Raw genomic sequence first — 57,142 nt, 5'->3', positions numbered from 1 at the left:
TTCTGCAAGTGCTGGGAATGGACTCGATTCACGAGCTCCCGCAATACTTAGCAGTAGATTCGTAGGAATCATCTCCGTATGAAAAGATGCAACCGCCACATAAATCGAAGGAAGAAATAGAGAAATGAAGATAAACATAAAGCGAATACAACGAATGAATGATACAACTAAGAACCGTTCGTAGTAATCTTCTGCGCTTAGTAGTAAGTTCCAGAATGTGATCGGCACAATGAGTGTAACAGGCGTGCCGTCAACCAGAATTGCTATCTTGCCTTCGAGCAAATTGGCCACAACGATATCAGGCCGCTCCGTGGTTTGCACTTGCGGAAACGGAGAAAAGGGCATATCCTCAATGAATTCTTCGATATAATTGGATTCGATCACCCCATCAATCTCGATTCGCGAAATGCGCTCACGTACCTCCTGCACGACTGAATCCGTCGCGATCCCATCGATATAAACGACCTTCACCTTCGTCTGTGTAAGTTCTCCAACTGTAAACGACTCCATTTTCAAACGCGGTGTCTTCAAACGTTTGCGAAGCAAAATCATATTCGTTTGAACCTGTTCAATAAAGCCTTCACGCGGTCCGCGAATAAGTGGTTCCGCATCGGGTTCATCCAGACTACGAGATGGAACACGCTCCATGCCGACAATCATTACATTCAATTCACCATCGATAACTACTGCCACACCTCCGTCAAGAACACCTTTTACAAGGTCATTGAGCGTGTCTGCCGTACGGATTTGGCCAGTTCTCAGCGTATGCCGCAATTGTTCGGCCAAGCTTAAGAGTGAATTTTCTTCGCATTGACTTTCGCTGTCCCGCAACGTCTGCATAAATTCATGTTCAAGAAGCATTGTATCAACCATTCCATCTACATAAACCAGCATTGCATGGTGGTTACCAAATAGATCCACTGGACGAAATACAATGTCCGAACAATTCACGAACGTCTTTTCCAATAATATCCGATTGAGGTCCAATTCATGATTCATGACCATTTTCGGCTCGGACACAGGATTCAACTCTTGTATGACCTTATGGCTGCGGGACGATTTCATCCATTTCTTCATAAAACTTTTCATATCCGATTCCTTCTTTTACTTTCTTCATAGAAGTTGAACCATCTCCACCTGCTTTGCAAACGGCGGATATAAATTAATGGGAAACATCGAAATACCTTTCCGATTATTGAATCGCAACCTAAGTATTCCCTTATACATATAAAAAATACTAAGTATTACCTCATTCAAGCGGTCGAAGGCATCCAGAGCGACAGCGGTTTTGCCGACAGTTTATCGAAGAATCTGAGCATCTGCTTACATCTGTGTTTCCGAGAAAGTTGATCGATTTCAGATCTCTTAATCGGCTTAAGGACGAGCTGTCCTTTGGCGAGTTGGGTTTACTCAAGAATGTGTGGCGTTGTATCAGCAAAACGTGCTTGATTACGTGAGCTACTTGAAGAACATCAAGCTTAATAACGCCAAGACCATCAATCACAAGCTTAGCAGCTTGCGCAGCTATAATGATTTTCTGATCTCCTCGGGCATCCAGAACGACGTGGTGATCATCGAGGTCGCTAACCAAGCTGGTCATTCCAATATCAACACGACTTTGCTCTACACGAATCCGGATAAAGCCAAGCTGAAACGTAAAATGGAACTTTTATGACGGAGAGTGTTTATCAATGAGGGGTAAAGAGTTAATGACGGCAGAGCAGCGAGAGGAGTTTATGCAGATCCCGTCCGACAGCGATTGGGATTTGGGCACGTACTAACCACAGGCGCGATCACAACCGTCTTGGATTTGCAGTCCAATTGGCCGTACTGCGCTTCCCCGGATCGTCTTTATCGGATCTCAAGATGATTCCGGATTCGGTGCTTAGTTATAACGCTAAACAGGTCTGCGTAGAGCCGGATGTTTTTTCACTGTACGCCCAGCGCGAACCGACACGCCGGGAACATATGGAGGAAATACGGTAAGCATACGGCTACCGGAATTTTACGCTTCGGGAGTACCGGTCAATCTCCCAATTCATGTTGAAATATGCGTTAGAAAACGGGAATGCCGATTATTTACTGCGCACGGCCATTGAAGAACTGCGCAAGCAGAAAATCATTTTGCCCGCTATGACAACGCTTGAACGCGTGATATGGGAAGCCCGCCGGCGTGCAGAGGAGAAAATATCCAAGCTGCTTATTTCGTCGCTTACTCCGGAGCAGATTGAGAAATTGGATTGCATTGTGTGCTAAGTCCCGTTTGATCTAAAAAAGACCGGCTTCCTATATACTAAGGAAAACCGGCCTCTTATTACTTTTTTAATAATCTCGATGAATATCCGCCTTGACTTGTTATTTCTTCTGTGGTGTTTCATTTTTGCGTTCAATGACTGGCAATAATTTTGGTTCAATATCTTTTAACATTTGTTCCTTTGAGCGATTGTTGTTAGGAACTACCCCATTTTGTTCAGCTTCCATTTGTTTTTCAACCTGTGTATTTGCAATCACCTCGTACACTTGTTGTTTAGAGATATTTTTAGATGCTGCAATATCCGCAACAGATTTACCTTTTGCTAATTCTTCTTTTAATTCTGTCGGGCTAATTTTTAGTAAAGAAAACAGTTTATCATCGTTCAAAATGGAATCATAAGTATAATCAGGCTTACCATCTCTAGTGAATAAACCTTCTACTTTAATGTGTGAAGGTGCAGGTTCGCCTCCTACCCGAGTAAGATTAATTGCATTGTCATGAACCATTACCTGGTAGAACGGTGATTCTGATCCCTTTATGCTGTAATTCAACATCAATGTTTTTTGTTGATTTGAGTTCTCCATTTGTTCCATAGCAAACTCGTACGCTTTGACGTTACCATACATTTTATCAATGAGATGATCGACCTTCGCCTTGATTTCCCGATCGGTTAAAGTAATGAGTGGCTTCTCCTTAGGCTCCCAATTCTCTTGATCCACGTGTTCAATCTCACCCGAAATACCGTTAGTATGAAGGGTAATCTTTTTGCCGGTTCCTCTTTTTTCCTGCAGTATGATGCTTGTTTGGTTCACTTTCATTTGGGATAAACCAGAGGAGCCTGCCGGATTGAGTACATCACCTTGAGCGTTGCTTGCATCGATAATCTCAAACGATTTTGTTTCGGGAAATGCGCTATACAGCTTCTCAAGTGTTGCCTTGCCAACCTTATCCACCTTGACTTGTTCAGTGGTCATTGGTTTTCTAGTAACCATTTCAATCAGGGGAGGGGCCGCAAATGCTGCGGTTGGAATCAAAATCGCGGCAGCAACTATTCCGCCAATTAATTGTTTTTTCATAGTTTTTTCGCTCCTTTTTTGTTGCAAATATTGAGAATACGATTGTTCAATTCGTCGTAATTGGCAAGTGAGGTCCACATTGCCTATAGATCTCATTCATGAATCTTCTCAGGGGCCCTCTGAGTAAGCTTACACCCTATATTGTCTCTCTGTCGGAAAATGGTTCGGTCTCTTCATATTTTTTTTGCAAACGAACGCATGCAACACCATAAAACCGAGAACACTCATTCCCGTATCCAGCAGCCCCGCTTCCGGCCCGGAGTCTCCGCTGGTAAGCCAGCCTATATGCGTTTGAAACGAAGCCTCGAATACCCCATTCACATCGTTCCCGCTGACGGCTAGTCCATAAAGGCTGCCTTGCGCATAGTTCCAAGCAAAATGATAGCCGATCGGCATCCATAAGTTGCCCGTTATCGCAAACATGCAAGAAAATAACATTTCAGTCAGAAAAAGATTGAAAACCACCAAAGCCGATATGTCGTTATTTCTACCCTGGAAAAACATTTCCTCCGAAAAGCCGCCCCCTATAAACATCATGAGGCGCTCCAGAGCAGGCCGGACGCATTCCACGATGGATTGATCCGAAGCGTAACCGCACCCGCGGCCACCAGAATCCCCGCAATCCTTCTTGGTTTCTGCTTTGTGCCGCGCCTACGCGGCCTTCCTGATTCCAAGCTGTATACCATCGGAAAGTCCGGCGATTTTCCGAAACTGGAGAAGCCGCGGCGCGGAAAGGTCAACCGGGGTTTGAACAAAGGAGAAGCGATGAACGCATTGGCCAGAGCGATCTTTTTTGGCAAGCACGGCGAGCTGCGTGAACGTCCTCTGCAAGACCAGCTCCAACGGCCCGGCGCATTGAATATCCTCATCTAATGCAATCAGTGCATGGAATACGGTTTATTTGACACAAGCAACGGAATATAGAAAGAGCCATAAGCAATTGAATGAAGAATTTTTGAAACATATTTCCCTCTCGGATGGGAACACATCAATTTCTTAGGCGAATACAAGTTTGATATTAAACAAATCGCTGCCATGAAAGGATTACGGCCTCTTAAACAGATTTCAATTGAAAATGGATGATAGAGCGTAAAAAGCGTCTGCATTACACCGATCCACTTTTTCAGGATGACTCGAATGATATTTGTAACACATTAACGATGTTTGCAGAAAGCCGCCCAAACGTAGAAATTCAGGATGTAATTCAAGGGATTGCTGAAACTCTGAACGAATTTCCTTAGCGTACGAAATTTCCGACTTGTTTGATCAAATTTTCGCTTAGCGTACGTTTTTAGCGTAAAAAAAACGCACCAGGCTTATCCTGATACGTGCTTGGACCTTCTTATTGTTCCTTCAATTCATCCTCTGGAACATCGTATTTATTGATATGCGAGGTGATCGCCTCGACGGCTTCGTTTACATCCGTCGTCGCAGGCACTTCGTTTACCACATCGTCCGTCTGATCATAATAATTCAACCGGTTCGCCTCGGCCACTTGCTCTTTGTCGCTATCTGTCATCCTCTAAATGCCTCCTTCTTAGCATACGTTCGCCTTTACTATGCACAAAGTTAATATTTGTTATGCATTCTTCATGCCACGAGCGAACGGCATTCCGTAAACCAAGCTCACTCTCCCTTAGGTTAGACGAAGCACTTTTTAAAAGCCACTCCGAAAGTTCCATGTGAAGGCAGGCTGCAGGGCGACCGCCAACACAGAGCGGATTTTGTGCGCTAAGCCCCGTTTGATCTAAAAAAGACCGGCTTCCTATACGCTAAGGAAACCGGCCTCTTATTACTTTTTTACTAATCTCGATGAATATCCGCCTTGACTTGTTATTTCTTCTGTGGTGTTTCATTTTTGTGTTCAATAACTGGTAAGAATTTGCGTTCACCATCTTTCATCATTTGTTCCTTTGAACGATTGCTTTTCGGAACTACCCCATTTTGTTCAGCTTCCATTTGTTTTTCAACCTGTGTATTTGCAATCACCTCGTACACTTGTTGTTTAGAGATATTTTTAGATGCTGCAATATCCGCAACAGATTTACCTTTTGCAAATTCTTCTTTTAATTCTGTCGGGCTAATTTTTAGCAAAGAAAACAGTTTATCATCGTTCAAAATGGAATCATAAATATAATCAGGCTTACCATCTCTAGTGAATAAACCTTCTACTTTAATGTGTGAAGGTGCAGGTTCACCTCCTACCCGAGTAAGATTAATTGCATTGTCATGAACAAATACCTGGTAGAACGGTGATTCTGATCCCTTTATGGTGTAATTCAACATCAATGTTTTTTGATTTGGGTTCTCCATTTGTTCCATAGCAAACTCGTACGCTTTGACGTTACCATACATTTTATCAATGAGATGATCTACCTTCGCCTTGATTTCCTTATCGGTTAAAGTAATGAGTGGCTTCTCCTTAGGCTCCCAATTCTCTTGATCCACGTGTTCAATCTCACCCGAAATACCGTTAGTATGAAGGGTAATCTTTTTGCCGGTTCCTCCTTTTTCCTGCAGTATGATGCTTGTTTGGTTCACTTTCATTTGGGATAAACCAGTGGAGTCTGCCGGTTTGAGTACATCACCTTGAGCGTTGCTTGCATTGATAATCTCAAACGATCTTGTTTCGGGAAATGCGCTATACAGCTTCTCTAGTGTTGCTTTGCCAACCTCATCCACCTTGACTTGTTCAGCGGTCATTGGTTTTCTGGTAATCATTTCAATCAGGGGAGGGGCCGCAAATGCTGCGGTTGGAATCAAAATCGCAGCAGCAACTATTCCGCCAATTAATCGTTTTTTCATGGTTTTTTCGCTCCTTTTTCGTTGCAAATATTGAGAATACGATTGTTCAATTCGTTTGGAAATGGCCGGAGGGCACTCCATCGTTTCTGCTTCTTTGAGCAGATGTTCACGGATTTTTCGTTCAATAGGCATTGGTCTGTTCCATCCTTTCCGGGAGGAGATTCCCTATGTTTTTTCGAAGTGCCTGGAGACCAGCATGATATCTGGACTTGACTGTACCCAGCGGAATACCGAGCAATGTCGCGATTTCCTCAAGAGTATAGTCGTGAAAAAAGCGGAGGATAATCACCGTTCGCTGTTTGTCGGTCAGTTTTTGGATTGCCTGTGATATCTCTTGGTTCGTCCCCTCCATGATCACCGTGGGCTCATCCCAATGATGCTCTTCCCGAGAAAAGATACGGATGCGTTCAAAAATTCGGAATCTCCTCCAGCTCTTGACCCGAAATCTCTGCACTTGGCGGATGACCAAACCGTGCAGCCAGAAGTGGAAAGGGCGGTTCGTATCGTAGTTGGCAAGTGAGGTCCACATTTGCATATAGATCTCGTTCATGACATCTTCCCGATCCTGCTGATGATCCACTAGAAAGGAGACGGTTCGGTAGACATCCCGATAGGTGGCATCATACATCGTTTGAAACGCCTGTTGATCACCATCTTTCATTTTTAAAAGTAATTGGTACATATACTCACTTTGCATTCAGAGGGCCCTCCTGAGTAAGCAGCTTACACCCTATATTGCCTCTCTATCGTAAAAAGGTTCGGTTCTCTTCAAATTTTTTTGCAAACGAACGCATGGTTGGCTCAAGTCGCACGCCGCTGCCGTTTTCTCTGCCACGCATACAACACCATAAAACCGAGAACGCTCATTCCCGTGTCCAGCAGCCCCGCTTCCGGCCCGAAGTCTCCACCGGTCAGCCAGACGATATGCGTTTGAAACGAAGCCTCGAATACCCCGTTCACATCGTTCCCGCTGACGGCTAGTCCATAAAGGCTGCCTTGCGCATAGTTCCAAGCAAAATGATAACCGATCGGCATCCATAAGTTGCCCGTTATCCTAAACATATAAGAAAATAACAGGCCGATCAGAAAAATATTGAAAACCGCCAACGCCGATACGTTGTTATTTCCAAGGTGAATCAAAGCGAACAACATCGCCGACAGTATATAGGCGAAGGGCAGCCGGTATTTTAAGGCTTCCATCGTTTTCATGATGTATCCCCGGAAAAACATTTCCTCTGAGAAGCCAACCCATATAAACATCATCAGGCTCCAGAGCAGGCCGGACGCGCTCCAGGATGGATTGATCCGAAGCGTAACCGCACCTGCGGCCACCAGAATCCCTGCGATCATCGACATGAAACCGAGGCCCAGTACAATGCCGGCACCAAATTCACGAGCTCCTGCCAACGACAAACGCATGCCCAGATCCCGCAAGCTTCGTTTTTTCAGCAGTCCCCAGATCAGAAGCGTGGCCGCAATTCCACCCAGCGGGGCAATCAGCTCCGGTCGAACAGAAGAAACGAGTGACTTGCCGCCCCATTTGACCGATAGTACGAGTGCAATTGTGAATTGCAAGCCCACGAACAAGAGCAAGGATAAGAGTAAATCCCATCCGAGCCGCATCTGGCCTGCGTTGTTTTTGAAAAGCTTCCGCAACTTGCCATCCCTCCGCAGCATAAACATATATCGATACTAACCTATTAAATTTTCTACGTCCACGCCAAAAAAGCAAGTCCTTGGAAGGACTTGCAGAAAAATTTAAGAACTTGTTCCCCTTAATGCCAACTGAGCGGAATCCGTTCAAAACACTCGGCTGCCCTCAATAATCTCCGGCGAGGTCAACCGCGTTGCCTCATAAAGGATCACGCTGCGTTAGAGTCAAGAAGAAGCTACCGTCCCACTTTTTTCAATCGTTCATGAATAAAATCCCTGATTCCCGAATGATTCCTGTACAAGGTCAAGCTGTATAGGATGGACGATGCGGTGATGGTAGACCAGATCAACCAGTCTGCCGCAATACGAGCGATTTCATTCGCTAACAGTTCTTGACCTGCATCGAAGGATGACACTAAGGCAGAAAAATTAAACAATAACAAGATGATTACCCTTCCGGCAAGCATCGCAATCCAGCCAATAATATAGGGATACCCTCCGACCGTACATAATTGGTTATCGCGATAAAACACCTTCGTTTTTTTGGCTTGCCAATACCCGACGACCGCGCCTAAAGCCAGCAGACTAATCAATTCGCCTATAATAAGGCCGTCTAATTTATCGGGCAGACCGGCATAAGTTCGAATGATGGCCATGATCGGCAGTCCGAGGAGATCGAATCCATCGACCTTTTTGGGGATGAGCTGCCGAATGATCAGCACAATAACGACGGCAAGGATAATGAGCATAAATTTATCCATCCGCTTGATCCCCTCTTTTGCTCGTTAAGTAATAGTCGATGAGCTGATCCACTTTTCGTTCCGGGTATTGTTCCGGGCTTTGAAGCACGTGGATGATCAGCCCTTCGATAAAACAATAAACCATCTCCGCTTCCAATTCCCGGTTGCAGTCCGGTTGAAGGTAACCGAGCTCCCCCATAAGATCGACAATGATCCCCATGATATACCTTGTATAATGGTTCATCTGCTGCTGCAATTCAAGTAGCTCCGGATTGCTGAAGGACTGGCCGAGAAACGCAACCCACACCCTACGCTCCGACAGCTCCTCCGGATTGACGGGAACGAGAAATTTCATCAGCCTTCTGATCGCTTCTTCATCCGTCCCCTGAAAAGCTTTCGTCCGAGTCATGGCTCTCTCATGCACTCGATCCAACACCAGCTTCATGGAGTAATAAATTAATAGATCCTTTGACGAAAAATGATGCTGGATCATTCCCGCCGAGATGCTTGCTTCATCTGCGATTTGTTGGATCGATGCTTTATCCAATCCATGCTTTAATATCACACGCCAAGTAGCGGATGCGATCTGGTTTTTCCTCTCCGTAAGATCGACTTTTTTGGGCATGGCAAAATGCTCCTTTCATTTTATACAATATGATTATATTGTTTCCTTTCGATTTTTACAATATGGTCATATTGCAAAAATTCGCCCCGGCTGTCGACAGGCTCCCAAAATCCTGCTAGAATGCACTATAGATCTCCCCCTATAAAAGAATACAGGTGAATCATCATGCTATCCTTTTCCAGATTGAGTAAATGCAAACCCCCGATCCCGTAATTTCTTTGCCGGCTCATTGAGATTTTGAATTATAGGGGGAATGGCTGTGCAAAGAAAAATCTCAACACCATCATTATGGCTGTACATTATTCTTGTTGGTTTCCCGCAAATTAGCGAAACGATCTATACACCTTCCTTACCGGATATTGCAAATCGCCTGCATACAACCGGCAATGCGGTTCAACTGACGCTTAGCATTTATTTCCTCGGTTTTGCCGCTGGCGTTTTTTGCTGGGGAAGGCTTTCGGATTCCATCGGGCGGCGTCCTGCTATGCTTTGGGGAATCTTGGTTTATGGCCTGGGCAGCTTGGGATGTTACTTGTCCGGTTCGGCCGAGTGGCTGCTTGTCAGCCGGTTCATTCAGGCTTTTGGCGCCAGCACCGGTTCGGTCGTGACGCAAACCATGCTTCGTGAGTGTATTGATGGAGCCAAGCGACATGCCGTGTTTGCCCAGATTTCTGCGGCTCTTGCCTTTACTCCGGCCATCGGACCGTTCATTGGGGGATGGGTCGATCAAGCGTTCGGTTTTAGAGCCGTGTTCTTCACGCTTGTTGTGATGAGCGCCGCCATTTTTACGTACACCTTGGTTTCTCTGCCTGAGACAAAAGTGTCCACGAGCTCCGGGGTCCATACGTTTTCTGTAGCCAAGCGCTTGGTTTCTGACCGAAGAGTATGGGCATTCGGTTTTCTCATCGGAGCGACCAACGGCATCTTGTTTAGTTACTATGCCGAGGCTCCGTTCATTTTTATGGATTTTTTTCACATGAGTCCGGGCGTGTTCGGTTTTTTGGGAATTTTCGTGGCGTTGTCCTCCATCCTTGGTGCGATGATGTCGAAGAAACTGCTACCCCGGGTCCCGGCCGAAAAAATTATTTTTCTCGGTTCCCTCGTCACGATAGCGGGAGCCGTAGGTCTCACCGTTCTTGCGCTCTATGGCATAAGCCCTTCCGTCATCGGATTAGCGCTCATGGTAGCTTCGATCTTTGTCCTCCTGCTGGGGATTGGTATGGCCATCCCTAACTGCCTGAGTCTGGCGCTCGTCAATTATGGCGATGTCCTTGGCACCGCAGGCGCCATTTTCGGATTAGGTTATTACGTGGTGATCAGTCTCATTACCAGCGGGATGAGCTATCTTCACAACGGTTCGTTAGCCACTATGCCGATGTATTTTCTCGTATTGGCGATTAGTATGGCCCTTGTGAGCAAAAAGCTGTAAACATCGGGAAGCCGGTTCTCTCTCAGCAGAGAATCGGCTTCTCTGCATGTAAGGCCCTAGAGGGCAAAAAAAAGCAGCCCTTTAACTGAAATCGTTAAGGACTGCCCCTTTTTGCGATGATGCCGTAATTTAGTTTTCTACAACGATTTTGACGGCTTGGCCGATTGGCGGCAAGCTCTTGGTCAAGATCGGACCATAGAAGCCATACACTTTATCGCCTTTTTTAAGCTGGTTGGCGGCAACCGGTTGATTATCCTTCGTACCGATCACAGGTGTATCCCCTGCCACATTCAGGATTACCGTGTCATGCGATCCGTCGCTAAGCTTATTCCCCTTGATCGTAAGACGCGTTCTCCCCTCTGCCGATGAAGTAATCTCCTCAATCTCGCCTGCCGTACCTAAAGTTTGTTGGGCTGCAGGACTCTGTTTCACGATAATCTTTTTCGCATGGGTCATCGGTGGCATACTCATAGCCATAACTGGACTGTGCTCCGCTTCGATGGACATACCGAGCTGCAGATCGGCAAGCGTCAGCTTCTGGTTCGTGTCGGATACGATCTCCGTTTCGTCGGAAATGTTCAGTCGGACGCCGTGCCCATAGCCGTTAAGGCCGATCTCTCCGCCTTTATCGCGGTAGGTAATGCTGGTAACCGTTCCTTGCTTGGTTGTGCTCGCCGCCTGTTCACCGCTTTCTTGCTTCTTGGAATCGATATGGATCGTTCCCGTTGCGTCCGTCTTCACTTGAAGCTTCATCACCTTTTCGAAATAGGACAGCGGAACATACGTTTTCTCATTCGTTAACTCCGGCGCCACCTCAAGCGGAACGAGCATTTTGGCAAAGCCGTATTGGTCTTGTCCGATCTGAAGGGTTAGCCATTGGTTGCCTTGAACCATCTCCAGCGACTGCGTATCCGGCTTCCAGGTCAGCTTATAACCCAACGCTTCAGCGGCAGCGCGGATCGGTATCATCATTTCATTTTTAGCACCTACATAGATCGGGTTCTCTTCCGGAGAGAATCCTTTTCCATTGATCACGAGAACAAATTTTAGACCGCCGTAGGAATCCTGCGGAGTAGGAGCGGAAATCGGCAGCGGTTTTACCGTTGCAGGCTCGCTTGGAGCGGCAGACACGACATTGGTTGCCAGCAGTGCGCCGGCCAGAACAACTCCGAGTACTTTGAATGGTTTCATGATGTCATATACCTCCTGTAATAACCTTATGTAAGATAACAACCCATGGAGCCAGCGCTCCATATTTTGTCGTTTACAATCTCCTTGACGTGCCATCCGGGTCAAATGTTGCATGACAGGTGTTCCAAGCCAAAAAAACCTGCTCTCGAAGTGAAGAGCAAGCGTTCGTGCATCATTTTGGAATAATCAGCTTTCCGGAATTCTTATTGGCTGCGGAGCGTGGAGTTCGCCGTCGGTCAAAGAAGCCTTTTCTCCATACATATACTGCTGGGGCAATTCACGTACTCTCCAAAAGGCTCGATATCGATAAATCCGAATTTCTTGTACAGCGCTATCGATTCGGGCTGCATGGGCCCGGTTTCGAGGAGCAAGGATGTAAATCCCGCCCGCGCTGTTTCCTTCTCCAAAAATGACAAGATACTCGACGCAATTCCTTTATTTCTGCAAGAAGGATCAACGAATATCCGTTTCAATTCGGCGGCCTGCGCATCTAGCGGGCGGTAAGCTCCACAGCCGGCAGCGGCACCGTCCCAATAGGCAAGAACGAACACCACCTCGTCAACGTCGGCCCCTTCCAAATCAACGCCAAACACTTCGTCGGCAGGGTACAACGAATATAAGTAATCGTCCAGTTTGGCAATCAATGCAAGCAAATGCTCATTGTTCGGCTCCACGACTTGTACAGTTAGCATTTCCATCCTCTGCTCCCCCGGTATGCAATCTAGTTCCGATTATACAGAAGTTATTTTCTTCCGGCAACTATCGTATCTCGAATTGTCACATAATATAACATGAAATAGATTAATACTTCTATTTGCTGAGGTTTGGGCACATTTGCCTCTCTTATCCCCCGCCAATCTCGTTGGCGGAAACTAAATTGCCCTGGAATCCAAGAAGGTTTTTGAATCAAGATGCTCGAATTTATTTCATATCTAAGTCACTAAAGGAGATATTCATGAAAAACTTGCTGCGGGATATGATCTTTTCTTCTCTTACTAATTTATTTAAAAACGAACCAGATCTTTTTACGAATACATTTGAAACAAATTATACAGAGTGGAATTTAAGCCATCATTTATCCACCGAACTGCGTAAATATATTTTTTGGCTCGATTGCGATCTGGATGTCACAAAACGTGATTACCGTATGAGACCTGACATTATTTTTCACAAGCGCAACACAAACACTCTTAATTTCCTAGTGGTTGAACTTAAAAAAGATAGGAACGACAAACATGAAGACATAATCAAAATCCGAGAGAATTGGATGGACAAACCTTTAAAGTACAGGTTTGGACTATACATAAACATATGGAATATTCATGAATTCGAAGCTATATTATTCACCACTTACAACGAAGTTTTGGAGATTAATGAAAAGTGGTGTAATTATTTGGACTTACCCAAAATTAATAAAAACATAATGAACAGATGTGCGTCAATAATTAACGAAATCAAACAATCTGAGAGAAATTATGGAGGCTCTGCTCCCATTGACGAACTAGATCGTGAAATATTTAATGCATTTATACGATACAAGAAATTAGCAACAGGTCATCATTTGGAGTAAAAAATAAAGATGGCTGCCGCAAAATTGCCTCGACAGCCCGAACCCCTATAAATTACTTCTGCCCGCACACCATAAACATCGGCGTTGATCGGCTTAATACTTGCTGCTTCTCATCCAACACCCGCTCCGACAAATTTTCCATGCTGAACGCCTCGCTGAAGCCTTCGGCTTTCAGCGCCTGCAGATCCCATGCCGGACGCCATTCCTTCGTTAACGGCAGCAGCAGGCTGAGTCGGTCGGATTCCTCCCAATCGACATGTCTGGGCGGACTGCCCCAGCCTCTCGCTTCATATTCGTGCAGATCCGCCTCCCGCTTCGCCCGCATTTCGTCATCAACCAAATGACGGTTCCAGTTAGCATCGAATACGAGCAGCCGTCCGCCTGGACGCAGCACCTTCAGCCACTCCCCATAAGCCGCCTGAGGCGCATGAAGTGTCCATGTCAGGTTACGGCACACGATCAAGTCCAAGCTATCGGGCGCAAGCTCCAGCTTGTGCGAGTCCATTTTGCGGAACTGTGGCTTCACCCCCGCCTGCTCGGCATTGCGGCGTGCGCATGTCAGCATATTTTCCGTGCAGTCGATGCCCAGGACATGATGGCCGGCCTGCGACAAAATAACCGTGAAAAAACCGGGCCCGCAGCCGATATCCAGCACATCGAGACGCTCCTTCCGGGGAGCGAATTCCAGAATCAAATCTAGCCAAGCCTGCTTTTCAAAACCGTTCAGCTCCTTTTGGATGCTGTCGCTGTAAAGCTCCGCTTCGCCGTTCCAATACGTTTCGACTTCATTTTGAATGGTCATCCTGTTACTCCTTCTTTGCTATGATCATAAAACGTCTGTCGCTTTGATAGCCGTATTTCAAATGCTGCATCGTCATCTTGTAGCCGGACGTAAAATTGTGGCGAATTTCCTGAATGCGAAATCCGGCTCGCTGCAAAGCCTCTTGATCGGCCTCCGGGCGCAAGACCTGAACGAACGGCAGCTTGCCGAGCAGCTCCTTATCCTGATCGGACCGACTTCTCATTCTCAGCTCCGTAAGGAGGATGAGCGTCCATCCGAGGGCGTACCACAGCTTGTTGAAGAGCGCCGGTCTCTTCGGCTCCTTCCGATATAAATAATTGCCGTCGAATACGATCAACGTGCCGCCCGGCTTTAAGATACGGTGCCACTCCGCATAGGCTCCGTACGGATCGGGCAGCGTCCAGACGACATCGCGGCATACGACCGCGTCAAAGGTGTTGTCCTTTTCGGCATGGAGATGGGCTGCGTCGCCCAAGTAGGCTTTCACGTCAACGCCGGCCGCCTTGAAATTGCGCGTTGCCGTCTCGATCATCCCCTGCGAGGCGTCGACTGCCGTAACACAATGGCCCATTCTGGACAGCAGGATCGAAAAAAATCCGGGTCCGGTCCCCATATCCAGGACGGCTTGCCCCTTCCGTCCGCCCAACCCTTCATTCAACAGCGATGTCCACATCGATACGGTCCGTCGGCTGCGGAACTGCGCCTTGACTGCCTTGTCGTAGCTGCCGGAGCCGGACGTCCAGTAGTTGGAAATGTCTTTCAACATAGCGTCTCTCCTTGAAGTTTTTCGATATTATGTCGTTACTTGACATCCAGCTCATTCCAGACGACCGGCAAGTAAGCAGTCTGTCCAAGCTTAAAGCCTTTGACCCTGCTATTGACGACGAAAATCTCATCCGGGTAATAAACCGGCAGAACCATCGCCTGCTCGAACATCCGGCCGAACAACGCGTCGTACTTGTCTTGTCTTATTTTGGCATCCATTGCTCCCATCGCTTCGTCGATCAAAGCCTCCAATTGCGGATCTGACCAAGCGACAGCAGGGGCATTGGCCGAACGATGGAACAAGGACAGCAGGAAAAAATGGGGGTTCTGGGAATCCGCATAGGTGCGGTAAATGAGCATATCATACTGCTTGTTCTTCCACAGCGCATCGTAATAGGCATTCGCTTCCAGCACCTTCAGGTTAACGCCGATGCCGATTTCCTTAAGCTGGGACTGGACAAATTCGGCGATCGATTTCCATTCCGGGAACTCGGTTTGCTGCAGCACAAAATTCAATTCGAGCGGCTTGCCGTTTTTCTCGACGATGCCATCGCTGTTCGTATCCGCAAAGCCCGATTCCTTAAGCAGTTGCTTCGCCTGCTCCGGCTCATAGCCGTACCATCGGATATTCTCTGCGGTCACATAAGGCACCGTAGCCGGGAACAAGCCTTGCGCTTCCTTGCCCATACCACCCATCAGCTTGTCGACAATGCTTTTTTTATTGACAGCCAGATTGATCGCCTTGCGGACGTTCACATCCTGCAAGTACGGGTTGGAGCCATTAAAGACGACAAAATGCGAATTCGTACCCGGAGCGGATTGCACGGTTAACGAATCGGATTTTTGAACGACCTGAATACTCTCCGGCGCAATTTTGCCCATCTGCCCGCCGGAAATGTCGACCGAGCCGTTTTGCAGCGCCAGCAGGCGGGATTGCGGATCGTTGACGACCTTCAGCACGATTTTGTTCAGCAGCGGCGCTTTCCCCCAGTAGTTGGGATTTCGCACCAGCACAGCCTGCTGGTCCTTCGTATAGCTTTCGACCTTCCACGCGCCGGTGCCGATGGGCTTAACGAACTTGCCTTTGACATCGCCCGCCGGCTCAACGGCCGAAGGAGAAAGAATGCGCACCGGTCTGGCATACGTCAGCTCGGTCAGAAACGGATAAAACGGCTGGCTAAATGTCATCTTGACCGTGTGCGTGTCAACGGGCGTAATTTCCTGCAGCGCCTTCGCCACATTGATGGACGAATTGGCCGGGTCCTTGGACCAACGCTCGAACGAAAACTTGACCGCCGCCGCGTTAAATTCGGTGCCATCGGAAAATTTCACGTCTTTGCGCAGCTTGAACGTATATTCCTTGCCGTCGGGGGAGATGGTCCACGATTCGGCTAACGAAGGCAAAATCTCGCCTTTCTCGCCGTATTCGACCAAGGAGTCGTAAATCATCGGATGCACCTGAATCGAGCCTTTGTAAGTCCCGGCATCGAGCTGGTCGATCCCCGGATCGGAAGCGATGGCGACGACCACCTGCTTATCGCCCGGTGCCCCGGCGCTTCCGGTTCCGTCAGCCGTACGGCTTGCACCGCCTGTGCCTCTGGCCGCACAGCCGGTAACGCACACGAGCAGAGCACTTAATAAGATGAAGACGGTTTTTACTGCAAAAAATCGTTTGCTGCGGCTTGCACGGTTCTGTTTCATCTTAGTTGCCCCTGTTCTTTAACGATTTGAAATGTTTGATCGGCCTTCCCTCCGACTTCATTCGCAAAGAGGTGGCAGGCCGCCTGGTGAGACGGCCGCTTCGTTTCGAGTACGGGCTCGACCGTAAAGCAGACCGGCATTGCGGCAGGACAACGGCTGCAAAACCGGCAGCCCTGCGTAACTCTCTCCCCCTGCGACAGAGCCGGTTCTCCGAACGGCCTCCCTGTCCTGCTCCGCCTGAGCCTCGGATCTTGCACTGGAACCGCGTCCAGCAGCGAACGGGTATACGGATGAATCGCCTCTTCGGCGATACGGGCCGCTGGCAGCGTCTCCACGATTTGCCCCTTATACATCACGGCGACCCGGTCGCAAAAGCGGGAAACGGACGATAAATCGTGAGTAATGTACAGATACGACAGGCCGAAGCGGACCTTCAGCTCTTCAAGGAGCGTCAGGATTTGCCGGCGAAGCTTGAAATCGAGGCTGGAAAACGGCTCGTCGCAGATCAGCAGCTCCGGTTGAAGAACGAGCGCCCGCGCGATGTTTACCCGCTGCAGCTGCCCGCCGCTTAATTCGTGAGGATACCGCTTCGCATAGGCCGCCTCCAATCCGACCATGTTCAGACTCTCCAGTATGACGCGTCTGCGTTCCAGCGCTGCCATGCCTCCGTAACTGCTGAGCGGCTCGCCGACAATTCGTTCCACCGTAAACAACGGATCAAACGAGGAATAGCTGTTCTGGAACACCATCTGCATCCTGCTGCGGATCGTCCGCAGCCGTTTGAATCCCCACCGGGTCACATCTTCCCCGCCGAACAGCAGACGGCCTTCGGTCGCCGTTTCGAGCCCGAGCAGCAGACGGGCAAGCGTGCTCTTCCCGCTGCCGCTTTCGCCGACGAGTCCGAGCGTCTCCCCCTTGTCCACATGGAGACTGACCCGGTCCACGACTGGCATAGCATCATTTGCGGACGGAAACCATCGCCCCTCCCGTTGATATACCTTCGTCAGTCCTTCCGTCTCGATCAGTCTCACAACGGTCCTGCCCCCCTTTCCAAGCTCCCCCCGTTTACCTGCTTTCAAGCAATTCTCTGGTGTAGGCATGCCGCGGATGGGCAAATATTTCGAACACATGGCCCGATTCGACGATCCGCCCTCCTTTCATGACATAGACCTCGTCGGCGATTTCGGCCACGACGCCCAAGTCGTGGGTAATAAGCAAGATCCCCATGCCGGTCTCCCTCCTAAGCCGGTCAAGCTCCTGCAAAATTTGCGCCTGAACCGTGACATCGAGCGCGGTCGTCGGCTCGTCGGCGATTAGCAGCTTGGCTCCGGAGGCCAGGGCGATAGCGATCATCACGCGCTGGCACATGCCCCCGGACAGCTGAAAAGGAAACCTCCGCAGCAGCGTCTCCGGCTTCGGCAGCCCTGCCCGGCACAGCTGGTCGACGGCCAGTTTCTTGGCCTCGGCCCCTTGCACTTTCCGGTGCCGCCGGATGGTTTCGATCAGCTGTCTGCCGATCGTCAGAACCGGATTCAGCGCATTCGCCGGGTCCTGAAAAATCATCGCCACCGAGCTGCCTCGGTACCGGCGCAGTTCCCTCACGGACAGCCGGCGGAGGTCCGTGCCGTCCAGCCAAATTTCCCCGTCGGCGGTATGCCGGCGAGGGTCGAGCAGGCCGGGCACGGCTTGGGCCAGCGTGCTTTTGCCGCTGCCGCTTTCCCCGACGAGCGCGACGATCCGCCCTTCCTTCACCTCCAGACTAACTTCGTCCACGGCACGCACAACTGGAGCATGAAACGATATGCTCAGCCGATGGATACGCAGGATCGCCGGGATTTCTGCCGCTTCCTGCGTATGGCACCGTTTGACTCGCGCTTCTGTCTCTTGCATCGTTACCGACATCGCGATCCCCCCCTTGCTCAGGACATGTATTGTTGCCTCACGTTTACGTGCTTATCCTGCGCCGCGCAGCATTCGCCGCAGCCCCTCCCCGACCAGATTGAAGCCGAATACGGCGATCATCACAGTCAGTCCCGGAAAAAGCATCAACTGTGGCTCGGTCTGCATGTACGGCCGCGAATCGCTCAGCATCACACCCCATTCGGGAGTCGGCGGCTGTGCGCCGAGACCGAGGAACGAGAGGCCGGACACAGACAAAATAATCGTCCCGATCTCCACCGAAGCAAGCACGATAATCGGGCTCACTGCATGAGGCAACACATGACGCAGCATAATCTGCAAGTGCGTCGCACCGCCTGCCCGCGCCGCCGTTATGTAGTCCTTTTCCTTGATCTGCAGCACCATGCCCCGTATAATGCGCGCGTAGCTCGTCCACCAGACGGAAGCGAACGCCAGCAGTAGGTTAAGCAAGCCGGGCCCGAGCATGCCTGTAATCGCCAGAGACAGAATCAGACTTGGAAAAGCGAGCAGAATATCGATAAACCGCATGATGATCTGATCGACTTTACCGCCGACGTAACCGGCGACGATTCCGACCGGCACGGAGACCGCAAGCATCGCGCCCAGCACGGCGACGGAATAAAACAGCGAGGTGCGCGTTCCGTACATCAGACGGGAGAGAATGTCCCGCCCCATTTGATCCGTGCCGAAAAGGTAATTCGCTGAAGGTCCGGTCAGCTTCATGTCCAGATTTACCTTCAGCGGGTCCCAGGGTGCGATGTGCGGCGCAAAGATGCCGACCGCGATAAAACCGATCACGATCAGCCCGCCGATCCAAATTGCGGCATTGCCCGGAATTTTGCGCCCCCGTTTCATGCCGGATGCTCTCCTTTCGTTTCTTTTTTGCATAGGCCGCTTCTCCGCGCGTTGCTGCTCAGCGCAGCCGGATTCTCGGGTCGATCATCCGGTAGCACAAATCGACGGCCAGATTGACGCTGACGACGAATACGGCCATCAGCAGCACATACCCCTGAATGACAATAAAATCCTTTTTAAAAATCGCATCGACGGCAAATTTGCCGATACCCGGCCAAGAAAAAATCGTCTCGACGATCACCGATCCGCCGAGCAGCCCCCCGATGTTGATGCCCAGCATCGTCATCACCGGAAGCAGCGCATTGACTGCGGCATGCCGTCCGATGACGAGGCTTTCCTGCAAGCCTTTGGCCCGTGCCGCCTTGATGTAACTGGTGCCAAGCACATCCAGCAGACCGGAGCGAATCACCCGGATATAGTTGCCTGCCATCCCGATCCCCAGCGTGAGCGCAGGCAGCACTACACTCCGGAACCCGTCCATGCCCATGACCGGAAACAGCTTCAGCTTGACCGAGCCGTAATACACAAGCAGCAGACCGAGCCAATAGCCCGGCATCGAAATACTCAGCATCGCGACGACTCTTGCCAAACGGTCCACCCACGAATGCGGATATAGCGCCGAACCGATTCCAAGCGGAAGCGAGATGGCCAGCATCGCCGCAAGCGCCCACATCCCGAGCAGCAGCGTTGCCGGAAGTCTGTCCGTCAGCTCCTGCCAAACCGGGAGATTGCTGCTGTATGAACGGCCGAGATCCAGATGAACCACACGCCATAACCAAGCCGCGTACTGTTTGTACACGGGATCGTTCAACCCCATCGCTTCTCTGGCCGCATCGATCGCTTCTGGCGAAGGCTGCACGCCCGATGTTCCCCGCAGCATAATTTCAGCGGGATCGCCCGGGGTCAAATTCATGAGCGCGAAGGTTATGCAAGTGACACCGAGGAATACCGGAATCATATGCAACACCCGCCGCAAAAAATAAGCTATCATGCTCACCACTTTCTAAGCTGCCGGGATCGATAATTTATAAGTAATAATTACGATTATGGTCGATCTTAAAACATACTTCATTGGCCCGCCTCGATTAAACTATGTCATTACAGCAAGTCTGGAAGCAAATTTCGATACTTAATTCGTAATTATTACTATCAATTATCTTAGCTTGCTCCACTGCGAATTGTCAATCTTAAAAAACTTAGCGCACGTTCTCCACCGTCTCGAACAGGCTTTCTTTTCCATGTATGTTAAGGTAGACACCTTAATAGACTTAAGAGTATTCTTAGGTGGACTTAAGATTTGGCGTCATTGGCAAGTAAAATGTCGCCTTCCGCTAGTTACAGAGCGACCTAGGGGAAGTACGATAATAGCTGTCCCTTCAATTAGGCCGGACACCGGGTCGTAACCAAAACCAGCGAATATGCAAGCAACCAAAGGAGGCCCATATATATGAAGTCTCATTCCTCTGACCGAATTAAAATCCCGCCGGGATTTTGGGCAGGATTACATCAATTAGGGATTGCCGCCCACGACGTAGCTCGCATAGCACGACTGCCGCTCACCATTATTACTGAACTGGCAGTCACCACCGCTCAATATTTCGCGATCTGGCAAGCTTATTCCGACCTCATTGGTGACACGGCCAAAGGAATCGTCAAGCTTGTGACCGTCTTTGAAACAGCAAAGTACCCGCCAGCCGTCTTGGCGACTTACCACGCTCGTGACTACCGCGACGCTCTCAACCGAATGGCTCGGTACAAACAACTATGTCCCCCTGAAAGCTTACGTATCACCGAGGAGGGCGAGCGCTGTACAATCGAACTGGAATGGCTGGATGCCGAGCAACCCGGCCCGCCGCTGCTGGTTGGGATCACGCTGGCCTATCTTCTGGAGCTTGGGCGCCGGGGCACAGGTCAACCTTTGACGGCACGGTTCGTCGAATTCTCGCACTCCATGGGCGATGTACAGACTCTTGAAGCTTACTTCGGCTGCCCTATCCGGATTGGCGCAGAATGTAACCGGTTGACGCTGCATCGAAAAGATCTGGACCGCCCCTTTGTCACGTACAACGAAGAGTTGCTGGAGATCCTGACCCCCGCTCTGGACCGATCGTTGGATGAACAGCAGCGCAGTCGCTCCATTACCGAGACGGTCAAATGGGTCATGAAACGCAGCCTTACCGGAGGGCGTCCCGATATTCGGACTGTCGCGAAGGAGTTGGGTATGAGCGATCGTACCTTGCAGCGCCGGCTTACTGACGAAAATACGAGCTTCAAGCATCTGTTGACCCAAGCTAGACATGAGCAGGCACGAGAGTACTTGGCAGACCCCTCGCTCGATATTAAAGAAGTGGCTTTCTTGATTGGATTTGAAGACCAGAACTCGTTCTACCGCGCCTTTCGCCTCTGGGAAGGCGATACACCTTCTAGTTGGCGGAACGAACATTTACGTACGAACTAGCTAAACCAATTCTAAAGTAGCTGAAAAGGAGAAATGTTCTATGGATATGGGATTAAACAATAAAACGGCTTTAGTTACAGGATCAACGAAAGGTATAGGTAAAGCAATTGCCATTGAACTTGCCAAAGAAGGTGTTCATGTACTAATTAACGGACGAAATTATGAAGAGGTCGAACGAGTTGTAGATGAAATGAAGTCGAATTTTCCGGCTACTTCTCCTCAAAATGCCGCAGCCGATATTGTGGATATTCAACAAAGAGAAGCTTTATTTGAAAAATTCCCCAACGTTGATATTTTAGTTAACAATATGGGGATTTACGAAATTATGCAATATGAGGACGTAGACGACGAAGTATGGGAAAAATACTTCCGTACGAATGTTCTTGCGGCAAACGGGCTATCCAAATTTTATTTACCTAAAATGCTGAAAAATGATTACGGCCGCATTATCTTTATTGCGAGCGAAGAAGCCATTATGCCTTCGGGACAAATGCCCCAGTATTGTATGACAAAATCCATGCTGTTATCATTGTCCAAAAGCTTATCCAAATTAACAGTAGGAACAGAAGTTACAGTCAATACGATTCTGCCAGGACCTACACTCTCCGAAAATGTGTATCAAATCATTGAAGGTATGTACCCCAATGAAGATCTGACTTTTTCGGAGAAAGAGAAAAAATTTATGACGACAAACCTGCCTCAATCTGAGATTCAACGATTTATCAAGCCTATTGAAATAGGTAGACTAGCTGCATTTGTATGCAGTCCTTATGCCTCCGCATTTAAAGGTTCTCCAATCCGTATGGATGGAGGAATGGTGCCGACTATTTTTTAACATTTTTTCTATTTCAGATATTAAAAGAGGACGTTCCCGCGCATTTTCGCAGCTTGGGATACGTCCTCAAACTATTTTCACAACAAGCGGGCGCTCAGTCCTCCAACTCCGCCCGGAAACGCTCCAGCTCGCTTCGCACTTCGGCCGCGGTAGCAAGCTGCAGCCACTGCTGCGCCCGCTCCCGGCACGTCTCGGCGTTCAGTTGGGCGAGCGCGCGCTTCACCTTCGGCAGCGCTCCCGCTTCCATGCTCCACTCGTCGAGACCGAGCCCGAGCAGGAGCGGCGCCGCCAGCGGATCGCCGGCCATGCCGCCGCACATCCCCGTCCACTTGCCGTGCCGATGGGCGGCTTCGATCACCCGGCGAATCAGCTCCAGCACCGCCGGGTGGAAATAATCGTACAGCTCCGCAACCTTCTCGTTCATCCGGTCGACGGCCAGCGTGTACTGGACGAGATCGTTCGTCCCGATGCTGAAGAAATCGACCTCGTACGCAAAGCTGTCGGCCATCACCGCCGTAGACGGAACCTCGACCATGATGCCCAGCTCGATATTCCGGTCGAAATCGACGCCCTCGCGGCGCAACTCCTCCATCGCCTCGTGCGCTGCCCCTCTCGCCTTTCTCCATTCGTCCATACTGGAGATCATCGGAAACATGATCTTGACGCGGCCATGCGCGCTTGCCCGCAAAATCGCTCTGAGCTGCGTTCTCAGCAGCTCGGGACGATCGAGGCCGATCCGGATGGCGCGGTAGCCGAGAAACGGGTTCGTCTCCTTGGGCAGCTCCAGCGCCGGAAGCTCCTTGTCCCCGCCGATGTCTAACGTACGGATGATGACTGGACGGTCCGCCATCGCTTCCGCGACACGCCGGTATGCGGCATATTGCGCTTCTTCGTCCGGAAGCCGCGACGCACCCATGAACAGAAACTCCGTCCGGTACAGCCCGATGCCGTCCGCACCCGCTTCCGCAGCCGCCTCGGCCTCGGGAACGGTGCCGATATTGGCGGCCAGCTCCACCCGCCGCCCGTCCGCGGTTACCGCCGGGCGGGAGCGGAACGCCTCAAGCTCGTCCCTAAGCGCACGCTCCTGCTTCTGCAGCTCCGCCGCCTCCCGGAGGTAAGCGTCCTCCGGGTTGCGGACGCACAGACCTGCGCTTCCGTCGACGACCAATGTCTCGCCGTCTCGGACGGCGTCCAACGCATCACCCGCGCCGACGACCGCAGGAATGCCCAGCGACCGGGCCAAAATCGCCGTATGCGACGTCTTCCCACCGACCCGCGTGACGAAGGCCAGCACAACGCGCGGGTCGAGCTGCACCGTATCCGACGGCGCCAGATCGTCGGCGACGAGAATTACGGGCTCGCGAAGCTCCGAGAGTCGGACCGCAGCCCCTCCGCGCAGGCTGGACAGCAGGCGGCCCCCGATGTCCCGGATATCCGCCGCGCGTTCCCGCATATATTCGTTTGCCATGCTTTCCAGCCGCGCCGCGTAAAATTCGGTGACCTCCCGGACCGCCCGATCCGACGATATATGCAGCTCTACGACCTTCCGTTCCATCGCCGGATAAAACTTGGGATCGTCGAGAAACCGCAGCTGGCCCGCAATAATTCCGGCTTTGTCTTCCCCGAGCGTCCGCTTCGTCCGCTCCACCATTGCTTGCAGCTCCGCCGCGCAGGCCTCCTTCGCCTGCCGCAGCTTTGCCGTTTCCGCTGCCACTTCGTCAGGACCGATACTTTCGCGCTCCAGTTCCATGCCTGCTGCGGCTCCCGGCGAATACCGCAGCGCGCTTCCGATCCGCACGCCTTCCGATACGCCAATGCCTGAAATCCGCTGCTCCCTCATCACGTTTCACCGAACTTGCTTTCGATCAGCTCCGCCAACGCCTGCAGGCATTCCTGCTCGTCCTCACCGCTTGCTTCCAACACGATGCGGGCGCCTTTCTCCAGCCCAAGGGTCATCAGGTCCAGCATACTTTTCCCGTCGGCTTCTTCGCCGCTTTCGCTACGCACCTTGAGGTCCGAGCGAAACTCGTTAGCCTTGTCTACGAACAGCTGGGCCGGCCGGACGTGAAAGCCTTGTTCGTTTCGTATGATTATATCTTTTGCCACCATTCGGCATGCCTCCTAACCTATAATGTTTATATATTTAATAGGATATCAATTAGTTCAAAAGCGGAATGCGTTCCTTGTACCGTTCGATCAGGACGGCATTGTGGCGGTCGGCCCCGTCAATGTTGCCGCTTAGGAAAACCGGCGGCTGGAACCCTCGCTCCGCAATCCGTTCGATGGCCGAAGCCAGCACGGCATTGAGCAGCGCCGCTCCGATTACCGTGGATGTCGGGGTGAACGGGATCGGAACGTCCGGATGGTTCAACACCGCATCGCCTTTGACCGCATAATTGTTAAGGACCAAGTCCGCGGCATCGTACAGATGCTTGCCGCTCGTATGCCGCGAAGGCTGGCTCTGCGAATATTCCAGAGAGGTGATGCCGATCGTAAATGCGCCTTTTTCCTTCGCCGCCAGCACGACATCGACCGGAACCGGATTTCGCCCGGAGGTGGACAGCACGAAAGCGACTTCGCCGGGACGGATGTCCTGCTCCTCCATAAACGTACGGGCCAGTCCGTTCTGTCTTTCCAGCTCCGAGGAGCGGACCGCCCCTTCGTGCAGCATGAGCGGCTCCACAAAAATCGGCCGGATCGGGACCAGACCGCCCGCACGATAGAACACTTCCTCCGTCAAAATATGCGAGTGTCCGCATCCGAACAAATGAACGACGCCTCCGCCAATGATGCAGTCGGCCGTCCGTTCCGCAGCCTGCCGCATCGCGTCCGTTTCGGTCGTTTCCACTTGGTTCAGCATGTGCCGGATATGATTGAAATACGTTTGGATCATAGCTGCCTTCACCTGCTTTCTTTAGGGTGTGGGTTGATGCCGCTGCTTGGCATCGTTCACGATACGCGTCATCACGTCGAGACTCGTCTCCAGAATGGCTCGCCCTTTCTCCGAGGTGGCCAGCGTCGCGTCGCCGAGGACGGCGGTCGAAGTGAACGTCTCCCACGGGGTAGGCGTACAGTCGGCCTCCACCCCGATATCCGGGATGTCGCAGATCGCCCGGCTCATGTCGACATGCTCGCCGGCCATGTACAACATATATGAGGTTTCAATCTCGCAAGCGTGAAAATACGAAGCATGACTGCTGGAAGACTCGCGGACCTGCGCCGTAATGTCTTTTACCCCAGGATAAAAGAAATAATAGACCTTCAGCTCGGGTACCCGTTCCGCCAGCTTGCGGGCCGCTTCCTTCAAGGCCGTCGCGTTGCCGAGATGGCCGTTCAGCATAATGAAGATGCGGAAGCCTTGCCGGAACAAGCTTTCCCCGATATCGCTCAGCAAGGCGATCAGCGCCTCGTTGGATACGTTGATGCTGCCCGGAAAATGGCGCAGGCTCCATACCTGACCGTAAGGCAGCGTCGGCAGCACGAAGCTGCCGGTCCGTTCGGCCAGCTTGGCGGCCAGCCGCTCCGCCAGCAGATTGTCCGTCCCTAACGGAAGGTGAGGTCCGTGCGCTTCCACAGCGCCGATCGGCAGAATCGCAGCCTGCGCCCGGACGATTTTCTCCTTGACGTCAAACGAATTTTCGTATTGCAACTGCATGACCGCCCCTCCTCACCGTTTAAAGGCGAAGCAGTTCGCCGGATTCGTCACGAAAAACTTTTCCACCAGCTCATCCCCATCGAACCCGGCCTTGTTCGCCTCGTCGAGAAAGCGCGGCACCCACTTGGCGATGATATATTCCAAGCCAAGCCCATAATCGTAATGTTTGTAGTACGTTTTCCGGGCCGTATCGCCGCTGATCAGAATCTGATTCTCGTACCCTTTGCGCACCAGCTCCAGCAGGAGATGAATCCGCGTGCTCTCCGGCGCGTATTTGATTTTGGCAATGCCGTCGAAGCACAGATAAGCACCGGTTTTAGCCATTTGCTCGTGGTAATACGGATCGGGATTCCGGTCCATGTGGCCGAAGCTGACGTACGCCAGATTCACGTTCTCGCTCCGCAGAAGCTCGATCTGCTCCAGCCCCATTGTGCCGACCTCCGTATGGGAGTGGACCGGCGCTTTCGTCTCATGGTGCGCCCGGGCGACGGCCCGCAGCGTCTTCTCCTCCAGCGGCGTAATCCGGTTGTAGCCGGTGCCGAATTTCACTTGACCGCCCTTGAACGGCGTTCCTTCCAGCCCTTCCTCTACCTCGCGGATGACGAAATCCGCCAGCTCGTTAATGCTTTTCGCATCGATCCACTCGTAGTACGTGTTGTAATTGCCGATAATCGGCTTCAGCTCTTCCTTCACTTTGGCGTTCCACAGAAAGCTTTTGTTGAAGCCGGCCGTGCCGACGATCTGAACGCCAGTTTCCTCCATGATGGCGTACACCGCATCGACGTCGCGCCCGTAATCGACCGCTGTGGCGTCGATGATTGTTTGGCCGCCGTGGCGTTTGAAGTCCAGCACGTCCAGCTTCGATTTTTCCTTGTCATCCAGCAGCAGGTCGTCTTCTCCCCGCTCCGCCCAGAAAGCCGGACGGCAAACGATATGCTCGTGGGAATACGTAAAGCCGAGCTGTTCCTTAGGGATATCTCCACGCAAAGTCCGAACGAAACTCATCTCTCTGTGACCTCCTTATCGCGCCGCGGCCGGCGAACCGGCCGGGGCCGAATGGCGATTTTGGTTAAAACAGCAGCTTCGCAAGCAGGCTGATGATCGGCCCGATAATAAACATGTCGGAGTCTGCCGCCCACATGGCCGTATCCGGGATCGTCGAAGCGATGAAAAATTTGACCATCGCGTACTGTCCCCAAGCGACGACGGTTGCGGTAACAAACCCGGCGAGCACCGCGCCGCGCGCTCCCCCGGTCGCGTTGCCGAAGACGCCTGCCGTAGCGCCGTGGAAGAACAGCACGATCATTGTCGGCACGAAGATGTATGCGACCGTGTTGCCGAGCACGACGAGCCAGATCAAGGCCCCGACAAAAGCTCCCATAAATCCGAGAATGACGGCGTTCGGCGCATAAGGGAACGTAACCGGGCAGTCGAGCGCGGGCTTCGCGCCGGGAACGATTTTGGTGGCGATCCCGTTAAACGCCGGCACCAGCTCGCCGATGAACATGCGCACGCCCATGAGAACGATTGCAATCCCGCCGGCAAACGTGAGCGATTGGAGCATCGCGTAGATGATGAAGTTCTGCTCGCCCGCTTTGGCGACCAGCTCTTTTGCACCCGGCGTGTCTTTCATGACTACGACGATCGCGCCGATCAGGAACAGCAGCCCCATGCTGAGCGCCGTAATGACGTTGGAGTCTCGTAGAAACTCGAAGCCCTTCGGCACTTTGATTTTTTCCGCGTCGTTCTCTTTGTTCCCGAACCACTTGCCGAGCAGTGCGCCAAGCAGCGCAACCGATGCCGACGTATGCCCGAGAGCGATGTTGTCGTTGCCCGTAATTTTGCGGACGAATGGCTGGGTGAGCGCAGGCTGCAGCGTCCAATACAGACCGAGAATAATCGATAGGAACAAGACCAGCTTGCCGAAAGAAACGTTGCCTGCCGAATGAACCACGATGCCCGCGAATACGGTCGACGTCCAGAACATCATATGACCGGTCAAGTAAATGAACTTGAACTTGGTGAACCGCGCGAGCAGGACGTTGATCAAAAAGCCGATGAACATCGCCAGCGTGACCGCGCTTCCGAATTTGGAGTTGAACGTCTGCTGCCCCATAAATTGGCCGAGCGATTCGGCTTGCAGCCCGAACACTTCCTTCCACATCGGCTCGAATACATTGAGCGCATTGACGATAACGCCCGCTCCCGCCCCGATGATAAGGAAGCCGATGACGGCCTTGAACGTCCCGCTGATCACCTGGCTTGTCGTTTTTTTCTGAAGCAGGAGACCGACCAGTACGATGAATCCGAGCAAAATGGCCGGCGTACCGAAGACGTTGGTCGCGATCCAAAAAATGACTTCCATGTAAAATCCCCCTTTAAGGATTAGATGGTGTCTTTCAATTTCTCTTTAATCTCGTTCAGATCGAAATAGTTGTTCACAATCACGATATTGGCGGAGTGCCCCTGCAGGCTTTGCGCCAGCTCGTTGCTGGTAATGATATGATCGGCAGACATGCCGGACGCCGAAGAAACGTCCGTATGCTCCACATCGGCGCTCACACCCAACTCCCTAAGCACGCTTTCCACGTTCATCCGCAAAATAAGACTCGTTCCTTGACCTAAACCGCATACGCATAAGATTTTCATGCTTCGTTCCTCCTCAAGATGATGTTTTCGATGTCTTCCGAGCTTCTGGCTTCTCTGAAGCACTGCACATGGTTCGGGTCGTTCAGAAGCAGCGTCAGCCTGCGCAGCAAGGCGATATGGTCGGCGTTGGAGGCCGAACCGAGCGCGAAAACCAGATCCACCGGATCGTTCGTTTGATGGCCGAACACGACCGACTGTTTCAACCGGACAAAAGCGACGGACGCCTCATGGACACCGTCCTCGGCTTTCGCGTGCGGCAAGGCGATGTGCGGTGCGAGCACAAAGTACGGCCCCTTGTCGCGGTACGCCTTCACCATCGCCTCGACGTAGGAGGCGTCGGCCGCTCCCCCGCTGACGAGCAGCGAGCCGGCGGCTCGAATCGCTTCCTCCGCCGATTGCACCTCCACATCGAGACCGATCAGTTCCCTTTCCAAAAATTTCATCCGTTTCTCTCCTCCCTGCTACGATTCCTTGCTATGACGTGTGCTGCCGGATCAGTCCGGCAAGCTGTTCGGCGGTCTGTGCCTTGAGAAGGATATCCTTTGTTTCTTCCTCCCGCAGCAGTATCGTCAGTTGGGACAGCGCCCGCAAATGCGATTCGCCGTCCGCGCTGGCGAGCACCAGCACGAGCCGGATTTGATGGCGGGCCTCCGGACCGAATGGGACGGCGCGCTCCAGCTTCAGCAGACTCATGCCGAGCCGCAGGACGCCTTCCTCCGGCTTCGCGTGAGCGATAGCCACCCCCGGGCTAACGACGATATACGGTCCGTAGCTGTCGACTTTGGCGATCATCGCTTTCACGTACCGCGGTTCAATAAAGCCTCTGCGCAGCAACGGCTCGGCCGCCAGCTCGATCGCGGTCTTCCAATCGGCCGCCTCGTTCCGCAGCACCAAGTGCTCCGGCGCTAGCAAGCTGGCGAGTGAGGGCTTCTCTTCCTCCGCCGCCGGAGCGCGTCCGGCGGACAAATAGCGCTGGAGCTCCCGCAGCAGACCTTCTTCGTCCGAGATCCGGGCGTACTTCCGGACCATCTCCAGAATCGCCTGCGCGGAGCGGCCCTGCGGCGCATCCATTTGCCCCGAAACCCGGTTCACCTGATGTAGCAGGTGTGCCTTGTCGGCATCCGATAAAATGGGATGCACCGTAAACACCGGCGCCGGGCTATCCTGCAGCGGAACAGTCGAGAACAGCAGATCCACCGATTCTACCGAAAACGACTCATAGTCCCGGAGCGACAAGACCGCTTCAATATCCAGTGCCGGGAATAGCTGCTCCAGCTGAATTCTCAGCATGCGCGCGGCGGAAATGCCGTTGACGCATACGATCGCCGCCTTTTTCCGCCGGACGGGCATGGCGTTTTCCCGGCGCATCCAGCCTCCGAAATGCATCGCCAAGTAGGCGACCTCATTGTCGTCGACCGGCTTGCCCAAATGCTCCTCTAGCGGTCTGACACACTTTCTTGAAATCTCGAATATTTCCCCATATTTTGATTTCATCGCTTCCGCAAGTGGATTGTCGATCTCCAGTCCGAATTTGATCCGGTAATAGGCCGGCTTCAAATGGATCAGCAGCCGCTGCTCCAACTCGTCGCGGTGTTGAAAAAAAACGCAAGCATGCCGCTCGAACAAATCGATCATCTGCCGGATCAATCGCCTTAACAGCAGGACGGTTTCGTCGGCGTCGGCATCCTTGTCGGGATCGGCCAACACCTCCCCGCCGCTTGCCCTGTTTACCCGCGCCCCCAACAGCTGGAGGGTCAAGTAACAGACCTCATCCTCCGGAAATTCGAGGTCGAACAGGCGTCCAAGCTCGTCCGCCAGTTGGACAGAGCCCGTGTATTCCGGCGTTTGCTTCAAGGCTTTTTTTTCATCGGCATCGAGTGTAATGCGGTGTCCCTGCCGGAGCCGGTTCGCGTAAACGAGCAGCCTTGTGGTGAGACTAAACACCATATCGTCGGTGAATTCCAGCCCAAGCGTCTTCTCGCAGCGGGTGACGAGCTCGTACACTTCCGCGAGCTGTTCCTCTTGGAAGAATGGAAGCTTGCGGTGAACCACGTTGGCATTGACCAGCCCTTGAAACTGCGACACGAAGCTTTTCCAACTGACGTGATGGAGCACTTGGGACATAAAATACGATAGCGCCTTGCGCTGGTCGACCTCTTTCCCTTCGACGCTGTAACCGTTCTTTTTATCGAACATCACCTCAAGCTGAAAAGCGGCAAGCTCTTTCTTCACCTGCTTCAGCTCGTTCAACCCGGTTCCGCGGCTGACCAGCAAAAAGTCCGTGATCTCTTGCATGAACAGCGGTTCCCTGCGGGTGAGCAACTGAATCGCCACCCAGGCTTTCCGTTCCTTCGGGGACAAGTAATAGTCGTCCTTCTCAACTTCATGCGCCATGGAAGGGATGCGGGAGCGGCTTTCCTCCGGCAGCAGGTACCCCCGGCCGCGAACATAGTCGACAGGGGCGAGTCCGTGGTCCGAGAGCCACTCGTTGACGGCTTGCAGATCGTAGTAGACCGTCCGCTTGGAGATATCGAATTTCTTCATAATTTCGCGGACGGACACGTAATCTCCGGTTTCCTGCAGCATGGCGAGCATGCCGGCGCGCCTTTGGTCCAGAATCGCCCATCCCCCCTTCCGTCAGTCTATCTTTCCAATCTAGTATGTTATCTGACACCCTTATTATACAATTGGCCTTTGCGCCATAAACAGAACAACTATTGTCGTCCGTTCCGTGCAAAAATTGCACTGTCGCAATCCAGAAACTTTTCATATTCTAATCTCGTATAAAAGAATAACGAACCTAAAAGGAGGTTTTTCGAATGTATCTTCTGGCTATACTGCTTCCTCCTGTCGCCGTTCTATTTTGCGGAAAACCGATACAGGCCCTTCTCAATTTCATTCTGACGCTGTTCTTCTGGCTGCCGGGCGCCATTCATGCCTGTCTGGTCGTTCACGAGCGCAAGCAGGATCAACGGATGGAACGAATGTCCCGGAACATGTACCGGTAATTCGGTACAGGAAGCGGATCGTCGCAAAGACACTTCTCTCATCGGAAGTGTTTTTTTGTTTTATCGAGCTGCATTTTGTTGTTGACTCTAACGTTACGTTATACTCTATAGTGATTCTTGAAAGGAGGTCGCGACGTTTCCTTGAAGGTGAAAGAGGTTGCGGATTTAGTCGGCATCAGTGTGCGCACACTTCATCATTACGATGCGATCGGGCTGTTGACCCCGGATGGGACGACGGAAGCCGGATATCGTTTGTACTCCGACGAAAATCTCGAAATGCTGCAGCAGATCTTATTTTTCAGAGAACTTGACTTCCCTTTAACAAAAATCAAAGAAATTATTCACCGTCCTTCCTTTGACCGTATGGAAGCGCTGGAACTGCACCGGAACATGCTGCTCGACAAACGCAGCAAACTCGACAAAATGATCGCGACGATCGATAAAACGATTCGTCATGCGAAAGGAGAAATTCAGATGACGACAAAAGAAAAATTCGAAGGCTTTGACTTTAGCCGAAATCCTTACGAGCAAGAAGCCCGCGAACGCTGGGGCGATGAAGCGGTCGACAAGGCCAATGCCAATGCCGGCTCCATGTCGAAGGACGAACAGGAAGCTATGGCCCAAACGATGAATGGGATCTACGCCAAGCTTGCCGAACTTCGCAGCGGCTCGCCGGATTCCGCGGAGGCGCAGACGGCCATTAAAGAATGGTACGATCTATTGAACCAAATGGGCTCTTACTCGCTCGAAGCCTTTAAATGCTTGGGGCAAATGTATGTCGATGATGAGCGTTTTACCAAAAACATCGACCGCTTCGGAGAGGGCTTGGCGAAATTTATGCGCGATGCGATGGCCGTTTATGCGGATACGAACCGGAAATAGTATGATGGGCAGTCCCGCAAGTCATTCCCGGATGATTTCGGGGCTGCCTTTTCGTTATTGATTCCTATCCTTCCTCCCTCGCATCAACAAACCTCGAATAATCGCTTTTTGGATCGGTTAAGCTAAACCATGGAAAGGATGGGATTCGCAGATGGAGCATTTGGACTGTGACGTTTCCCCTTTAAAAAAGGAGCTTAAGGAACAATTGACCGATATCCTTGACAGCATCGGACAGGTCGTCTCCAGCCTGGACGAGGTCAACACGTGTCTGCTTAACGAGATCGAGCACATTTCCAAGCGGTTCTCCAAGACGGGAGCGCTTGCTTCAACCTATTATTTGAACTGTTTTCTGTCGCCCTATACGAGCAAGTATAAAGAGATTTCCCGTTCGGTGAACCACCTGAGTCTCAAACGTCAAGGTGCCCTCATCGTCATCCAGCGGGAAGACAACATCGATTCCTGGATCACTCCAGGCATCCTTCTGTCCGCGGAAATTACCAGTTCCTTACTGGAGTCCATCTTCGTTCCGGGCAGCCCGCTCCATGACGGGGCCGTCTTCATTCGCTCCGACCAGATTGTCTCGGCAGCCAACATCCTCCCTCTGACCGAACGAACCTTCCCCAATCAAAAGCTGGGAACCCGTCACCGCGCCGCCATCGGACTGTCGGAGCGGACCGATGCGTTAATCATCGTCGTATCCGAGGAGACCGGGAAAACCTCCTTTTGCCTGAACGGCCATCTCTACCCTTTCTCGATTCCCTCACCCGTTTAAGCAAAAATACTCTCTCTCCATTTTTCCCATGAAATTTGTACCCGATTTGAAGGGCTTCTCCGTCCGGGGCCGTCTAAAGGTTTGTATATATACTACAAAGAGATGCCTTTTATGCGGGCCCGCTTTCGAAAGGCTCTAGCGACGACGGATGAGGTGTATGACGAATGAAGTATGTTCTAGAGTTTTTGCAATTCCGGTTAATCGTGTTCCTGATGATCTTGATTGTACTGAGCGGGACGGGGGTAGGCATCACATACGGTTCTTCACTGACATGGCTCGCCATTGCGGGAGGAATCGTGCTGTTCGGACTGATCGAATACATCGTGCATCGGTATATCATGCATGAACTCCCCCGCCTGCTTCCGAAGGCATATGAAGGGCACGTGGCGCACCATCAGCATCCGAACGACGACCGGTTTTTGTTCGGTTCCGTCTGGTACGAGGTCGTGACGTATCCCTTGCTGCTGCTGCTTTTTTGGGCGCTGACGGGAGAGCTTCATCTGGCTTTGTCGGTCGTCTTCGGGACGGTCGTCTGCCAGATGTACTATCAATGGAAGCATTTCGTATCCCATCGCCCTATCGTACCTCTCACACCGTGGGGCAAATGGTTGAAAAAGAAGCATTTGCTGCATCATTATTTGGATGAGCAAGCCTGGTACGGCGTATCCAACCCGGTTATGGACGTTGTTATGGGGACGAACAAAGTGGCGCCGGATGCCAAAGCGGCGAAGCGCTCTCTGGGCAGCAGCACAGAGAACATGTAAACCGGGGGGCAAGCGGACGGACTCGATCGTCTGAAGAGGAGAATCGTATTGGCGTTGGCGATTGGACTTATGCCGTCTTTCAATACGGCCTGAACAGCCCTCTATCTGCCGATTTCATCAAGAAAAAGCTGAGAAGTCCCGATTTTCACCTGGAGCCGTGGATTTATTTTCTGTATATCCATATCGTTACAGCCGTGTTGGCGCTGGTGATCGGTCCGTTCCAGCTTTTCCTGAAGCCCGCAGGTATGAAGCGGCGAAGCCGCCACCTGCTGCTTGGCTATGCCTATGTGCTTTCCATTACGATAAGCGGTCTTGTTAATCTTTTTTTGGCTTGGCATGCAACGGGCGGATGGGTCTCGGGGCTTGGCTTTTTCTTGCTCGATGTGTTGTGGATCGCTGCCACGTTTATGGCGGTCCATAAAATATCGATCAACGACGTACAGAATCCTGTTCCGCCCGGTTGAATCCTTTAATGATTAGCCATATAGCCAAAACCAATTGTTGAAAGGCTATCAGAATGTTCAACATCATGTAGGTTGCATCCAGACCGATGAAGCGAATCATAAATAATAAGCTTGCCAATATGGACAATGTAGACCCAATAAGACCCGAAGCTGACAACCAACGTGGAACTAATTTTATTTGGTAAAATATGCAGTTAAACAAGAGCATAGCCAAAACAAATGCCAGTGTCGTTGCCACATGGTTCACCAAATCACGTCCTTCCCGTAACAACCCACCCAGGGTCTGAAAATACGATACATTCAGAGTTCCAACTTTTGCAAATTCGTGGCTTAATGTCAATAGCAACAGAAGAATGATTACACCAAAAATAATGAACACACCCGCAATGATGCCGAAAGCAACAGATCCAAGAGCTAAACCATTATTATGCTTACTTAAAATCGGATACATCAAAATAGGAATACCAACATATGCAACGACCATTAGCAACTGGAAAAACGCTCCTACAAGTACCTGATTTTCATTTGTAGAAGCCTTGACAAGGTAGTCTGCTCCATCTATAACAGGAACAACACTAAATATACCTGTAACCAACCCGGTTATTAATAACACCCCAGTAATTACTGCAGACCTTCTACCTGAAATTGCACTCTTACTCAACATATTTAACCTCCCTATAATACCTACCTTTTATAATAATATGACAGGAAAAGGTAAGGTAAAACAGATACTTTAGTATGGTTAGGCCTCTATCGCCATGGAAGAGAACAGCGATACAGCCAGCCATTTCTAAACATGTAAGCCGTCTGAAAACGGCTGAACTGGTCCGCGAAACGAGAAAGGGGCAATGGGTGTTCTATATCGATCAAAGAGAAACGGTTAGAGGAAATTGGCTATGCCTTGTCCCATTTGCCCGATCTATCCGAGGAGCTGCGGAAATTAGAGCAACAAGGGCTGACGGTTACATGCGAGTAAAGGGGGTGTGGCGATAGGGATTGGCCTGGGCTACGTATTTCCGAACTTTGTCGCCGGTTTGAATGAATTTCAAGTCGGAACCACCTCGATAACCATTTCATTGATTCAAAACTGGATCATTGGCCCGCTCTTAATGTTTTTCTTGGCCATTATTTTTCTCCAAGGCTATACGGAATACATGGTCGGCCTGATTATGATCGGTTTAGCCCATTGTATCGCAATGGTTATCGTGTGGAACGATTTGTGCAAAGGGGATGCCGAATACGCGGCGGGTGATGTCGTGAGGATCGCGATTCCGCTCTTGATTTACTTTGTCGTCATGTTCCTGATCTCGTTTTTCATGGGCAAAAAAGCCGGGGCTGGCTATCCAGTCACTTCTTCACTGGCATTTACCGCCTCGGGGAACAACTTCGAGCTGGCGATTGCCGTTGCCGTCGGGGTGTTCGTTAACATAAACAGGAGGACTCACCATGTCAGATAACAAAAAACTCGTTTATTTCCTTTGTACAAAAACACTTGCCGCAGTCAAATGGCGGATGGCTGATTGAAGGCGCTCGGTAATGATCGCTACGAAGTAAAAAGCGCCGGGTTGGAGGCACATGGACTGAATCCTCGTGCCGTCCAGGTGGTGAAGGAAGCCGGTGTCGATATTAGTGGCCATACATCGGATGTCATCGATCCGGAGATTCGGGCTGACTATGTGATTACGTTATGTGGCCATGCGGACGAACATTGTCCGGTGATTTCGAATAAACATGTCGTGAAATGGCATTGGGGTTTCGATGATCCAGCCAAGTCCACCGGCACCGAGAAAGAAATCATGAGCCAATTTCGAGCGGTTCGGGATGCGATTAAGTCGCGTATGGAAAAGTTTCTTGCCGAAGGTCGGTAAAATTGCAGAAAAAAGCGTGCAGCGTAATGGTACGCTTTTTTTGTATGGCTATTAACACCTTGGGAACGATGAGACAAATCGAAGATTTCCGACTTCATTTATTTCCCATTTAATTACATCTACTTTGCGGGGTGGTATCAGCTTCGCTGGTATTCCCCCTATCCGTCTTCCGGATAGGAGGCAAAGTGCGACAAAAAACAAGGATTAAGAAATCATCGGCCAAAGGTCACCCTCTCGTTCATGTTCAAAACAACTTAACATGGAACGAGTCGTTTCTCAAGGAAACGTTCGATTATAACGATTTTCGCCGGAATGCAGACCGCCCGTTAAGGCATGTTGCGGCCCCGGGAGGTGACGTAGAGCGTATACCACTCTTCCCGCGTCAGCGTCACCCGCTCCGCTTCGCCGCACGCGCGGATACGCTCAGGAGTCACAGTGCCGATCACTGGCTGGATTCCTGCGGGATGGCGCAGCAGAAATGCGAGCACGATCGCTTCGGGCGAGACGTCCTTCTGCTCGGCCATACGGCTGACCAAGGCTGCGGTGGTCCGGACGGACTCCGGCTGTCCCGACAAGTCGCCGCCTGTGAACAAGCCTCGTGCGAGCGGGCTCCACGCCTGGATCTGGATATTTTCCATCTGGCAATACTCCATCGTCCCTTCCGGGAACGAGACGCCAGTGCCCTGCGGCTGGTTCAAATGCACGCCTGCATCCAGCCAGTCCAGCTTGAGCAGGCTCATTTCCAGCTGATTCGCGATGAGCGGCTGCCGGATCGCGGACTGCAGGAAGCGGATTTGCGCCGCGCTCATGTTCGAGACACCGAACGCTTTCACTTTGCCCTTTTCGTGCAGCCGCTGGAACACTTCCGCCACCTCTTCCGGTTCCATCAGCGGATCGGGCCGGTGCAGCAGCAAAATATCCAGCGTCTCGATGCCGAGCCGGCTTAAAATCCCGTCGACACTCGCTTCAATGTGCTCCTTCGAGAAGTCGTACCGCCCCGGAACTCCCTCTTCCTCGAAGCGGATGCCGCATTTCGATTGAATAATGATCCGCTCCCGCAGGTCGGGACGCTCCTTCAACACTTGACCGAACACTTGCTCGGCCTTTCCTTTGGTGTAAATATTCGCGTGATCGAACATATTGATGCCTGCGGAGAGTGCCGCCTCCACCGCTTCGTGCGCCTGCTTGACGTGCTCCGCCGTGTACGGCTCCCGGTCCCAGCTTCCGCCGAGCCCCATGCAGCCGAGCACGATCCGGCTGGCGGGAAATCCGTGTCTATGCAATGGAATCGGTTTGTTCATACGTATGTACGCTCCTCTGCCTTGTTCTCGTAAGTCTGTCGTTATTATATGTCATGCTTGGGAGCTGCTGCAACGGTGCACCGGAATTAGGGAGCGAGAAAGCGGTCCAAAATGTCATCGATGCGGCCGGCTTCGATGGTCTCTTTCGTTTTATTCGGGCCGTCGACTACGGTCAAGGAATGATCGAACAGCGTCATACGGCCTTCCTCCGTCACTTTCATCAAGAAATAAACCTTGTTGAACGGCGATTCCGGGGCGTATTGCGTCACATCGCACACCTCGGCAAAATCCTCGAGCTGCTTCGGTTCCGGATCAAACCTATACAGGATGACCCAGTCCCGGTCCTCCTTTTTCTCCAGAACATACCCGTTCTGCAGCTCAGCGTACGATCTGATCCGATAGAAGCCGTCCGACTCTTGAATCTCCTCCCCGGTCATGGGAATCGACCGACGCGGGGAGTTGCCGCCAAAGCCGACGTCCACCAAATATGGACGTCCTTCCAAACGAACGAGATTGGTGGCATGCGAGCCTTCCGTCCCCCATTGGCTATCTCCCCGATAGACGGTTGCGGCTATCATATGGGTCTCGAACCCGGTTCGGCGCAGCAGCTCGCTGAACAGTCCGTTTAATTCATAGCAGACGCCGCCCCTCCGCTGCGTGACAAGTTTATCGAAGAGGTCGCCGGACTGAAGTGTGATCGGAATGCCGCGCAGAATATCCAAATTTTCAAAAGGAATTCGGGTCACATGCCGCTTCTGCAGCTGCGTCAAGCTTTCCAAGGTCTGTTGAACAGGCTCTGCCATCTGGATGCGGTGTAAATAAAGATTTATATCCATCGTGCTTACCTCCCGCTTCTCATGTTTGGAATCAATTCTGCGGCACCACGGCGCGCAGCAGCTGTCTTACGAATACGGCAAACAGGATCAACGAAACCGCCACCGACACGGCGCTAACCGTGAACAAGGCCTGGTACCCCGTATGCTGGGAAACCCAGCCGAGCACGATCGCCCCGAGTCCGATCCCTAGGTCAAACGCGGTAAAGAACGAGGCGTTGGCCACCCCTTCGCGGTCCGCGGGCGCCAGACGCAGCGTCGCCGCTTGCAGCGCAGGCTGCGCGGAACCGAATCCGATCCCGTACAAAACGGCCGCGACGATCACGCCGGTCAGCCCGCTGGAAAAGCTCAATACGAGCAGCGCCGCCATCGTCGTCCCAAGCGCCGGAACAATGATAAACGACTCGCCGTACCGGTCCGAGAGCTTCCCGGCGATGGGGCGAATCAGCGTCAGCGCCACGGCGTAAACCAGAAAAAAAGTACCCGGATTCACCTTGATCGATTCGGCGAAAAGCGGCAAGAAGGTCGTAATGCCTCCATATGGAACGGCCAAAAAGAAAATCGCCACCGTCACGGACAATACCGACTTTTCGACCAATTGAATGCGCCCGGCGCCCGCTTTCGGTTGAAACGGTATTTTGGTTCCAAGCGCCAGGAGCAGAGCCACAGCCGCAAAGCCGGTAGCGTACAGGAACAGACCTTGGAAAGAAAGCTTTTGCAGCATCCATATGCCAAGCATCGGCCCGATAGCCATAGCTACGGTCATCGCCATCCCGTACCAGCCCATCCCCTCTCCGCGCCTTGCGGGCGGAATCACATCCGTGATGGCCGTCCCGACAGCCGTTGTAGACAGCGCCCAGCTCATGCCGTGTACAATCCGCAGCGCAAGCAAAACGACGATCCCGCCTACCCAGCTGTACAAATACATCGCCACGACGAAGAGCAGCAGCCCCCATACGATAAAAGGCCTTCGGCCATACCGGTCGAGCAAGCCTCCGACAATCGGACGAAAAATAACCGCAGACAGCGTGAATACTCCGACGACAAATCCAACCTGCGACTCGCTGCCGCCTAATTGCTTGATGAACAGCGGCATCGTCGGCAGCAGCAAATAAAAGCCCGTGAACAGAAACAGCATGCCTGCCGTCAGCTGAATGAACGGCTTGGTCCATAGACGCTCCATCTTTTGTTTCCTCCTTGATGCAGTCAAATTCTAAGCTGCATGATGCCGGTTATTCTTCGGCTGACTTCATGCGCTCCAGTTCCTTCGTTATCCACTCCGCATCCGCCAGCCCGACATGCTTCCGGTGATCGAGCATTCGCAGCACTTGCACGCGTTTCCGCTCGTCCATCTTCTTGCTGGAGATCATGCGGGCGACGGAATCCACATATTTCAGGTTGTGCTGGAGGTAATTCAGATACTGTTCTAAAGACGCGAGCCGGACCTCTTTTGTGACAAAAAGAAAGTTGGACATCTTAAAATGAAACACCAGCTCCGTCTCCGACGTGTAGTCCAGCGGACTGGCCATCAGTTCGAAAAACCGTTCTCTTCCGGCCTCCGTCAGCTTGTAAATTTTCCGCGCTCTCCCGCCTTCCTGCTCCTCAAGCCGAAGGCTGATCCACCCATGCTCCACGAGCCGGGAAAGAAGCGGATACAGCGTTCCCGAGCTGATCTGCCGGACCGGACCGACGGCACGCTTCAGTCTTTCTTGAAGCTGGTAGCCGTGAGTGTCTCCTACCATCAACTCCCCCAAAACGAACAAGTCGTACATCGTGACCCTCCTCTTTTTATATCGTACCGACATATCGTTACGATATAGTATATGTCGAAGCAGCGATCGGTTCAACCATGAAAATGTATTCTAAAGGTCCAATCCGCAGCGCATGAAAAAACAGCCGCCCGCAAGCAGCTGTTTCCTTTTTCGAGTTATGTCCTTACCGGCTGGCCCGCCTCCACGCGCTTCAACAGCCGCTCCAGCAGTTCCGGCTCTCTTTCCTTAATCGCCTCCAGCTTGGCAGGCACCTTCGCGTAAATGCGGTCATCGCCCTTCATTTCCGCGATGGCCAGCTGATCGCGCAGCAGCTTCGCCTTGTTCGCGAGCTCTTCGAACGACTGCTCCAACTCGTCGTCCCGCTCGATGATGCCTTGCTGCGTAAAATACCGGATTCGGTCCGTCATCACCTTTTTGTGCTCCCAGAGCAAATGCAGATGCCTTACGGCATTAGGCCACACCAATGAGGGATGCCGCTCCGCAGCGGCCTTGAAATACAGCTGGAGGTACTCGTATGTTTGCAGACCGAACACTTCGCCGTCCGGGTTATAGTTGATCCGGTTCAAATGAGTCTCGCTGTTCAAATAATCGCGCAGCTGATCCGCGACCGCCACCGGATCGAACGCAAACGGATGCTCCCCGTTGAACCGATAAAAAAACGTATGGTGATCCGCTTCAAGTCCGTTTTCGATAAGCCGTTTCATCGAATCGCAGGCGCTGATGAACTCCTCGAACGGGATTTTGATCGTCCGGTACACCTGATTGAAGTCGAACATCGACACATCGAACGTTCGTTCCTTCAAGTCGTATCCGGAGAGCATCAGATGATGAGGAAAGGCGTCACCCTCGTAGGCGGAGCTGGCCGTTATTTTCGATTCGTCGATGAAGACGATTGCATAATAGCCTTGGTTCATTCGCCCGATCATAAACTCGACAAGCTCATCCGGCCGGTAACCCGACAACAGCTCATAATTGACGGCGCAGGTCAGCAGAAACGGATTGTTGAAATTCAGCTCGTTCGGCTTGCCCCGGAAAAAATCGAAAAAAAACGTCCGCCGTTTCTCCAGAAAATGCTTTGTGCACGACATTTGGATGAAATTGGTATAGTACCAGGGCAGCGTCTCTTCGTAATTGTGCGTAATCGATAACGTATATGCCCAACGCAAGAAGCCTTTGATCGGCGGCGGCTGCAGCGGCAATTGATACCGATTCATAACATAAATTCCCCCCTTGCCTTTCTTAGGTCGAAGCGCTTGTTTTCGTCTGCGGGGTCATCCGGTGGCTACTTCTTTGCCATACAGCTTGGCTATGCTTTCTTCAAGCGGAAGGTCCGCCACCGTGAAGTCGACAACCGGGAACCGGTCGAGCAGCATTCGGGATACCGGCTTCAAATGCTCCTTCGGCAGCTCAATTACGGCGTGATACGAGTCGCGCTTCGTGACGCAGCCGAGCGGCCTCAGGCTTTCTTCCGGCACGGGCTCGGAAAACTGAACGTTCAGCACCTTGACTTCGTTGAACAGCTCGTTGATTTTCTTAAAATCGCCGTCATACAAGATCCGTCCTTCGTTAATGACGATCGTACGCTTGCAGACGTCCTCGATATCCTTCATATAATGGCTGGTCAAAATCAAGGTGGCCTTGAATTGCTCGTTGTAATAAGTCAGAAACTCCCGGATCTTCTTCTGTGAGATCAGATCGAGACCGATTGTCGGCTCGTCCAGAAACAGCAGCTTGGGGCTGTGGATGAGCGCGGCGATCAGTTCCATCTTCATCCGTTCGCCGAGCGACAGCCGCCGGACCTGGACCTGCAGCAAATGCTTTACATCCAACATCTCCGACAGCTCGGTAAGCATCCGCTCGTAGGCTTCATCCGGAATCTGGTAAATACATTTGTTCAGGTAGATCGATTCGATGGCGGGCAAATCGACCCACAGCTGATTTTTTTGCCCCATAACCAGCGAAAAGATGCGCTTGAATTCGTTCTTGCGCTCCCATGGCGTATGGCCGAACACCGACGCTTCCCCGCCGGTCGGATGCAGAATCCCGGAAAGCATCTTCAGCGTCGTCGTCTTCCCGGCTCCGTTCGGTCCGATGAAGCCGACGCATTCCCCGGATGCGATCTCGAACGAAATCGACTTGACCGCTTCCTTCGTCAACGTTTTGCGGGAAAACAAATTTTTCAAGGAATGGCGGAGACCCGCTTCCTTCGTGTAATAATCGTACGTTTTGTGCAGTCCGCTCACCCTGATCCGTTCCATGGCGTCCTCCTGATCTTTTGGCAAGGCTGGTGGTTTAGACGTAACGAGCCTTTGGGGCCGTATCAAATTCCCTCCCATAGCGGCAGGTTGTAATACGCTGCTTTCGCAGCCGTTCATGGCAGGCCTGCAAAGACGCGGCCGGAAATCCGTCCTGCTCCCAATCGTTATAGCCAATGCCGAATCCGCACCGTTTCCAAAAGGCGGCATTGCTTTCCTCGTGATATCCGAACGGCTCAAGCAGCAGCAGCGGCGTAGCGTAAACCAGCGAATCGTTCAAGGTAGCGCCTCCCGGCTTGCTGATAATCGCCCGGCTTAAGCGAACGAGCTCCAAATAAGCAGTGTAGTCCGGCAGTCTGCGCCGTTCGACTGTTCCCTGCCGCCTCACGAGCTCCAGCATCGGAGGATAGGTATGCGCTCCGCCGGCGTCCTTGATCCACGGACTCCACTCGGGATCGACCATAAAATAGCGGGTTTCCCCATCGTCCTCCTGCACTTCGCTCTCGTCATACGTAATGATGTCCAGCCTGCAGCCACCAAGCCGCAGCCGCTCGATTTTGTCCCGGTAGGTGCCGATCCCCCAGCCGCCGCCATGAATAAGAAACCGGTCGTTCCGTTCCTCGAAGGACGCATCCTCTGCGTCCGGCGGCGCGATCAAATAACCGGGGCTTCCCAGCTCGGGATCGTAAAATTGAACATTGCGGTATGCTTGGTAAGAAGACTTATAAACTTTGTACGAAGGGGTGTCGCAAGCATCCATATGAATCCATTCGATATGGACGGGAAACCCCGCAACTTCCTTGTAGGCTTCCAGAACAGGCAGCCAAAACCCCGTAAAAGCGATAAACGTCGCGCAGCCCGTTTGCCGCCAATGCGCATGCAACCGGCGGACCGCCGAATCGTCGAGATTCGGGCTGATGTCCTTGGCCATCCGATGTCCGGTCAAGGCTACCGAAAAATTATTGTGAAACGCTTTTTTATACCCGTTTATTTTACTGCGGGTCTCCTCGCGATAGAGCGTTTCAAGCACCTGCACTTCCGCCCGTATATGTTGGCGCGCAAGGTATTCCCGCAGATGAATGGCAGGAATATAGGCGCCGAGCGAATTGCCCGAGGCCAACAGCGTGATCGCGTCCTTGGTCATGGACAGCTCCCTGCCCTTCCGTTAATGGAATACTGTAACCGAGAGGTTATGCAGCACTTGCTTCAGCCGTTCCAGCGTTTCTTCCCGGGCCTCCTCCGTCTGTCCGATCACCGACACGTACAACCGGCCTTTCGGCTTGGACCCCGCCCACCCGCCCGGGACGCAATTCACGGTTAACGTACCAGAGGAAAGCGGCATGATGCCGCTTTGCCGCAGCGGGGTAAACAACAGCTGCTCGTCCTCCAGCGTTTGGAGTAGCCGTTCGAAGCGGAATTCATCCGGCAGAGCAACGGAGAGATAGGTAAGCCAGCCCTTGAGGTTCCAGCCTGCAAGCATCCGGTCCAGATGGGCATTGATGAGCCCCATCGACATTCGGGCATTAATCTCGACGATAGGGACTAGCTCTCCGTCCTCCAGCATCATCGAGTCGAAGCAAACGTATCCGAAATAGCCGTCCAGATACAGCTCGTGCAAAGCTGCTTCGAGCATGCTGAAGTACCCTTTTTCTTCGAGGAGGTTTACAAAGGCGGCTTCCGCGGTGACGGAACCCCCGTAATTTTGCTGGCGGTTTATCATCCGTTGGACGGAAATCAGCCGCCGGGAGCCGTCCGGCTCAAGCAGCCATTGGCTGGAGAAATCGGCCGCCTTGGGCAATAGCGGTTCGAGCAAAAAGAGCGTCTGGGAGCCTGCTTCTTCTTGCTTCCGCAGGTACGAAACGATCCGCTTCAGCAGCGACGGGCTTTCAATCAACAAGTTGCCTTTGCCGGAAACGCCGAACGGGTCCTTGACCAGAAAAGCGCCTTTACACAGCAACCCGGTGCCGTATTGCTCCACATCCTCCACGCTCATGGCCGGCGTACCGTACGTGTGCAGTCCCGTGTCCTCCAGCAGCCGATGATGGTACAGCTTGGAATTCACCCGCTTCACCACAGCCAAATCCGGAAGCGGGTTGGCGAAAATCACCTTTCCCGCGTACTCTTGCGCCTCCTCGGTTACCGCGTACGGCTCAAGCATATACGGCTTGTCCGCATCGGCGCCGGGGATTCCGTCTCGGGGAGCCAGCTTAAAGATGCACGACGCAAAATGCTCCGCGCGCAGCGCTTCTTCGGCCTTCGGCGAAGTCAAGTCCACAACGCTGCGGTGGTGAAACGAGACGTTCAGCTTATCGAAATAGTCCAGCAGTGCGTCATCGATCCGGCAACGGGTATACAATATATCGTCAGGCCCGCATAGCGGGAAAAGCAGTTCATCCATGCAAAGAACGATCCGGTCCCTTTCCGGATCGGGAATCCGGGGCAGCATCGACAACAGAGGATCTCTCCAGCGCGTTTCCGGGTCAAACGTGCCCATGACCGTTTTGCGCAAAGCGACGGCGGCTTTACTCGACAACATGCTCGTAAGCGCCCTCGACCGGGGCACACCGGTTTAAGAAGTCGATAAACGTGCCGATGGAGCGAAGATGAAGGTAATCGAACTCGTCGTAATCGATCTCAATCCTCAGCTCTTCCTCTACCTTGACCATAAAGTTGAGCATTTGCAGCGAATCCAGTCCGACATCGTTGTTCAAATCCGTTTCAAGCGCAAGCCTTTCCCGCAGCGACGGGTCCTCCTTAATTTGACACAAAATTTGGACGATCGTATCGAACACATCAATTCCCTCCTCTTGGCATATGAGGTACTTTAGGCTCATTCCTTTTCATTATGGCATATCGGTACGGAGGTGAGGAGGGATAAATTTCCACTATTATGGGATAAAATCCATTTCACTTTCCAGGTTGAGAGGAAATTGTTTGCGCGTAGCATCATGCAAGCGGAGGGCGCCTAGGCCGCAAGACCTTGATGTTCGACAACCGATCCTGACGGTGTCGATGATTGCGGCGGTACCCGTTCGATCCGGGGTTAAGCTGCTTTTGTCATGGTATACACGGGTATGGTATAATTCGATCGAATAAAGTGAATACGACGAGGTGAATCCATTGTTTCGACGTGCAACGGTAGTTTTAGCTTCGACCGCCCTTCTGCTGATGCTGAGCGCTTGCGGCGCTTCCAAGCCGGCGGAAGAGTCTCATGCCTTGCATCAGACTCCGAGCGGCGATCTGCAAGAGAAGACGGCTTCGCTGAGCACGCTGCCCTCCTTTTTGGACAAGCAGCCGGAGCAGATGAAGAAAGCGTATTTGGTCGCGGCCCAGACGAAGGATCTGCTGCGCAATATTCCATGTTATTGCGGCTGCGGCGAGAGCGCAGGGCATCAAAGCAACATGAACTGCTTCATTAAAGAAACCTCGTCCGACGGTTCGGTCGTATGGGACGATCACGCCACCCGCTGCGGCGTATGTCTGGAAATTGCCGTCAAATCCGCGCAGTGGCAGCAGCAGGGCCAATCGGCCAAAGACATCCGCGAGCAGATCGACAAACAGTATCAAAAAGGGTACGCCAAGCCGACTCCGACTCCCCTGCCCGCCTAATTCGCACGCAAGTTAGAAAAACGCCGCTGCTTTCAAGCAGTCGGCGTTTTTTGGCATTGGCGATTGCCGATTACAGGTCCAAATCCGTAACCGCTCCTCGGGATGCCGAGGACACGAGTTTCGTATATTTAGCCAGCACACCGCTGGAAGCCTTTGACGGCGGCTTGCTCCAGGCTTTCGCTCTGGCCTCGAGCTCTTCCGGCGACACGGCAAACGTTATCTGCTGCGTCTCGCTGTCGATGGTAATGAGGTCTCCTTCCCCCAGCAAAGCAATCGGACCGCCGACCTGCGCTTCGGGTGACACGTGCCCGACGACGAAACCGTGAGAGCCTCCCGAGAACCGGCCGTCGGTGAGCAGCGCCACTTCTCCATGAAGTCCTTTGCCGACGATCATAGCCGTTACGGACAGCATTTCCGGCATACCGGGTCCGCCCTTCGGACCCACATACCGGATCACGAGCACGTCTCCCTTCCGGATCTCATCGTTCATGATGGCGCGCGTCGCTTCTTCCTCGCTGTCATAGACACGGGCCGGACCTGTAAAACGCAGCTTCTTCATACCGGACATCTTGGCAACCGCGCCTTCGGGAGCCAGATTCCCTTTCAACACAACGAGCGGGCCGTCCGGCTTGATGGGATTGTCGAAGGACCGGATGACCTTCTGGCCTTCATGCAGCGAAGAAGCCGCAGCCAAGTTTTCGGCCAACGTTTTGCCGGTTACGGTCATGCAGTCGCCATGCAGCAGCCCACGCTCCAGCAGCAGCTTCATCACTCCCGGCACGCCTCCCACATCGTTCAGATCCTGCATGGCATACGCTCCGCTCGGCTTCAAATCGGCCAGATGCGGCACGCGCTGCCGGATTCGCTCGAAATCATCCAGCGTCAAATCCACCTGCACCGAATGAGCCATCGCGATCAGATGAAGGAAGGCATTGGTGGAGCCGCCCAGCGCCATGACGACGGTGATGGCGTTCTCGAACGCTTGTCGCGTCATAATGTCCCGCGGGAATATCCGTTTTTCGAGCAACTCCAGCACCTTTTTCCCGGCTTCCGCGCATTCGGCAGCTTTTCCGGGAGAGATAGCAGGCGTCGATGACGAGCCGGGTAGGCTCATCCCTAAAGCTTCCACGGCCGAAGCCATCGTATTGGCGGTGTACATGCCGCCGCACGCTCCCGCCCCCGGGCAAACGTTGCATTCTACCCGGTGCAGAGTTTCGTCGTCCATCTTTCCGTCATGGTACTGCCCGACGGCTTCGAACGCGGTGACGATATCGACCTGTTTCCCATCCAATTGGCCCGGCTGGATCGTTCCTCCATACACATAGACTGCCGGCAGGTTCAACCGCCCGATCGCCATAAGACAGCCCGGCGTATTCTTATCGCAGGCTCCGATCGCCACGACCCCATCGAATCTCTCTGCGCCGACGACGGTTTCGATGGAATCGGCGATGATCTCCCGGCTCGGCAGCGAGAACAGCATGCCTTCGTGGCCCATCGCGATACCGTCGGACACAGTGATTGTGTTGAAAATCAGCGGTGCTCCACCTGCGTTTTTCACTCCCTGCTTAGCTTCCCTTGCTAATTGGTCGATGTGCATATTGCAGGGCGTCACTTCGCTCCAAGTGCTGGCGATCCCGATCATCGGCTTCTTAAAATCCTCGTCCTGAAAACCGACCGCCCGCAGCATCGCCCGGTTCGGGACCCGATTGACGCCCTCGCTGATGACGTGACTCCGAATTCGCAACTCTTCTTTTCCCGGCATCGTCTTCCTCTCCTTCTCTTTGTCAGATCAGTTCATAAAGCTCGCGCATCGGTCTTAACAGATTTTGCTTCATCATGGCGGCCGCCGCTTCCGGCTCCCGTTTCTCAAGCGCCTGGATCACGGCCGCATGCTCCTGTACGGAGGCTTGGGTCGCCGCAATCGGCTGCTTCAGGAATACGTATTTGAAGCGCCGGATGTGAATTTGGAGCGATGCGCCAAACGAAGCGATATACGGATTGTCCGCAATGTCCACGATAAGATTGTGGAACTGCTCGTCCCACTCCATCGCTTGAAACGGCTGTCCTACGGCAATTGCGTCGGTGAACCGGGCGTTCAACTCCTTCAACTGCTCGATATGTCCGGGTAGAACATACGGTGCGGCCTGCTCGGCAGCCAAGGCGTGCAGCGAGGCCAGCGTAGGGTACATTTTCAGGATGTCATCCTTCTCAATGAGCTTCACTCTGGTTTCCTTCCCCGGATGAAGCTCAACCAGCCCTTGAGCCTCAAGCAGTTGCAGCGCTTCCCGGACCGGTGTGCGGCTGACGCCCAGCGCTTCGGCCAAGTCTGCGTCAAGCAGCTTCTCCCCGGGGTGAAGTGTGCCGTCAATGATCCAGCGCTGAATTTCCGACAACGCCCGTTCCTTGGCCGACAATCGGATCGGCGTCGAAAAGTTGCCAGGAATCGGCATAAGTATCCCTCCCTTGGATATTATGCAATATATCGCATACAGATATTTTATGCAAGTAATTTATTCAAAAGAAAAAACATCCTACGAGCTCGCATGTTAGTGCATCAGCAGGGATGTTTCACTTAGGATTGCGGAGATTGCCGTGAATACGCAGCGGCTCCCGTTTGTAATTGACAGACCCGTTCCTGCTCTCCCATAATAAATTAAGGAACCGGAGAGTTACATGACATCGTTAAAATAAAGTTTACATAATTATAATTATGTAAACAAATATCAAGTGGTTTTTTGACGAAATAGAGATTCAAACGAACTTCTATTACCTCATTGACCACTGCTCAAGCAGTTCGTTACATAACATTTATTATGTAAACTATTTATTCGTATGGAGGCGGTTCGCATGAATATTATCAAAATCAAAGACCGCAGCGAGCTGGAGAAAAAATTGCCCTCCATGCCATGGTATGTGGAAAAATTCATCAATTACAAGCTGCCCGACCTCTCCCCTTCCTCGCTGCTCGAATATGTGCGGGACTACGATACCTTCTTTTCATGGCTGCTTGCGGAAGGCTTGTCGTCTGCGCCAACGGTAAAGGACGTGCCGCTCATCGACCTGGAACGCCTGCATATGGATAGCATCGACAATTTCAAAATGTTCCTCGCCACGCGCAAAGAAAATTCGAACGGCAAGACGACGATCGCTCGCAAGCTGTCCTCGCTGCGGTCGCTGTTCCATTACTTGAGCCAAATTGCCGAGGACGAGAACTTCTATCCGCTGCTGAAGCGCAACGTGATGGCCAAAGTCGAGATCAAGCGCACGCACAAGCCGAAGGATACCGCGGCCAAGCTGGAGGGGAAGCTGCTGCAGGAGGCGGAAATCGCGGAATTTATCGAGTACGTGCAAACCGGTTATCCGATCGATGTCACCAAAAACAAGCAGGCGCTCTACTCCTACGAGCTCAACAAGGTCCGCGACGTCTGCATCATCAGCCTGATCCTGAATTCCGGCCTCCGCGTATCCGAGGTCTTTAATCTCAATGTCGAAGACATCGACTTGAAGAAGAAGCTGACGTATGTATACCGTAAAGGTAAAAACGACGATACGTTCAAGACGCCGGTTTATTTTCGACAAGAAGCCGTCGATTGCTTGTCCGCGTATTTGGAGCAGCGCCAGCTGAGATACAAAGCGCCCAAACGGGAAAAGGCCCTCTTCCTTGCCGTCGCCAACGGCAAAAAAGAAGGCGAGCGCATGACCAAGCGCGCCATTCAAGAGATGGTGATTAAATACGCCAAACGGTTCGGCAAGCCTTACTTGTCTGTGCATAAGCTCCGCCACTCGTTCGCGACCGACTATTACCTGCGCAACGATTTGTACAAGACGCAGGAGCAATTAGGGCACGCGTCGCCGGAAACGACGCAAATCTACGCCCATCTGACCGATAAAACGATGGCCGAGGCGATCGACAAGTCATCGGAATAACGCCTATAGGCCGGTCCCCGTCTCGCTCGGGACCGGCTTATTTATTGCTGCTTACCTTTGCTCACCCAATATTTGACCCGGGTGCCTTTGGGGACTTGCGTTTGGGCAGCCGGCTCCTGCTTGAACACCGTGCCTTCCTCCCGCTCGTTTACCTCCATGGCGAATTCGAACCGCAAACCGGCCGCCATGGCCTGCTTGCCGGCCGTATCGTTCTGCAGCCCGATCAAATTAGGCACGACTACGATTTCGTCTTCCTCTTGTTTTTGATTCGGGTCATTCGCCTCGGCGACTTCGGGCCCGGCCTGTTTGTCATAGGTATGATGCGGCGTTTGCACGGGAGCGTGATGCTCGGTTTGAGCTGGCGAGGCGCCTTTGCCCGGAGGCTCCTCTTGATCCTTCCCCAGCCATACGAAAGCTGCGGCCCCTCCCAAGCAAGCAATTGCCGTTCCGACCAACAATTTGCGGCCGGCCCGCCCGAAGCTTCTCCGGGGCGGAGCCTCTTCTTCCTCTTCGACCGGTTCTTCCTCTTCGTACGCTCGCTCCGGTTCTGTCTTTTCCCGGACTTGTCTGTCCCATACCGGCATGGACACCTCCTGCCTGACGGCCGTTTCCTGCTGCAAGCTCTGCAGCACGAGCATCAACGAAGCTAGCGTTTCCTGATCGTTCCACACCCGTCGCAGTGTGGCAATCAGCAGCTCCTGTTCTGCGCGAGGAATCGCCGCAAGCGCCTCGCGAAGCCGATGCTCCATCGTATCGAACGTAACCGGGATCGATTCGGAACGGGTCAGGATCTGGTACAGCAGGCAGCCGAGACCTTGAGCGCCGCGCTGCGCGTGTGTCCCTTTTTCCCAATAATTAATGATCTTGAGCTGACCGTCATCGTTGAGCCACAGGTTAGCTGCATGTACGGAACAGCCGGATATCCCTTCCTCAAGCGCATCCATCAGGCCTTTTCCAAGCTCGAGCACTTTGGATACCGCTTCCTCCGGGGTAAAACGGTGTCCCTTCAGCTCTTGGATAAACGGCTTGCCGTCGAACGTCTTCAGCACGGCAAAAATATAATTGGGCTCCATCCCCACATCGAGAATATGTAAAAAACGATTGTCGCTAAGCGGCGCAACCTCGCGCAGCTTGCGGATATACGCCTCTTTGGCGGCTTCGTCCGTGCTTTCCACGACGAAAAAAACGACGTCTCTTCGCAAAGGCAAATCTTTCCCACTGTATAGCATTCCGCTTAACATCGGAAGAATCGGCTCGGTAAGCACGTAACGTTGATTGATGGATTTCTCCATGGAAACCTCCTTCAAACGTCATAATTATAGTATTCGACAGCCGAATGATTTTTGTGAGGCATTTTATGACGGAAAAGAACATAAAACATGCCGAAATTTATAATAAACATCATTAATTATTAATGACAAGTATAATCAATCGGATTAATTGTTAGTGTCGATAACTGTCACAAATGGTCAATAATATCTCCTGCCGTCAGCGATGCAGGAAACTCGCGGCTGGCGGCCGCTCGGTCTCCGGCGGCACCATGAAGATATGTCCCTAACGCCGCAGCCTCGGGACCGTCCCAGCCCTGAGCCAACAAGCTGGCGATGATTCCAGCCAGCACGTCCCCGGCTCCTCCGGTAGCCATGCCTGCATTCCCGGTCGGATTGATATAGGCGTTCCCTTCGGGATCGGCAATCACCGTCCGCGCCCCCTTCAGAACCACTGCTACGCCGGTGCGCGCCGCATAACGGCGGGCCGTCTCTATGCGATCCTGTTGGACAGCCGGTATGTTGGAACCGGTCAAGCGCGCCATTTCCCCCGGGTGCGGCGTCAGCACGACCGGTGCGCTGCGCCTCGGCCAAGCTGCCGTATCTCCCGCGGCAGCCAGTATATTCAGCGCATCCGCATCAAGCACGAGGGGGCAATCGGTTCCCTCCCATAGCTTACGCAGGAAGGCCGTGTCCTGTGCCCATCGTCCGACGCCCGGACCGAAGAGCAGCGCGTCTTTTCCGACGGCGAGCTGCGCCAGATCGTCCGCCTGGATAGCGCTCCAGTCTCCTCTCTGCTCATCCGCCAGCCCCGCAAGCATGACCTCCGGTACCTGGCCGAACATCGGCTCGGCCAGTCGATCCGGCAGGGCCCATGTAACCAAGCCGCTTCCGCCGCGAAGCGCGGCTTTGGCTGACAGCAGCCCTGCCCCGCTCATCGATCGGCTGCCTGCGGCTACAAGGACATGGCCGTAGGTTCCTTTATGCGAATCGGCCCGCCGCAGCCGGTAATCCTCAAGTCGGAGCTGTCGCGATAAGAGCGGCTCTTCGATCCGGAACGTGCGAACCCCCGCTTCGACAGCTGCCTGTTGAGGGATTCCAATATAACGCACCTTCACCTCACCGGCAAGCTCTGCGCCCGGGTACTGCTCCAATCCCCGCTTCGTAAAACCCAGCGCAACGGTACGGGTTGCCCGAATACATGGTTCGGAGACTTGCCCGGTATTTGCGTCCAAGCCGCTCGGCAAGTCAACGGAGAGGATCGGCAGTCCGGAAAGGTTCGCTTGACCGATCAAAGCGGCATACGCCTCTCTCGGCGTCCCGCGGCTGCCGATGCCAAGCAGCGCATCAATGATGCCGCTATATCCTCTCCAATCGATAATCGACGAATCGTACACTTCGTAAGGTATTCCTAACCGGGACGCAATATCCCGCTGAATCGCCGCTTCCCCACGGAACGATTCCGGGGCTTCGGCATATATGATTTTAACGTCATAACCCGCTTCGATCAAATGTCTGGCGGCTACAAGTCCGTCCCCGCCGTTATTGCCTTTCCCTGCAAGGATGGCCAAAGCGCCTTTGCGGCCGTCGAACAGTTCCATGCCCTCTTCCGCCACGGCCCGGCCAGCATTCTCCATCAGTACAAGCGCCGGAATGCCTACCGTTTGAATCGTATGCAAATCGATCCTTCTCATTTCTTCCGCCGTGACGACGAACATGGCCTCAACCCTCCCACGGTTTGGGTTTCCTGCTATTATACCATATTTGATCGGCTGCTTGCTTGCCACAATAAAGTATACATAATATTTATTATGTAAACTAAAATCCTTGTTTGCCCCACCGATAAAAAAGCGGCTGCAACCCGGTATTCCAACCGAGTTACAACCGCTGTACGATCGGGCTTGCTTATAGGGTCCCGCTTGAAGGGACTAGACCCAGCCCCGCCTGCTCTCCTATATTTTTTAGGATAAGTCGAAGAACTTTGGCGTTTTTTTCAACATAACCGGACATAAGCACTTCAATATGCTCCCCGACCAAATTGTGCTCCGCATACTTTTGCTGCGTTGCTTCTTTCCATAACAAAACATTATCTTGGACTGAATGATCCTCTTTCGAGCTTGCCGCAACTAAACCGTGGATGTTCGCTTGGACGACTCCGGTATTGACGAGCTCATTCCAATATTTATGATAAGCAAGCGTTTTGCTTCTTACTTTATCCCTCGTAACCGGAGCGGTCAAAATTTGTTTGTACGGCTCGGGGATCTCCTTCAACACTTCATCGATATGGTTTTCCGCCTCCTCGGTGGAAGTCTCGATCCAGCTATCTTTTTTCATGGCGTCGATCATAATAATATCCGATACGCTATACCCTCTCTTTTCCATCGCTTTGGCAACCTCGAATGCCAGATTGCCTCCTGCGGAATAACCCAGAAATACGTACGGCGATTTCTCCTGAACGCTGAGAATGGAGTCCACATACTGATCGAGCATATCTGGACGGGCACAGGCATCTTCTATAAATTCGATAGAATAAACGACGCAGTGGTGATCCAGATGTTTGGCCATTTCGGCAAACGCAATGCCATACCCCAGCACCGGAGGAAAACAGAAAACGTTGATCAACCCGTTTTCGTTTAGTTTTACGATGTGACGGCCACTGTGTTCAATTTTGTGAAATCTCAGTTTTAACAGCTCATCCGCCATTTTTTCTATAGATGGCTTCTCAAATACGACACGAAGAGGAATGTCGATTTCCAGTTCCGCATGTATTCTCTGCATCAGTTGCAGCACCTTTAAAGAGTGCCCCCCCAGATCAAAGAAGTTGTCTTTCACACCGAAATTCCGAAGCCCGAGCACATCTTGCCAGATTTCTGCCAATTGCGCTTCCAACGGCGTTCGGGCCGGTACGTATTCGACCCCGGTTTGCACGCTTCCCTCCGGCGCAGGCAGCGCTTTGCGGTTGACCTTTCCATTGGACGTCAACGGCATCTGCGTAAGCTGCACAAAATAGGAAGGCACCATGTAGCCCGGCAGCTCTTGAGCCAAAGTTTCTCTGAGCTCGCTCACCGTCAGCTCTTTATCTACCACGAAGTAGGCGCATAGATACTTCTGTCCGTCTTCGTCTTCCCGAGCGACCGCTACCGCCTCGCGCACCGACGGAGCTTTCAAGAGATGCGCTTCCACGTCTCCGAGCTCTATGCGATAGCCCCGAACTTTCACCTGGTCGTCGATCCGGCCCAAGTACTCGATATTTCCGTCCGGAAGCCAACGGGCCAAGTCTCCCGTACGATACATCCGCTCTCCGGCCACAAACGGGTCGGCCATGAATTTTTCCGCCGTCAATTCAGGCAAATTCAGGTATCCGCGGCCTACTCCGTCTCCCGCGATGAATAACTCTCCCTTTAGTCCTATAGGCTGCAATCGGCCATGACGATCGAGAATATAAATACGGTTGTTGCCCAACGGCTTACCAATCGGCACATAACCGCTGCCATCTTCCAAATTCAGCGTTTCCCGCGCAATCGGGAATACCGTTGCGTCGACGCAGGTTTCCGTCGGGCCGTAAACATTGGAGATGACCGGAGCCGTCCCGTGAAAAGCGAGCAAATCGAGTAGTCGCGCCGCTGTCTTCCGCTTAAGAGCCTCTCCCCCGATAAGCATGTGCCGGAGATATAAGCCTTGAAGACTTCCGGCTGCCAGAAGCAGCTGCAAATGAGCGGGTGTACCGTCTGACACGTCGATACGACGGGACCGATAGTAGTCCGACAAGCTCTGGCCGTCTGATGCTGTTGCCCGGGGTACAATAAACAGCGTATGTCCCAAGAGCAACGAAGCAAAAATTTGTTTTACCGATGCATCGAAATGGAAAGGAGACAAAAGAGATACGTGCAAAGCCGAATCGTAAGCGCCATAGACTTGATCGCGCAATCCCTCGATCAAATGAACAACTTGCCGATGCTCGATCAGCGTCCCTTTCGGTTTGCCAGTTGTGCCTGACGTGTAGATGGCATAGGCCAGATCGCCCGGTTCCGCTGTCGCCTCCGGATTCGACTCCTGCCCACTGTAGGCTTCCTCTTCGTCCAGAACGATACGGTTGATTTCAAAAGCCGTGCGCCCCTGCAAATGACGCTGCAGTAGCAGCACCTGCGCTCCCGAATCCTCCAGCACATAGCGGATTCGCTCCTCCGGATGGTCGGGGTCCAACGGGACGTACGCGCCTCCAGCCTTCAAGATCCCGACGATCGCCACCAGCATCTCCAGAGAACGCTCGGCCATGATACAAACCGGCTGATTTGCCCTTACGCCCACGGTCCGCAGCGTATGCGCCAACCGATTCGCCCGTTCGTTCAACTCGCGATATGTGAGCTGCTTGTCTTCAAAGACAACGGCCGCCTGCTCCGGCGTCCGCTCCGCCTGTTCCTCAAACCATTGATGAATCGTCTTCTCCCGTGGATAATCTACGGTGCTGCCGTTGAATGTATTCACTATTTGCGCTGTCTCTTGAGGAGTCATCACTTCGAGAGCCGAAAGCTTCGTCTGCGGATCGTGCAGGATGGCCTCGATCAACCGGATAAAATGACCGGCCATCCGCTCCGCCGTTTCCGGCTTGAACAGGGAAGCTGCGTATTCCAGACGGAAGGAAATTTGTTCCTTTCCTTCTACCGCGCTAAAGGTTAGGTCGAACTTGGACACGTTATGCTTATTCGGATACGGGCTGAATTTCAATCCTTCGATGTACAGCTCCTCCCGCTCCGTGTTTTGCAGGACAAACATCGTGTCAAACAAAGCATTGCGGCTCAAGTCTCTTGCCACATCCAGCTTATCGACCAGTTCCTCAAACGGATAGTCCTGATTTTCATAGGCTCTGAGCGCACTCTCTTTGACTTCCTGCACATAGTCGCGGAACGTCTTCTCCCCGGCCGGAGCATTCCGGATGGCCAATGTGTTGACAAACATCCCGAGGATCGGCTCCAGGTCCGCATGCGGTCTTCCGGCGATCGGCGTCCCTACAATGATATCTTCCTGTCCGCTGTATTTGGACAGCAAGGTCGTATAAGCTGCCAGCAGCACCATAAACAAGGTCGACCCGGTTTGCGCCGCGAACTGTCTCAATCCTTCGCTCATTTGCTTGTCCAGCATAAATTCCAGCGTGTTCCCCTTAAAGCTTCGGATCGATGGCCTTTTGTAATCCGTCGGCAGATCGAGCACCGGGATCTCCCCGCGGAACGTCTCCAACCAGTACGCTTCCTGCTTACGCAAACGCCTGCTGTGAACTTCCCCTTGCTGCCATGCTGCATAATCCTTATACTGAATCCGCAGCGGCGGCAGCTCGTCTCCTTCGTACAGCCGGATAAATTCCTTCGTCAGAATTCCCATCGACACTCCGTCGGAAATGATATGATGCATGTCAATCAGCAGCAGATGGCGATCCGGCTC

Annotated in this window: 54 protein-coding genes and 4 pseudogenes (1 of these 58 cut by a window edge); 16 read left to right on the top strand and 42 right to left on the bottom strand. The window is 52.5% G+C overall.

What is annotated here, in order from left to right; translation table 11 throughout:
- Positions 1 to 1,077, bottom strand: the 5' portion of a protein-coding gene (locus QMG93_RS29130; protein WP_413789356.1) for a spore germination protein. The gene continues 507 nt to the left of window position 1, outside the view; the window shows 1,077 of its 1,584 coding nt (coding positions 1-1,077); its start codon is at positions 1,075 to 1,077; the stop codon falls past the left edge of the window.
- A gap of 349 nt (positions 1,078 to 1,426) precedes the next feature.
- On the opposite strand from QMG93_RS29130, the gene QMG93_RS29125 reads away from it, so the two are divergent.
- Together QMG93_RS29125 and QMG93_RS29120 are read left to right on the top strand one after the other, a co-directional pair.
- Positions 1,427 to 1,675, top strand: a complete 249-nt coding sequence (locus QMG93_RS29125) for a hypothetical protein (protein WP_281942826.1) — start codon at positions 1,427 to 1,429, stop codon at positions 1,673 to 1,675.
- A 16-nt stretch (positions 1,676 to 1,691) separates the two neighbouring features.
- Positions 1,692 to 2,250, top strand: a pseudogene (locus QMG93_RS29120) (DUF4158 domain-containing protein); the annotation flags it as partial.
- Between the two features lie 105 nt (positions 2,251 to 2,355).
- Here QMG93_RS29120 and QMG93_RS29115 read toward each other — a convergent pair.
- Both QMG93_RS29115 and QMG93_RS29110 read right to left on the bottom strand, forming a co-directional pair.
- Positions 2,356 to 3,330: a hypothetical protein gene (locus QMG93_RS29115; RefSeq protein WP_281942824.1), complete on the bottom strand. Its 975-nt coding sequence runs from the start codon at positions 3,328 to 3,330 to the stop codon at positions 2,356 to 2,358.
- Positions 3,331 to 3,459: 129 nt separating this feature from the next.
- Complete coding sequence (locus QMG93_RS29110) at positions 3,460 to 3,834, bottom strand: type II CAAX prenyl endopeptidase Rce1 family protein (protein ID WP_331488670.1); 375 nt, start codon at positions 3,832 to 3,834, stop codon at positions 3,460 to 3,462.
- A gap of 120 nt (positions 3,835 to 3,954) precedes the next feature.
- On the opposite strand from QMG93_RS29110, the pseudogene QMG93_RS29105 reads away from it, so the two are divergent.
- Positions 3,955 to 4,413: pseudogene (locus QMG93_RS29105) on the top strand (Tn3 family transposase); the annotation flags it as partial.
- Between the two features lie 259 nt (positions 4,414 to 4,672).
- On the opposite strand, the gene QMG93_RS29100 reads toward QMG93_RS29105, so the two are convergent.
- The 6 genes from QMG93_RS29100 to QMG93_RS29075 all read right to left on the bottom strand — a co-directional run bounded on the left by QMG93_RS29100 (position 4,673) and on the right by QMG93_RS29075 (position 9,153).
- Entirely contained in the window at positions 4,673 to 4,849 is a 177-nt protein-coding gene (locus tag QMG93_RS29100; protein ID WP_281942820.1) for a hypothetical protein, read from the bottom strand.
- A 314-nt stretch (positions 4,850 to 5,163) separates the two neighbouring features.
- Entirely contained in the window at positions 5,164 to 6,267 is a 1,104-nt protein-coding gene (locus QMG93_RS29095) for a hypothetical protein (protein ID WP_281942818.1), read from the bottom strand.
- On the bottom strand, positions 6,257 to 6,832 hold the full coding sequence (locus tag QMG93_RS29090) for a sigma-70 family RNA polymerase sigma factor (RefSeq protein WP_281942817.1): 576 nt from the start codon (positions 6,830 to 6,832) through the stop codon (positions 6,257 to 6,259). Before QMG93_RS29090 ends, QMG93_RS29095 begins: the two co-directional genes overlap by 11 nt.
- 104 nt (positions 6,833 to 6,936) lie before the next feature.
- Positions 6,937 to 7,791 (bottom strand): CPBP family intramembrane glutamic endopeptidase, encoded by an 855-nt coding sequence (locus tag QMG93_RS29085; RefSeq protein ID WP_281942815.1) that lies wholly within the window; start codon positions 7,789 to 7,791, stop codon positions 6,937 to 6,939.
- Positions 7,792 to 8,024: 233 nt separating this feature from the next.
- Entirely contained in the window at positions 8,025 to 8,549 is a 525-nt protein-coding gene (locus tag QMG93_RS29080; protein ID WP_281942813.1) for a hypothetical protein, read from the bottom strand.
- On the bottom strand, positions 8,542 to 9,153 hold the full coding sequence (locus QMG93_RS29075) for a TetR/AcrR family transcriptional regulator (RefSeq protein ID WP_281942812.1): 612 nt from the start codon (positions 9,151 to 9,153) through the stop codon (positions 8,542 to 8,544). Before QMG93_RS29075 ends, QMG93_RS29080 begins: the two co-directional genes overlap by 8 nt.
- 259 nt (positions 9,154 to 9,412) lie before the next feature.
- On the opposite strand from QMG93_RS29075, the gene QMG93_RS29070 reads away from it, so the two are divergent.
- Positions 9,413 to 10,582, top strand: coding sequence for a multidrug effflux MFS transporter (locus QMG93_RS29070; RefSeq protein WP_281942810.1), 1,170 nt, complete (start codon positions 9,413 to 9,415; stop codon positions 10,580 to 10,582).
- Between the two features lie 129 nt (positions 10,583 to 10,711).
- Here the strand turns inward: QMG93_RS29070 and QMG93_RS29065 are convergent, their stop codons facing one another.
- Together QMG93_RS29065 and QMG93_RS29060 are read right to left on the bottom strand one after the other, a co-directional pair.
- Entirely contained in the window at positions 10,712 to 11,773 is a 1,062-nt protein-coding gene (locus QMG93_RS29065; protein ID WP_281942808.1) for a copper amine oxidase N-terminal domain-containing protein, read from the bottom strand.
- 236 nt (positions 11,774 to 12,009) lie between these two features.
- A complete protein-coding gene (locus tag QMG93_RS29060; protein WP_281942806.1) occupies positions 12,010 to 12,471 on the bottom strand; it encodes a GNAT family N-acetyltransferase in 462 nt (153 codons plus the stop codon).
- Positions 12,472 to 12,728: 257 nt separating this feature from the next.
- Between QMG93_RS29060 and QMG93_RS29055 the strand changes: the two genes are divergently transcribed.
- Complete coding sequence (locus QMG93_RS29055) at positions 12,729 to 13,343, top strand: hypothetical protein (RefSeq protein ID WP_281942804.1); 615 nt, start codon at positions 12,729 to 12,731, stop codon at positions 13,341 to 13,343.
- A gap of 52 nt (positions 13,344 to 13,395) precedes the next feature.
- Here the strand turns inward: QMG93_RS29055 and QMG93_RS29050 are convergent, their stop codons facing one another.
- Genes QMG93_RS29050 through nikB form a run of 7 tightly spaced genes read right to left on the bottom strand, consistent with a single transcriptional unit; the run spans position 13,396 to position 20,377 of the window.
- Positions 13,396 to 14,145 carry a class I SAM-dependent methyltransferase gene (locus tag QMG93_RS29050; RefSeq protein ID WP_281942802.1) on the bottom strand — a complete coding sequence of 250 codons (750 nt, stop codon included), beginning with the start codon at positions 14,143 to 14,145 and terminating at the stop codon, positions 13,396 to 13,398.
- A gap of 4 nt (positions 14,146 to 14,149) precedes the next feature.
- Positions 14,150 to 14,911, bottom strand: coding sequence for a class I SAM-dependent methyltransferase (locus QMG93_RS29045; RefSeq protein WP_281942800.1), 762 nt, complete (start codon positions 14,909 to 14,911; stop codon positions 14,150 to 14,152).
- A 35-nt stretch (positions 14,912 to 14,946) separates the two neighbouring features.
- A complete protein-coding gene (locus tag QMG93_RS29040) occupies positions 14,947 to 16,611 on the bottom strand; it encodes a nickel ABC transporter substrate-binding protein (protein ID WP_281942798.1) in 1,665 nt (554 codons plus the stop codon).
- A complete protein-coding gene (locus QMG93_RS29035) occupies positions 16,608 to 17,642 on the bottom strand; it encodes an ABC transporter ATP-binding protein (protein WP_281942796.1) in 1,035 nt (344 codons plus the stop codon). Before QMG93_RS29035 ends, QMG93_RS29040 begins: the two co-directional genes overlap by 4 nt.
- 34 nt (positions 17,643 to 17,676) lie before the next feature.
- Complete coding sequence (locus QMG93_RS29030; RefSeq protein WP_281942795.1) at positions 17,677 to 18,513, bottom strand: ABC transporter ATP-binding protein; 837 nt, start codon at positions 18,511 to 18,513, stop codon at positions 17,677 to 17,679.
- Between the two features lie 51 nt (positions 18,514 to 18,564).
- Entirely contained in the window at positions 18,565 to 19,386 is an 822-nt protein-coding gene (nikC, locus tag QMG93_RS29025) for a nickel transporter permease (RefSeq protein WP_281942793.1), read from the bottom strand.
- A gap of 58 nt (positions 19,387 to 19,444) precedes the next feature.
- A complete protein-coding gene (nikB, locus tag QMG93_RS29020) occupies positions 19,445 to 20,377 on the bottom strand; it encodes a nickel ABC transporter permease (protein ID WP_281942791.1) in 933 nt (310 codons plus the stop codon).
- A gap of 456 nt (positions 20,378 to 20,833) precedes the next feature.
- Here nikB and QMG93_RS29015 point away from each other — a divergent pair, with 456 nt between their 5' ends.
- Together QMG93_RS29015 and QMG93_RS29010 are read left to right on the top strand one after the other, a co-directional pair.
- Positions 20,834 to 21,844: a helix-turn-helix transcriptional regulator gene (locus QMG93_RS29015; protein ID WP_281942789.1), complete on the top strand. Its 1,011-nt coding sequence runs from the start codon at positions 20,834 to 20,836 to the stop codon at positions 21,842 to 21,844.
- A 40-nt stretch (positions 21,845 to 21,884) separates the two neighbouring features.
- Positions 21,885 to 22,679: an SDR family NAD(P)-dependent oxidoreductase gene (locus QMG93_RS29010; RefSeq protein ID WP_281942787.1), complete on the top strand. Its 795-nt coding sequence runs from the start codon at positions 21,885 to 21,887 to the stop codon at positions 22,677 to 22,679.
- Positions 22,680 to 22,773: 94 nt separating this feature from the next.
- Here the strand turns inward: QMG93_RS29010 and ptsP are convergent, their stop codons facing one another.
- The 9 genes from ptsP to QMG93_RS28965 all read right to left on the bottom strand — a co-directional run bounded on the left by ptsP (position 22,774) and on the right by QMG93_RS28965 (position 31,578).
- Positions 22,774 to 24,519: a phosphoenolpyruvate--protein phosphotransferase gene (gene ptsP / locus QMG93_RS29005; protein WP_281942785.1), complete on the bottom strand. Its 1,746-nt coding sequence runs from the start codon at positions 24,517 to 24,519 to the stop codon at positions 22,774 to 22,776.
- A complete protein-coding gene (locus tag QMG93_RS29000) occupies positions 24,519 to 24,788 on the bottom strand; it encodes an HPr family phosphocarrier protein (protein WP_281942783.1) in 270 nt (89 codons plus the stop codon). The genes ptsP and QMG93_RS29000 overlap by 1 nt, the downstream gene beginning before the upstream one ends.
- Positions 24,789 to 24,837: 49 nt before the next feature.
- Positions 24,838 to 25,572, bottom strand: a complete 735-nt coding sequence (locus QMG93_RS28995) for an SIS domain-containing protein (RefSeq protein WP_281942781.1) — start codon at positions 25,570 to 25,572, stop codon at positions 24,838 to 24,840.
- Positions 25,573 to 25,593: 21 nt separating this feature from the next.
- Complete coding sequence (locus tag QMG93_RS28990) at positions 25,594 to 26,334, bottom strand: creatininase family protein (protein ID WP_281942779.1); 741 nt, start codon at positions 26,332 to 26,334, stop codon at positions 25,594 to 25,596.
- 12 nt (positions 26,335 to 26,346) lie between these two features.
- Positions 26,347 to 27,339 (bottom strand): phosphotriesterase, encoded by a 993-nt coding sequence (locus QMG93_RS28985; protein WP_281942777.1) that lies wholly within the window; start codon positions 27,337 to 27,339, stop codon positions 26,347 to 26,349.
- Between the two features lie 64 nt (positions 27,340 to 27,403).
- Positions 27,404 to 28,699: a PTS ascorbate transporter subunit IIC gene (locus QMG93_RS28980; RefSeq protein WP_281942775.1), complete on the bottom strand. Its 1,296-nt coding sequence runs from the start codon at positions 28,697 to 28,699 to the stop codon at positions 27,404 to 27,406.
- 20 nt (positions 28,700 to 28,719) lie between these two features.
- Positions 28,720 to 28,983 (bottom strand): PTS sugar transporter subunit IIB, encoded by a 264-nt coding sequence (locus QMG93_RS28975; protein WP_216792927.1) that lies wholly within the window; start codon positions 28,981 to 28,983, stop codon positions 28,720 to 28,722.
- Complete coding sequence (locus tag QMG93_RS28970; protein WP_281942771.1) at positions 28,980 to 29,426, bottom strand: PTS sugar transporter subunit IIA; 447 nt, start codon at positions 29,424 to 29,426, stop codon at positions 28,980 to 28,982. Before QMG93_RS28970 ends, QMG93_RS28975 begins: the two co-directional genes overlap by 4 nt.
- Positions 29,427 to 29,457: 31 nt before the next feature.
- Complete coding sequence (locus QMG93_RS28965; RefSeq protein WP_281942769.1) at positions 29,458 to 31,578, bottom strand: BglG family transcription antiterminator; 2,121 nt, start codon at positions 31,576 to 31,578, stop codon at positions 29,458 to 29,460.
- A 224-nt stretch (positions 31,579 to 31,802) separates the two neighbouring features.
- Between QMG93_RS28965 and QMG93_RS28960 the strand changes: the two genes are divergently transcribed.
- The 5 genes from QMG93_RS28960 (at position 31,803) to QMG93_RS28940 (ending at position 34,873) form a co-directional block, all read left to right on the top strand.
- A complete protein-coding gene (locus tag QMG93_RS28960; protein WP_010500852.1) occupies positions 31,803 to 31,991 on the top strand; it encodes a YqaE/Pmp3 family membrane protein in 189 nt (62 codons plus the stop codon).
- A gap of 141 nt (positions 31,992 to 32,132) precedes the next feature.
- A complete protein-coding gene (locus tag QMG93_RS28955) occupies positions 32,133 to 32,873 on the top strand; it encodes a MerR family transcriptional regulator (RefSeq protein ID WP_413789355.1) in 741 nt (246 codons plus the stop codon).
- A 151-nt stretch (positions 32,874 to 33,024) separates the two neighbouring features.
- Positions 33,025 to 33,645, top strand: a complete 621-nt coding sequence (gene cdaS, locus QMG93_RS28950; RefSeq protein WP_281942764.1) for a sporulation-specific diadenylate cyclase CdaS — start codon at positions 33,025 to 33,027, stop codon at positions 33,643 to 33,645.
- 164 nt (positions 33,646 to 33,809) lie between these two features.
- Entirely contained in the window at positions 33,810 to 34,409 is a 600-nt protein-coding gene (locus QMG93_RS28945) for a sterol desaturase family protein (protein WP_281942763.1), read from the top strand.
- A 194-nt stretch (positions 34,410 to 34,603) separates the two neighbouring features.
- Complete coding sequence (locus QMG93_RS28940) at positions 34,604 to 34,873, top strand: DUF2306 domain-containing protein (protein WP_309299691.1); 270 nt, start codon at positions 34,604 to 34,606, stop codon at positions 34,871 to 34,873.
- On the opposite strand, the gene QMG93_RS28935 is transcribed toward QMG93_RS28940, so the two are convergent.
- Positions 34,839 to 35,537: a DUF4386 domain-containing protein gene (locus tag QMG93_RS28935; protein WP_281942758.1), complete on the bottom strand. Its 699-nt coding sequence runs from the start codon at positions 35,535 to 35,537 to the stop codon at positions 34,839 to 34,841. The two genes, QMG93_RS28940 and QMG93_RS28935, sit on opposite strands and share 35 nt — an antisense overlap.
- 319 nt (positions 35,538 to 35,856) lie before the next feature.
- On the opposite strand from QMG93_RS28935, the pseudogene QMG93_RS28930 reads away from it, so the two are divergent.
- Together QMG93_RS28930 and arsC are read left to right on the top strand one after the other, a co-directional pair.
- Positions 35,857 to 36,294: pseudogene (locus QMG93_RS28930) on the top strand (arsenic resistance protein); the annotation flags it as partial.
- Between the two features lie 25 nt (positions 36,295 to 36,319).
- Positions 36,320 to 36,741, top strand: a pseudogene (gene arsC / locus QMG93_RS28925) (arsenate reductase (thioredoxin)).
- Positions 36,742 to 37,067: 326 nt separating this feature from the next.
- Here arsC and QMG93_RS28920 read toward each other — a convergent pair.
- The 9 genes from QMG93_RS28920 to QMG93_RS28880 all read right to left on the bottom strand — a co-directional run bounded on the left by QMG93_RS28920 (position 37,068) and on the right by QMG93_RS28880 (position 45,694).
- Positions 37,068 to 38,042: an aldo/keto reductase gene (locus QMG93_RS28920; protein WP_281942755.1), complete on the bottom strand. Its 975-nt coding sequence runs from the start codon at positions 38,040 to 38,042 to the stop codon at positions 37,068 to 37,070.
- 86 nt (positions 38,043 to 38,128) lie between these two features.
- Positions 38,129 to 38,878, bottom strand: a complete 750-nt coding sequence (locus QMG93_RS28915) for an arylamine N-acetyltransferase family protein (protein ID WP_281942753.1) — start codon at positions 38,876 to 38,878, stop codon at positions 38,129 to 38,131.
- A gap of 31 nt (positions 38,879 to 38,909) precedes the next feature.
- Positions 38,910 to 40,058, bottom strand: a complete 1,149-nt coding sequence (locus QMG93_RS28910; RefSeq protein ID WP_281942751.1) for an MFS transporter — start codon at positions 40,056 to 40,058, stop codon at positions 38,910 to 38,912.
- 49 nt (positions 40,059 to 40,107) lie between these two features.
- Complete coding sequence (locus QMG93_RS28905) at positions 40,108 to 40,647, bottom strand: PadR family transcriptional regulator (protein ID WP_281942748.1); 540 nt, start codon at positions 40,645 to 40,647, stop codon at positions 40,108 to 40,110.
- 155 nt (positions 40,648 to 40,802) lie between these two features.
- The gene (locus QMG93_RS28900) at positions 40,803 to 41,861 is read right to left on the bottom strand and encodes a hypothetical protein (RefSeq protein WP_281942747.1); all 1,059 of its coding nucleotides are present in this window, start codon (positions 41,859 to 41,861) and stop codon (positions 40,803 to 40,805) included.
- Positions 41,862 to 41,918: 57 nt separating this feature from the next.
- A complete protein-coding gene (locus QMG93_RS28895) occupies positions 41,919 to 42,905 on the bottom strand; it encodes an ATP-binding cassette domain-containing protein (RefSeq protein WP_281942745.1) in 987 nt (328 codons plus the stop codon).
- Positions 42,906 to 42,939: 34 nt separating this feature from the next.
- The gene (locus tag QMG93_RS28890) at positions 42,940 to 44,046 is read right to left on the bottom strand and encodes a hypothetical protein (protein ID WP_281942743.1); all 1,107 of its coding nucleotides are present in this window, start codon (positions 44,044 to 44,046) and stop codon (positions 42,940 to 42,942) included.
- Positions 44,047 to 44,067: 21 nt separating this feature from the next.
- Positions 44,068 to 45,438 (bottom strand): hypothetical protein, encoded by a 1,371-nt coding sequence (locus tag QMG93_RS28885; protein ID WP_281942741.1) that lies wholly within the window; start codon positions 45,436 to 45,438, stop codon positions 44,068 to 44,070.
- On the bottom strand, positions 45,425 to 45,694 hold the full coding sequence (locus tag QMG93_RS28880) for an acyl carrier protein (protein WP_281942739.1): 270 nt from the start codon (positions 45,692 to 45,694) through the stop codon (positions 45,425 to 45,427). Before QMG93_RS28880 ends, QMG93_RS28885 begins: the two co-directional genes overlap by 14 nt.
- A 376-nt stretch (positions 45,695 to 46,070) precedes the next feature.
- On the opposite strand from QMG93_RS28880, the gene QMG93_RS28875 reads away from it, so the two are divergent.
- Positions 46,071 to 46,511: a PCYCGC motif-containing (lipo)protein gene (locus tag QMG93_RS28875; protein ID WP_281942855.1), complete on the top strand. Its 441-nt coding sequence runs from the start codon at positions 46,071 to 46,073 to the stop codon at positions 46,509 to 46,511.
- A gap of 70 nt (positions 46,512 to 46,581) precedes the next feature.
- Here QMG93_RS28875 and ilvD read toward each other — a convergent pair whose 3' ends face one another.
- Together ilvD and QMG93_RS28865 are read right to left on the bottom strand one after the other, a co-directional pair.
- Complete coding sequence (ilvD, locus tag QMG93_RS28870; protein ID WP_281942737.1) at positions 46,582 to 48,273, bottom strand: dihydroxy-acid dehydratase; 1,692 nt, start codon at positions 48,271 to 48,273, stop codon at positions 46,582 to 46,584.
- Between the two features lie 22 nt (positions 48,274 to 48,295).
- Positions 48,296 to 48,961 (bottom strand): GntR family transcriptional regulator, encoded by a 666-nt coding sequence (locus QMG93_RS28865; RefSeq protein WP_281942736.1) that lies wholly within the window; start codon positions 48,959 to 48,961, stop codon positions 48,296 to 48,298.
- Positions 48,962 to 49,358: 397 nt separating this feature from the next.
- Here QMG93_RS28865 and xerS point away from each other — a divergent pair, with 397 nt between their 5' ends.
- Positions 49,359 to 50,438: a tyrosine recombinase XerS gene (gene xerS / locus QMG93_RS28860; RefSeq protein ID WP_281942735.1), complete on the top strand. Its 1,080-nt coding sequence runs from the start codon at positions 49,359 to 49,361 to the stop codon at positions 50,436 to 50,438.
- A gap of 41 nt (positions 50,439 to 50,479) precedes the next feature.
- Here xerS and QMG93_RS28855 read toward each other — a convergent pair whose 3' ends face one another.
- The 3 genes from QMG93_RS28855 to QMG93_RS28845 all read right to left on the bottom strand — a co-directional run.
- Positions 50,480 to 51,730 (bottom strand): PASTA domain-containing protein, encoded by a 1,251-nt coding sequence (locus QMG93_RS28855; protein ID WP_281942734.1) that lies wholly within the window; start codon positions 51,728 to 51,730, stop codon positions 50,480 to 50,482.
- 167 nt (positions 51,731 to 51,897) lie between these two features.
- A complete protein-coding gene (locus tag QMG93_RS28850) occupies positions 51,898 to 53,424 on the bottom strand; it encodes an NAD(P)H-hydrate dehydratase (protein WP_281942733.1) in 1,527 nt (508 codons plus the stop codon).
- A 187-nt stretch (positions 53,425 to 53,611) separates the two neighbouring features.
- The coding region (locus QMG93_RS28845) for a non-ribosomal peptide synthetase (protein WP_281942732.1) at positions 53,612 to 57,142 on the bottom strand (3,531 nt) is incomplete at its 5' end.

This window comes from Paenibacillus tyrphae, from assembly GCF_027925525.1.
Classification (GTDB): Bacteria; Bacillota; Bacilli; order Paenibacillales; family NBRC-103111; genus Paenibacillus_G; species Paenibacillus_G tyrfis_B.
The sequence above is the reverse complement of the archived record's forward strand: the minus strand, read 5'-3'. Positions and strand labels throughout refer to the sequence as shown.

Excerpts from the sequence above, each read along its gene's own strand:
- QMG93_RS29115 (WP_281942824.1), bottom strand. The coding sequence starts at position 3,330 with ATGAAAAAACAATTAATTGGCGGAATAGTTGCTGCCGCGATTTTGATT.
- QMG93_RS29110 (WP_331488670.1), bottom strand. The coding sequence starts at position 3,834 with ATGTTTTTCCAGGGTAGAAATAACGACATATCGGCTTTGGTGGTTTTC.
- QMG93_RS29100 (WP_281942820.1), bottom strand. The coding sequence starts at position 4,849 with ATGACAGATAGCGACAAAGAGCAAGTGGCCGAGGCGAACCGGTTGAAT.
- QMG93_RS29095 (WP_281942818.1), bottom strand. The coding sequence starts at position 6,267 with ATGCCTATTGAACGAAAAATCCGTGAACATCTGCTCAAAGAAGCAGAA.
- QMG93_RS29090 (WP_281942817.1), bottom strand. The coding sequence starts at position 6,832 with ATGCAAAGTGAGTATATGTACCAATTACTTTTAAAAATGAAAGATGGT.
- QMG93_RS29080 (WP_281942813.1), bottom strand. The coding sequence starts at position 8,549 with ATGGATAAATTTATGCTCATTATCCTTGCCGTCGTTATTGTGCTGATC.
- QMG93_RS29075 (WP_281942812.1), bottom strand. The coding sequence starts at position 9,153 with ATGCCCAAAAAAGTCGATCTTACGGAGAGGAAAAACCAGATCGCATCC.
- QMG93_RS29065 (WP_281942808.1), bottom strand. The coding sequence starts at position 11,773 with ATGAAACCATTCAAAGTACTCGGAGTTGTTCTGGCCGGCGCACTGCTG.
- QMG93_RS29060 (WP_281942806.1), bottom strand. The coding sequence starts at position 12,471 with ATGGAAATGCTAACTGTACAAGTCGTGGAGCCGAACAATGAGCATTTG.
- QMG93_RS29055 (WP_281942804.1), top strand. The coding sequence starts at position 12,729 with ATGAAAAACTTGCTGCGGGATATGATCTTTTCTTCTCTTACTAATTTA.
- QMG93_RS29050 (WP_281942802.1), bottom strand. The coding sequence starts at position 14,145 with ATGACCATTCAAAATGAAGTCGAAACGTATTGGAACGGCGAAGCGGAG.
- QMG93_RS29045 (WP_281942800.1), bottom strand. The coding sequence starts at position 14,911 with ATGTTGAAAGACATTTCCAACTACTGGACGTCCGGCTCCGGCAGCTAC.
- QMG93_RS29040 (WP_281942798.1), bottom strand. The coding sequence starts at position 16,611 with ATGAAACAGAACCGTGCAAGCCGCAGCAAACGATTTTTTGCAGTAAAA.
- QMG93_RS29030 (WP_281942795.1), bottom strand. The coding sequence starts at position 18,513 with ATGTCGGTAACGATGCAAGAGACAGAAGCGCGAGTCAAACGGTGCCAT.
- nikC (WP_281942793.1), bottom strand. The coding sequence starts at position 19,386 with ATGAAACGGGGGCGCAAAATTCCGGGCAATGCCGCAATTTGGATCGGC.
- nikB (WP_281942791.1), bottom strand. The coding sequence starts at position 20,377 with ATGATAGCTTATTTTTTGCGGCGGGTGTTGCATATGATTCCGGTATTC.
- QMG93_RS29015 (WP_281942789.1), top strand. The coding sequence starts at position 20,834 with ATGAAGTCTCATTCCTCTGACCGAATTAAAATCCCGCCGGGATTTTGG.
- QMG93_RS29010 (WP_281942787.1), top strand. The coding sequence starts at position 21,885 with ATGGATATGGGATTAAACAATAAAACGGCTTTAGTTACAGGATCAACG.
- ptsP (WP_281942785.1), bottom strand. The coding sequence starts at position 24,519 with ATGAGGGAGCAGCGGATTTCAGGCATTGGCGTATCGGAAGGCGTGCGG.
- QMG93_RS29000 (WP_281942783.1), bottom strand. The coding sequence starts at position 24,788 with ATGGTGGCAAAAGATATAATCATACGAAACGAACAAGGCTTTCACGTC.
- QMG93_RS28995 (WP_281942781.1), bottom strand. The coding sequence starts at position 25,572 with ATGATCCAAACGTATTTCAATCATATCCGGCACATGCTGAACCAAGTG.
- QMG93_RS28990 (WP_281942779.1), bottom strand. The coding sequence starts at position 26,334 with ATGCAGTTGCAATACGAAAATTCGTTTGACGTCAAGGAGAAAATCGTC.
- QMG93_RS28985 (WP_281942777.1), bottom strand. The coding sequence starts at position 27,339 with ATGAGTTTCGTTCGGACTTTGCGTGGAGATATCCCTAAGGAACAGCTC.
- QMG93_RS28980 (WP_281942775.1), bottom strand. The coding sequence starts at position 28,699 with ATGGAAGTCATTTTTTGGATCGCGACCAACGTCTTCGGTACGCCGGCC.
- QMG93_RS28975 (WP_216792927.1), bottom strand. The coding sequence starts at position 28,983 with ATGAAAATCTTATGCGTATGCGGTTTAGGTCAAGGAACGAGTCTTATT.
- QMG93_RS28970 (WP_281942771.1), bottom strand. The coding sequence starts at position 29,426 with ATGAAATTTTTGGAAAGGGAACTGATCGGTCTCGATGTGGAGGTGCAA.
- QMG93_RS28965 (WP_281942769.1), bottom strand. The coding sequence starts at position 31,578 with ATGCTCGCCATGCTGCAGGAAACCGGAGATTACGTGTCCGTCCGCGAA.
- QMG93_RS28960 (WP_010500852.1), top strand. The coding sequence starts at position 31,803 with ATGTATCTTCTGGCTATACTGCTTCCTCCTGTCGCCGTTCTATTTTGC.
- cdaS (WP_281942764.1), top strand. The coding sequence starts at position 33,025 with ATGGAGCATTTGGACTGTGACGTTTCCCCTTTAAAAAAGGAGCTTAAG.
- QMG93_RS28945 (WP_281942763.1), top strand. The coding sequence starts at position 33,810 with ATGAAGTATGTTCTAGAGTTTTTGCAATTCCGGTTAATCGTGTTCCTG.
- QMG93_RS28935 (WP_281942758.1), bottom strand. The coding sequence starts at position 35,537 with ATGTTGAGTAAGAGTGCAATTTCAGGTAGAAGGTCTGCAGTAATTACT.
- QMG93_RS28920 (WP_281942755.1), bottom strand. The coding sequence starts at position 38,042 with ATGAACAAACCGATTCCATTGCATAGACACGGATTTCCCGCCAGCCGG.
- QMG93_RS28915 (WP_281942753.1), bottom strand. The coding sequence starts at position 38,878 with ATGGATATAAATCTTTATTTACACCGCATCCAGATGGCAGAGCCTGTT.
- QMG93_RS28910 (WP_281942751.1), bottom strand. The coding sequence starts at position 40,058 with ATGGAGCGTCTATGGACCAAGCCGTTCATTCAGCTGACGGCAGGCATG.
- QMG93_RS28905 (WP_281942748.1), bottom strand. The coding sequence starts at position 40,647 with ATGTACGACTTGTTCGTTTTGGGGGAGTTGATGGTAGGAGACACTCAC.
- QMG93_RS28900 (WP_281942747.1), bottom strand. The coding sequence starts at position 41,861 with ATGAATCGGTATCAATTGCCGCTGCAGCCGCCGCCGATCAAAGGCTTC.
- QMG93_RS28895 (WP_281942745.1), bottom strand. The coding sequence starts at position 42,905 with ATGGAACGGATCAGGGTGAGCGGACTGCACAAAACGTACGATTATTAC.
- QMG93_RS28890 (WP_281942743.1), bottom strand. The coding sequence starts at position 44,046 with ATGACCAAGGACGCGATCACGCTGTTGGCCTCGGGCAATTCGCTCGGC.
- QMG93_RS28885 (WP_281942741.1), bottom strand. The coding sequence starts at position 45,438 with ATGTTGTCGAGTAAAGCCGCCGTCGCTTTGCGCAAAACGGTCATGGGC.
- QMG93_RS28875 (WP_281942855.1), top strand. The coding sequence starts at position 46,071 with ATGCTGAGCGCTTGCGGCGCTTCCAAGCCGGCGGAAGAGTCTCATGCC.
- ilvD (WP_281942737.1), bottom strand. The coding sequence starts at position 48,273 with ATGCCGGGAAAAGAAGAGTTGCGAATTCGGAGTCACGTCATCAGCGAG.
- QMG93_RS28865 (WP_281942736.1), bottom strand. The coding sequence starts at position 48,961 with ATGCCGATTCCTGGCAACTTTTCGACGCCGATCCGATTGTCGGCCAAG.
- xerS (WP_281942735.1), top strand. The coding sequence starts at position 49,359 with ATGAATATTATCAAAATCAAAGACCGCAGCGAGCTGGAGAAAAAATTG.
- QMG93_RS28855 (WP_281942734.1), bottom strand. The coding sequence starts at position 51,730 with ATGGAGAAATCCATCAATCAACGTTACGTGCTTACCGAGCCGATTCTT.
- QMG93_RS28850 (WP_281942733.1), bottom strand. The coding sequence starts at position 53,424 with ATGTTCGTCGTCACGGCGGAAGAAATGAGAAGGATCGATTTGCATACG.